This window comes from Sneathia sp. DSM 16631 (assembly GCF_014892235.1).
Classification (GTDB): Bacteria; Fusobacteriota; Fusobacteriia; order Fusobacteriales; family Leptotrichiaceae; genus Sneathia; species Sneathia vaginalis.
Genome location: NZ_JADBHL010000001.1, coordinates 1 through 57671 on the forward strand (window position 1 = coordinate 1; position 57671 = coordinate 57671).

The window sequence follows — 57671 nt, forward strand, 5'->3', positions numbered from 1 at the left end:
AAAGATGGATTAAATGGAAAAGACCTAACAACTAAGGTAAATGCACTAAGAAATGGTGAAGCAGGAACAGTAGTCTACACAGATAAAGATGGAAATAGATTAGTAAAAGCTAATGATGGAGAGTATTACAAAGCAGAAGATGTTGATGATAGTGGTAAAGCAAAAGAAGGTAAACAAAAAGCAACAGAAATCAAAGCAACATTAGTAAATCCAGATGGAAGTACAACTACACCAACAACAGTTCTAAGAGTAGCAGATGGAAGTATATTAGCAGATTCAAAAGATGCAATAAATGGCGGACAATTAAATAATCTTGGATATATGTTAGGCTTAGAAGTTAATGGAAAAAATACAGGATTTAAAGCACCTAAGATAACAGACTTAAAAGGTACAAATACTACACCAGCCAATATATTAGATGGACTTAATCAAACAAGAGAACATATTAATAAAGGTCTAACATTTGAAGCAAATTATAATGCTGATGGTTATGGAGCATCAAGTCTAAATAGAATATTTGGAGAAACATTAAGCATTACAGCTAGTGGAGCAGAAAATGGAAAATATGTTGGAAAAGATAATTCAAACTATACAGGAGATAATTTAGCAACTTATGTAAAACAAGGTAAATTCTATATAGGAATGAAAGAAACACCAACATTCAAGAGTATTAATATAGGATCAACTGGATTTGGAGAACATCAAACAGATAAAGGTAAAGGAGATATTACTGCTGATAATGAAGGCTTAAAATTATCATATGATAATGCAAGTGTAACAATTGCAAAAGATGGAGATAAAGCTAAATTATCAGGACTAAAAGATGCTAATATAGATGAAAATACTTATGGTACAGCAGGAGTAGCAGCAACTCAAAAAGAAGTTAAAGATGTATTAAATAAGATAAATGCTAATGGTACAGAACAAGATAAGTTAAAGAATGGAACTTTAGGAACATTAGTTTATACAGACAAAGATGGTAATAAGCTAATGAAATATACTGATGGTAAATTCTATAAAGCACAAGCAGATGGAACAAAAGAAGAAAATGCTCAAGAAGTAGTTTCAGAAGATGTAATTTTATCAACTGTTAAACCAGATGGTAAAACAACAGAACCTATTACATTAGGTAATGTAGCAAGTGCTTTAGGATTAAGCAAGTATAAAAAAGATAAGAATAATGAAATTCTTGATAAACTTGTTAATAAAAAAGCAGAAGAAGTATATAAGGATGCTGAACTTAACAAGGTAGTAACATTAAGAGACTTACAATTCTTAGCAAGTAAAGGTATTACATTTGCAGGAAGTACAGGTACATCTAATAAGTATTTAGGTGATACTATTACTATTAATGGTACGGCATCTAATTACAATGGTTTAGATAAGAATAATTTTGCTACTAAGTACGAAACAAAAAATATTGCAGTTAAGGTAGATAATACAAGTGGTAATATTGAAGTAGGTCTAGCAAAAGAATTAAAGGATATTAAATCAATATCAAGTGAAAATGATAAAACAAAAGTAACATTAACAGAAAAAGGAACAGAGTTTAAGACTGATACTGATGGAGTAACAACTAAGATTGGCAAAGCTGGAATAGAAATAACTAAAAAAGATGCAACAAAACCATCTGTATCAATAAAAGCTGGAGATACAACAAATGGACCATCAATAAACTTTGAAACAAAAGAAGAAGGACAAGGTACTGATAAAAAGACTGTAGGAACTGGAAGTATAACAGGACTTAAGGATTTAGATGATAAGTCTGATGGACATATGGCAGCAAATAAGAATTATGTTGATGAAAAAGTTAAAACAATTACTGGAGATATTGATAAATTAAAGGGAAAAGTTCTGAAATTTACAGGTAATACTGGAGAAGCTAAGGAAGTTAATGATAATGTAAATATCAAAGGTGAAGGAACAGTTGTTGATGCTAATAATAAATTTGAAAGTGCTAAAGGTAATATTAATGTTAAAGCTAGTGAAAGTGATGTTGAACTTCAATTAGCAGCTAACTTAAAGAATATGAAGTCATTTGAAGCGAAAGATGATAAAGGTAATACAGTAAATATTACAGGTGACAAGATTGAATTTAAGAAAAATAATAAGTCAACATTAACAATTAATTCAGATGGAACAATAACTGGATTAAAGACTAATAGTAGCCCATTTGAATATTACGAAAAGAATAAAGACGCAGTATTAGGTAAAGATGGTACAGAATACAAGGCTGGAACTGTAGTAGCTGAAGATGGAAAAGTATATGCAAAAGGAACACAAGAAGTAGAAGGAAAATACTTTGCTGCAGGTGATATGGTTGTAAAAGCAAAAGATGGTAAGTTCTATAAAGAAAAAGATATAAAAGATAGAACTTATGATGAAGCAACTAAGAAATGGAGTGGTGATTCTGCTCAACCTACAGAAGCAACTGAAGCGAAAGCGTTAGAAGGTAATGATCTTAATAATGCAAAAGCAGAAAATAAAGTTGTAGTTAAAGGAAAAGATAATAAATTCTACGAAGCAAGTGATCTTGAAAAAGCAGAATATGATGAAGCTAAGAAAGAATATACAAAAGATGGTAAAAAACTTGAAGGTAAAGAAGCAAAAGATGTTGTAATTAAGGCTTTACCAAATAATGAACCTATGACATTAACTAATATTGCAAATGCAAAATTAGTAAAGAATTCAAAAGATGTGGTTAATGCAGGTCAAATGTTAGAAGAATTAGATAAGAAGATGAATAAAGATGGATCTAATATTGATAAGAAAGAATTTGCTAATAATATGAGCGAAGGAGCAAATATTACAAAACCTGAAGGTATATTAGTAACAGATAAACAAGTAAATGAACATCTAAGCAAAAATTACTATAATAAAACTGAAGTTGATGCAAAGGTAAGCGATATATCTAATACTGTAGTTGAAGCAAATAAGAAATCTGATTTAGCATTAGGTGGAGTAGCAAATGCAGTAGCAATGGCAAACTTAGTACAAGTTAATTCATATTCAAGACATAGACATAATCTAAGTGCAGCATATGGATACTATGGAGGAGCACACGCATTAGCAGTAGGATTTAGTGGAACTAATGAAGAACGTAACTTTGTATACAAATTAAGTGGTTCAGTAAATAATAAAGGTAATCTTGCATTTGGTGTTGGAGCTGGAGTTATGCTTGGTGAAGAACACGATACATTCCCTAACATTGATAACAAGAAGATCAAGGAAGTAACTAAGAAGTTAGATGAAGCAAACAAGAAAATTTCTGAATATGAAGATGATAAGAAACAAACAGCTAAGAAGTTCAAGGAATTAGAAGACAAATATGAAAACGACAAGAAAGAATCTAATAAGAAGTTACAAGAAATGGAAAGAAAGTTAGAAATGTTAATGAAGAAGTTTAAGTAAGTAAGGTTAATATGTAATTAAAAAATATGAAATTCACAATAGTAAAAGATAAAAATAGTATTAAGAATTTTGATAATTGCACATTTAAAGAAAAGTATAGAAAATGTTGATTATATAGATTATACATATTCTATTGAAGCTGCAAAAACTTGTACTATATATTTACTTTTAAAGTATTAAAAGAAGAAAATAATGGAAATGAATTAGAAATAACTTCAAGAGTAATATTAGTAAATATAGAGTGTCTATTGCTATAGAGCAATAGATACTCTATAAAGTATTTATTACATATAACACTACTATTAATATTTCACATTTAAAGAGTTGAAATTTAGGGTATTATCATTATAAAAAAATAAAATTATAGTAGTACAAAGATAGAGGATTGTGTTGCTATCACCCTTGCGAAAGTATGAATGGAAATGCGGGTACAGACACAACCGCTGTACTGTATAATTGCAATTATAAATAGGCTGTTGCGACTAAAAAAATGCAATAGTCAACTGTAAAGAAAAAAGTGTCATATTAAACTTTGACACTTTTTTTAGTAAAAACTAAGCCCTCCTTTTTTTTGGTGTATTTTTTTGTTGCATAAAAAGTTTTAAACACTTCAAAAAAATGATATAATAAACAATAAAGTTAGAAAGTAGGTAATTAAGATGGAAATTAAAGAATATATAGATTTTAAGTATGATGAAATAGAACATCTATATAATGCAGTTGGTTGGAGTGCATATACAGATGATATGTATAGTTTAGAACAAGGCTACAAAAAATCATTGAAAATATTGGCAGCATATGAAGGTGGTAAATTATTAGGCATAATACGTGCAGTTGGTGATGGTTTTACAATTGTATTTATACAAGATATTTTAGTATTGCCAAGTGAACAAGGTAAGGGAATTGGCAAAGCATTAATTCAAAATATGATTAATTTGTATCCTAATGTTAGACAAATAGAGCTTACAACTGATATTGCTAAAGAGACAATAGCCTTTTACAAAGCAGTAGGATTCAGTGAATTTTCAGAAGTAGGATGTTGTGGATTTATGAGGTTATTCAATTGACACCTTTTTACTCAAATAGTAACTTTTTTTATTTACAGTCAAATATGTCAAAAAAACTGACATTCCATTGTATTTGGGTTATACTCTAGTATAACAGATTGAGGAGGACAACTATATGGAACGTAACAAAGTAATAGTTGCATTTGAAAAATTTGGTAGAAGTTTTCTATTACCAGTTTCAGTATTACCAGCAGCAGGTATACTAAAAGGAATAGGTGCTGCATTTACAAACCCAAGTACAGTTAAAATGTATCCTTTTTTAGGAGTTAAAGGATTACAAATATTTATGAAGTTATTAGTTACATTAGGAGATGTAGCGTTTAAAAATTTACCACTTATGTTTGCAGTAGGTGTTTGTGTAGGATTAGCTAAAAAAGAAAAAGGTTCAGCTGCTCTATCAGCAGTATTAGGATTCTTGTCATTCCATTACATCTTAAACTTCCTACTTAAAACAACAGGAACATTAGTAGTAGCAGATGGATTAACAAAAGCACAAGTAAGTCAATTAATGGCACAAAGTATGCAAACTAAAGTTTTAGGAATACAAACAATGGACTTAAATGTGTTTGGAGGATTAATAGTAGGGGTAGTAGCATACTTTGTTCATAAAAAAGCCATTACCATACAATTACCACAAGTAATAGGGTTCTTTAGTGGACCAAGACTAGTCCCTATATTAATAATGCCTGTAATGGCACTAGTATCACTAATTGTCTTTATTATCTGGCCATCAGTGCAAAATGTAATTAACATTATTTCAGTATTAATATTAAAATCAGGTTACATTGGAACCTTCCTATACGCTCTAGCAGAAAGATTCTTACTACCATTTGGATTACACCATGGTTTAAACTGGCCAATTAGAACAACAGAATTAGGTGGAATATTTAATGTTAATGGTAAAACAGTATATGGTACAATAAATGCATATATGGCAGCTATTAGTACACCTAATGGACCAATAGATCCTAACATTACAAGATTTAGTTCTGGTAAGTTTGTATACAATATGTTTGGATTACCAGGAGCAGCACTTGCTATGTACAAGACAGCAAAACCTAAGAATAAAAAAATAGTAGGTTCATTACTATTAGCAGCAGCAGGGACATCATTTTTAACAGGTATAACTGAACCACTAGAATTTACCTTCTTATTCGTAGCACCTATGCTTTATGCAGTACATGCTGTTTTAGCAGGAATTACACTTTTATCACTACACGCATTAGGTGCAGCATTCTTAACACCAACAGGACACGGATTAATTAACTTTATCATCTATGGTGTATTACAAGGAACTAGAACAAAATGGTATCTATTACCAATAACTGGTGTTGTTTGCTTTATTGTATACTACTTTGTATTTAAGTTTATGATAACTAAGTTTGATTACAAGACTCCAGGTAGAGAAGGAGATATTGAAGACATACATATATCAACAAAAGAAGAAGCAAGAAGTAAATATGGTCTTAAGACATTAAAAGATGAAATGAGAGAAGAAAAGCAAGAAAAGATGAGTACTCATGATCAAGCATTAGGTTTAATAGAATGCTATGGTGGAAGAGAAAATATTGTAACTGTTGATGCATGTATAACAAGACTTAGAATAGATGTTAAAGATAAGGCGAAGGTTGATAAAAAACGTATTAAAGAAGAATATCATGCAATGGGAGTTAGTGAAAATGGTATGCAAGTGCAATCAATATATGGTGCACATGCACAAACTTTAAAGATGGAAATAATAGATATACTAGGAATTGAAGACTAATGAAAAAATTAATAATTACAGACTTAGATGGAACATTACTACAAAATTCAGTTGAAATTGAAAAAATGGATTTAAAAAAATTCAGAGAATTTCAAGATAAATATTTAATAGGCGTTGCAACGGGTAGATCAATAAAGGAAATTGAGTATATAGAAAAAGAGAATAATCTAAAATTTTCGTATAAGGTAGGATTTAATGGTGCGCAAATTCAAAAAGGAGATAAGTTAATTTTTGATGAAAATATACAAAAGAGTGTACTTAATAGACTATATATATTTTTAAAGGAACATAAATTAATATTTGACGCATTAGACGGAGAAAAAAGAATAGGTAATTTTAATCACGAAAAACCTGAAACATTGTGGAATATGGAGTTAATATGCAAAGAAAATCCTTTTGATCTTCTATTAGATAAGAAGGTGTATAAGATAAATATTAGACCACTAGAAAAAGATTGCGATAGAATTTTAGAAGAATTAAAAAAAGAATTTCCAGATCTTTCAATATTCAAAACAGCTAAAAGAAGAATAGAAGTCTGTGCAAAGGGCTTATCAAAGGGTTGTGCTATAGAAAAGATAAAGGAAGATGAAAATTTGTATGTAATAGCAATAGGAGATTCAGGTAATGATATTTCAATGTTTGAATCAGCAGATTATGCTATTTGCATGGAACATGCACCAGAAAACGTTAAAAAGAAAGCGGATGTTATAGTAAAAAAGATATCTAAAATACATAGTTAGGTGAGAAATTTTTCTCACCTAATTTTTGGGTATGACGGGCATGTCATCTTCAAAAAGAAGTAATGAGCCAATTAGACAAAAATAATGTCGGTTTGAATAATATTTAAAGCATACAGATATTGCATTATTTTTTTTCTTTGACAAATGACATAGTGTCATGTATAATATTTTTGAGGTGATATTATGCCAAAAGCAACATTTTTTAATTTAAGTAAGGAAAAAAGGAAAAAAATTGTTGAAGTTTTAACGGAAGAATTTGAAAAAAAGAATATACAAGAAGCTACAGTAAAAGAAATTGTACAAAAATTAGGTATAGCAAGAGGAAGCTTTTATCAATATTTTGAAACACTTGAAGAAAGCTATTTCTACATTTTAGAATTAAAAACTGCAGATCTACATAAAAGCTTTATGAACTTATTGGTAAAATATGGTGATATTTATGATGTTTTAGAAGAATATGGTGAAAAAATCGTTGAGATTATATTCGACAAGTCTTGCTACAATCTATACAAGAATAGGTATCTTTTATGGAATGAAAAGATTAATAGACAGTGGGAAGAATACAAACAAAAAAATATGACTAACCTTATTGAAGTTAGAAATACAGATGAATTATTGTACATTTCTGCCTTAATGCACAGTTTAATTAGTAGAAGCTATATTGAAAAATGGGATAAGGATAAGTTTTTAGAAAAATACAAAAAATATGTAAGATGGATAAGGGAAGGTGTTAGAGATGAATAAGAAGATTTTAAATTTATCATATCTATTTCTAATATTAGGACTAGTTAGTGGAGTCTTTTATAGAGAATTTACAAAGATATATGCATTTACAGGTTATACTACATTAAGTGTAGTACATACTCATTTATTGATACTAGGAACTATGTTCTTGTTAATCATATCGCTAGCAACCAAAGACACGAAAGTCAATATTTCAAAGCCTTTAGCGATATATACACTAGGTTTAGTAATATTTACAATTAGTATGAGCATAAATGGAGTATTTGACGTCATTTTAAAAAGACCATACAGTAATATATATTTAGTAATATTATCTGGTGCAGGTCATACACTATTAAGTGTTGGTATGGTTTGGATTATGTATATATTAAAAAATAGAGGGACTAAATAGTCTCTCTATATTTCTTTAATACTAGTTAAAATGCTGCCTAGATTTTGCAACTCACTTGGGATTATTATCTTAGTAGCCTGACCATTTGCAACTTTTTCTAGTGTTTCAAGTGCTTTTAACTTAATGATTTCTTCACTTGGTAAATTTTCATTTAGTAGTTTAATACCTTCACTTTCAGCTTTTTTAAGTTCTATTAGAGCTTTAGCCTTACCTTCAGCTTCTTTTATCTTAACTTCTTTTTCAGCTTCAGCCTTTAAAATACTTGCCTGTTTTTCACCTTCAGCTATTAGTATACTAGATTCCTTTTTAGCTTGGGCTTCCAGTATTTTAGCTCTTTTTTCTCTTTCTGCTTTCATTTCTTTTTCCATTGCAACACGTATTTCTTGTGGAGGCACTATGCTTTTTAATTCAACTCTATTAACCTTTATTCCCCAAGGATCTGTTGCTTCATCTAATGCTAATCTCATCTTACTATTTATTGTATCACGAGAAGTTAGCGTTTGGTCTACAGTTAAATCACCTATAATATTTCTTAATGTAGTAGCGGTTAAGTTTTCAATAGCAACTATTGGATGTTCAACACCATATGTGTATAGCTTTGGATCAGTTATTTGAAAGTAGACAACTGTATCTATCATCATAGTTGCGTTATCTTTGGTAATAACGGGTTGAGGTTCAAAGTCATTAACTGTTTCTTTTAAACTGACCTTTTTTGCAACGGCATCTGTAATAGGGTTTACTATATGTAACCCAGCATTTAATTGAGTATGATACTTACCTAATCTTTCTATTACATATACATATGATTCAGGTATGATTTTAACTCCAATAATAGCAATAGCAATAGCAATTATTAGTAATACGAAAATAATTCCTAATAGCATATTATTCATTCACCTTTCTTTTTATAATTACCTTATTTCCTTTATATCCCACAATTTTTACAACATCCCCTATATTAAGTTCATCATTAGATATTGCAGTCCAAATAACACCTTTAAATTTAACCTCATATTTATTGCTACTTATTATTTTGGTTACAAGACCATTATCTTCTAGCATCTCCTTATTTATCTTATCCATATCAGGCTTTAAAAAATTGGTTACAATTTTTTTGGTAAAGACTAAGAGCACTAGGGAGATTAGTATAAATATCACAACTTGTGTAGTAAATGAATTTATCATTAATGCTAAAAACATAGTTATAAAGGCAGCGATTGCAAACCATATTGAAACTAGTGCTGGTATTATTAACTCAATAATTAGTAGAGCACCTGCCAATAGTCCCCAGAATAATGAACACATATTATCACCTTATTTCAAAAATTTATTTAAATTTTCATTCAATTTATTTAATTTATCAGTCAATTCTTGCTTAATACCTTTTTCTTTTTCTATTACTGCCTTTGGAGCTTTTGAAGTAAAGTTTTCATTATTTAACTTACCATTGACTCTTTTTAATTCATTTTCTACTTTTTCAATTTCATTACGTATCTTCTTAATTTCCTTGTCCTTATCAATTAAATCAGCTAAAGGTACGTAAATTTCTGTATTTCTAACTAGTCTAAATCCAACAAGACTAGGTATATTAGTTGCCTTTTCAATTTTCTCAACATTAGCTAACTTATCTAAAATCTTTAGGTTATTTACCAAGATATATTCTTCATCTTCATTCTTTGATAAGTAAAGTAGATGTATCTTTTTAGCAGGACTAACATTAGCTTCTGCACGTATATTTCTAATACTGTTAATTGCTTCTTGCATGAAAGCAAAAGTATTTTCAACTTGCATATCAACAAGAGCCTTATCATAAGTAGGGAAGTCTGATAACATTATTGTATCACCACTTACCTTAACATATTGCCATATATATTCAGTAACATACGGAATAAATGGATGAAGTAGTCTTAGTGAGTAGTCTAATACATGTCTTAATACCCATTGAGCTGTTAACTTATCAGCCTTATCACTTGAGTTATATATTCTAGTCTTTGCAATTTCAACATACCAATCACAAAAATCACCTTTAAAGAATTCAAATGCTAATTTACATGATTGATCTATGTTGTACTTATCCATATTTTCATTAATTTCTTTAGAAACATTACTTAATCTAGATAATATCCATGAATCTTCAACCTTAAAGTCAAGGTCCATTATGCTAGTGTTTTTATCAAAACCTTCTAAGTTAGATAAAACAAATTTTGAAGCATTCCATAACTTGTTTACAAAATTAGCTCCCATATCAACTAGACCATCATTAAATCTAATGTCTTGCCCTTGTGTAGTGTTAAATAGAAGACCAAAACGTAGAGCATCTGCACCTTTGTTTTGTATAATATTTAGTGGGTCAGGTGAGTTACCTAATGACTTACTCATCTTTCTTCCTATTTCATCACGAACTATACCTGTAAAGTATACGTACTTAAATGGTATTTGTTTTTTGAAGTGTAGACTCATCATTATCATACGTGCTACCCAGAAGAAGATAATATCAGCACCTGTAACTAAAGCATTAGTTGGGAAGAAATGCTTTAAATCAGCTGCATCATTATCAGGCCAACCCATAGTTGAAAATGGCCATAGGCTTGATGAGAACCATGTATCTAGTACATCAGATTCTTGACGTAGATTAGTAGTTCCAGCCTTTTTAATTGCTTCTTCTAGTGATTTAGCTACATAGACATTACCTTTTTCATCATAGTATGCAGGTATTTGATGTCCCCACCAAATTTGTCTTGAAATACACCAGTCACGTATATTTGTAAGCCAGTTGTAGTAAATCTTTTCCATTCTAGCAGGTTCTAGCTTAATTTCTCCATTTTTAACAACTTCTAGAGCTTTTTTAGCTAAAGGTTTCATTCTAACAAACCATTGTTTTGAAACTCTAGGTTCTATTATCGTATCACATCTATAGCAGTGACCTATAGAGTTTTTATGTGGCTCTATTTTAACTAGTAGTCCTAATTCTTCTAAATCTTTTACTATTTTCTTTCTAGCTTCAAATCTATCTAAACCTTGGTACTTACCACCATTTTCATTGATTTTTGCATCCTCAGTTAGTATGTTAATATATTTTAAATTACATCTTTTAGCTACTTCAAAGTCGTTAGGGTCATGAGATGGAGTCATTTTAACTACACCTGTACCAAATTCCATATCAACATATTCGTCAGCGACTATAGGGATTTCTCTATTCATAAGAGGTAGTATTACAGTCTTACCAACTAAGTCTTTGTATCTATCATCATGTGGGTTAACAGCAACACCAGTATCACCTAACATAGTTTCAGGTCTAGTTGTTGCAACTATTAATTTAATGTCACTATCTTTTACTGGATATTGTATGTGCCATAGAAAACTATCTTTTTCTTCATGGTTAATTTCATCATCAGCAAGAGCTGTCTTATCAAAAGGACACCAGTTTACGATGTATTCACCTTGATAGATTAAGTCATTTTCATATAGGTCTATGAACGCTTCTTTAACAGCGTTTGATGATTTTTCATTCATTGTAAACATTTCACGTGACCAATCAAGAGAACCACCCATTTTTCTTAATTGTTTTGTGATGATATGTCCGTACTTATTTTTCCATTCCCAAGTTTTTTCTATAAATTTATCTCTACCTAAGTCTTCTTTTTTAATACCATTAGACATTAGCATTCTTTCTACCTTGTTTTGTGTTGCAATACCAGCATGGTCTGTACCAGGTAGCCATAGAGTATTAAAGCCCTTCATACGTTTGTATCTAATAATAGCATCGGTAATTGAAACATTTAAAGCATGCCCAATGTGTAATATACCTGTAACATTAGGTGGTGGAAGTATGACTGAATAATAGGGAGTATCTAAGTTATCACTAGGTTTAAAGTATCCCATATTTTCCCAATTTTCATATATTCCTTGTTCTATTTCAGAAGCTACATATTTTTTGTCTATTAAGTTATCCATATATTTTCATCTCTTCCTTTCAAATTTATAATAGATTTTAACATAAATACTACTTTTTTACAATCGTATATTGTTAAGAGAAGTTGAAAAAACCTCCCTTTTATTTCCAATAAATTTACAATAGAATTAAAGCATGGTATAATTGAATATAAATTGAGAAAAAGGTGAATAAAATGAAAATATTAGTTGTTGGTGCAGGAGCGATGGGTGCTTCATTTGCACATAAATTGTCAAAAGACAATATGGTTGATGTTGTTGATACATGGAAAGAAAATGTAGACAAGATAAATAGTGAAGGTTTAAAAATCAAAGAAATAGATAAAGAGTTAAATAATACTAAAATTAGAGCATATATGATGGAAGATTACAATGAAAAGGTAGATTTAGTAATACTCTTTGTAAAGTCAATGATGTTAGATGAGTCATTAAAGACACTACAACATGTATTTAGTGATAACACTAAAGTATTATGCTTGTTAAATGGATTAGGACATATCAAGACTATACAAAAATATGTAAAGAAAGAAAATATAGTAATGGGAATTTCACTAGTTACAGCCAGTCTTAATGGACCAGCAGATGTTACATTATCTAGCTATGGTTACAATGAAATTAGTGGTGTATATGCAAAACAAGTAGCAGATGTATTAAATGCGTCTGGTATGCCAACTAATTGTGTTAGTGATGTACAAGAGTCTATATGGGAAAAAGCTTGTTTAAATGGAATGTATAACAGTATTTGTACAATACTAGATACAAGAATGAGTGATTTAGATAATGCATACTTACTAGAACAAATACAAAAAGGTATAATAGAAGAATTTCATAAGATAGCCTTAAAAGAAGGTGTTGATTTTAACAAAGAAAAGACATTTGAAAAGGTAAGAGTATGCACAACAAAAGACTTTAAGGGATCTAGACACTATCCATCTATGCACCAAGATTTAAGACAACATAAGAGAAAGACAGAAATAGATTTTTTAAACGGATATATATCTAAAAAAGGTAAGGAATATGGTATACCAACACCATATTGTGACTTGATAACATTTGAAATAAAGGTATTAGAAGGAAAAGTGGTAAGATGAATATAGCGATAATTATGGCAGGTGGATCTGGTACAAGATTTTGGCCATTATCAACTAAAGACACTCCAAAGCAATTATTAAAATTGTTTTCAGATAAGACACTATTAGAAGAAACTATAGATAGATTAAATAGAACTGGAATATATGATAAGGTGTATATAGTAACAGGGAAGGGTTTAGAAAAAAGAATAAGACAAACTTTAAAAGATTTTGACAATATATTAATAGAACCTGTATCAAAAGACACATCATTTTGTATCGCATATTCAGTTAAAAAAATTGTAGATATTTATGGAATTGATACACATATTTCTATCTTCCCATCAGATCATTTAATTAGAAATGATGAACTATTTAAGGAAAGTATAGAAAAAGCTTTAACTTTTAAAGACAATATCGTTATTATGGGAATAAAGCCCCAATATCCTGAAACAGCTTATGGGTATATAAAGTACAGGGATAATGATGTTATAGAATTCCGTGAAAAACCTAATAGGGAAACAGCAGAAAAATACTTAGAAGAAGGTAACTATCTATGGAATAGTGGTATGCTATTTGCAAGTTCTAAAGTAATATTAGGAGAAATAGAAAAGTACTTACCTAAGCACTATGCATTATCACTTGATGCAGAACGTATTAGTTTTGACATAGGGGTCTTAGAAAAGACAAATTTATGTAAAGTTGTACCAGTTAGCTTTGACTGGAATGATGTTGGAAGTTTTAGCTCATTAGATAAGGTTTTTGAAAAAAATGAACAAGACTCGATAATAATTAGCAAGGATAAATATCTTGGATTACAAAGTAGCAAGAATATTGTAATAAACAAAGAAGATGGGAAAAATATTGTTGTTGTTGGACTAGATGACTTAATTGTTGTAAATACAAAGGACAACCTTTTAATTTGCCCTAAATCAAAAGACCAAGAGATAAAAAAAATAGCAGGTATAATAGATGAAAAGTAGCATTTTAAAAGGAACATTAATATATACACTAGCCAATACAATAATTAAGCTAGGTGGGTTAGTGTTCTTACCTATAATGACAAGAATACTAACTACAGAAGAATTTGGGATAATAGGGATATTATCACCAATTACAACCATATTTACTATTGTATTAGGACTAGGATTCTATAATGTCATTTTAAAAAAATATGTTGATTTAAAGGATAATAAGGAAGAACTAGAAACGTTTAAATTTACCGTTGTAATATTCATACTATTCCTAAATCTATTAGTATTAGTAGTATTTTTAATACCATGTTTTAGAGGGGTTATAGAAAAGATATTTAAAGTAGATTATCTACTAGTTCTAATTTCTATGATAATAGCAATGGTAAATTCACTTAATAATATGGCACTTTCATTGTTTCGTATAGAAAAGAAGTATTTTAAGGTTGCAATAGGCTCATTAATATCTTTTTTTACAAACTACATACTTGCAATATACTTCATATCTAAACTACATTTAGGTATATTTGGAAATCAGTTTGCTAATTTATGTGCTGTTATTACCCTATTAATATTCTTGTATGTAGAATACTTTAAGGATATACATATAAAATTTTCTAAAAACTATTTGGTATATTCGATATATAACGGGGTTCCGTTGATATTTATAGAACTAACAGATCAATTAGTTAATTTTAGTGATAGATATATATTAGCAGTATTTAATATATCATACGGACTAATAGGGGCATATACTCTAGCATATACAGGTTCAAGAATATTGTCTGTTATTACAGGCTCATTTATTAACGCTTGGACAGCTGAGCTATACCTTGATATACGAAATGAAAAGATAAACAGAAACCTAGAACTATTTTTTTCTATACTAGCGTTTTTCTGTATAGGTGCAAGCCTTTTTTCACCAGAAGCTATATCTTTACTATTTCCTAAACACTACCTATTAGCCATACAGTATATGCCAGTAGTTTTAACGTCAGCTATAGTACAATCACTTTATGCACTAGACTACTACTTCCATTACTTTGAAAAGAGTAAGTACATTGTAGTGTTTACATTCTTAGCACTAGTGATTAATGTTTCACTAAACCTAATACTTATACCAATATTTAAGTCTAATGCTGTGTATATAGCAGGGCTTACAACACTAATAGCCTTGACAACAAGAGCGATTATAGAGTTTGTAATAATAAATAGATGCTTTAAGATAAAGTTTAGATACTACAAGTTCGTTATCTACTTTTTACTAGCATTTAATCCCATATTAATATATCTAACAAGAAGACCAATAGGTATTGTTAGTATCTTACTAAAGCTTCTATACATCTTAATTTGTATAGGGATAATAATAAAGGATGATAAAAATTGGAGAAAACATTTAATATATTTACGCCAACGTATAATAGGAAGAGTAAACTAAAAAGAACATATGAGTCATTAAAAAATCAAACCTTTAAAGATTTTACTTGGCTAATAATAGACGATGGATCTACAGATAATACTAAAGAGGTTGTAGATGAGTTTAAAGATTTAGATATACAGTATGTATATGTAAAAAATGGTGGTAAACAAAGAGCGTACAACCTTGCAATAGAAAAAGCCAAGGCAAAATACTTTATGTGCCTTGATTCAGATGACTATCTAGTAGAAGATGCCTTAGAAAAAATACAGGAGTGTATGAAAAAGACAAATAGTCATCAAGCTGGGGTTGGATATTTATCTGGTTATGATAGAAAAACAGTTATAGGAACAAAGCTAGCCCTAAAAGATGTTAGTATTTTTAGTCAATATAACGAGCATAATGTAAGCGGTGATAAGGGTCTATGCTTTAAAACTGATATATTAAAACAATATAGATTTAAGGTATTTGAAGGAGAAAAATTTACAACAGAAGCATATTTATACAATATGATATCAGAAAAATATACAATGTATTGGATAAATGAGATATTTGAAATAAAGGAATACCTAGATAATGGATTAACATCTAAATATGATAAATTACTTTGTAAAAATCCTAAGGGGCAAGCCCTATACTACAATCAAACATTAAGACTTAAAAAAAGTCTACTTAACGCAAGTAGATATATTAAGTTCTCACTTATTGCAAAAAAGAGTATCTTTGAGATAATAAGGGAAGCAAATTCAAAATTGTTTGCTATACTTGGATTTCCAATAGGTGTGTATATGTATTTTAAATGGAGAATAAAGAATGAAGAAAAATAAGGTCTTAGTTATGCATATATTTGTAATACTTATCTCACTTTTACTTTTCAATGTTTTAAGTGATGATATGATAAAGTTTAAAGAAGTATACCTTCTTTTAATATATGCATATACTATGTATACAGCAAATATATTTGTTGACTATATTAACTCATATATGATATTTTTGTACACCCTAGGACTATTTAATTTTAGTAGAATAGCACTAGATCTTTTAGAGTATGCAAGAATAGGTTGGGCAACAAAGTTTGCTAATTACTACTTTTGTACATCAGTAGTAAATGAGATAATATATGTCTTTTTAATCTGCCTTTTATTCATACATTTAGGTTTTTTAATAGCAATTAAAACAAGTAAGCTTGACTTTGATATTACTATAAAAAGAGATGAAGTAAATATACAATTTTCTAAGATTGTGTTTATAGTCTTCTCATTCATGCTTGCAATAAAGCTATTTATCCAGTTTAAAGCCATACTAGCTTATGGGTATAACTCATACTATACTGGGATTTTAAGAAATATTGAATATCCGTCATATACTTATGCAAGTGGTACAATAATGACCATTGCCTTTATAATCTTCCTAGTATCAAAACCAGAAAAGAGTGAGTTTTTAATCTTTTCTAGTATATACCTTCTAGTAAAATTACTAGATTCATTAAAAGGAGCAAGGGCCATATTTTTAACACAGTTCTTATTCATCTTCTGGTACTATGTTAAGGCATATAAACCGAAGATAAGATATAGGGACTTATTCAAGATTTTTGGCTTTATACTAGCATTTTCTCAAATACTAGTTAGTTTTAGAGAAAAGAAGTTATTCTCATTAAAGATAATAACATCAATAGAAAATTTCTTTTTCTCACAAGGTGTTAGCTATTTAGTATTAGGATATACCATAGACTTAAAAGAAAGAATTGCAAATAAGTTATACATCATACAGGGTATATTTGGATTTAAACCTCAAGGACAAGAGGCACTTAATACAACTAATTCACTACCCGATGTACTGACATATATGCTAGATCCTAAGGCATATATTAAAGGTGAAGGTATAGGTTCTAATTTTATAGCTGAATCATATTTTTTAGGATATTTCTTAATGATAATTTTGTTTGTAATATTAGGATATTTAATAGTAAAGTACGAAATTTATGTAGGTAAGTATAGAATATTACTTATGCTATCAACTTACCTTATACCCAACCTCTTCTACATTCCAAGAGGTTCATTGTTTGGTGGTGGCTTATTAAAATTCATAGGAATATATATATTAGTGCCACTAATAATTATGAAAGGACTTAATTTATGGAAAGAATACCTAGAGTTGCCTACTACATCTGGATAGGTGATAAGAAAAAGCCTAAAATATTCTACCAATGCCTTGATTCTTGGAAAAAATATTTGAAGGACTTTAAAATCATTGAAATTAATGAAAAGAACATAGATTTAAATAAGTATATGGAAAATAGGTTCTTTAAAGAGTGTTATCAAAAGAAATTATGGGCCTATTGTAGCGACTACATTAGAACAGATGTATTGTATAACAATGGTGGAATATATTTAGATATAGATATGCAAATATTAAGACCAATAGACGACCTATTATCCTATGACTTTTTCATAGGTTACGAAAGTAGTGAATATTTAGGCGTTGGTTTGTATGGTGCTAGCAAAAATTGTGTAATATTAAAAGACTTACTTGAATTTTACAACCAAGACATATATACAAAGTCATTATGGACCATACCTAAAATACTAACTAGTATAGTAAAAGAAAAAGGGTATTTTAATCTAGAAAATACAAAATATTTAGAAGAAAGACTATTCTATCCTTTTTCATTGAATGAGAAGTTTACAAATGATTGTATAAAAAAAGATACCTATGCTATACATTGGTGGAATGCAAGTTGGTCTAATTTAAGATCAAAACTTTTCTTGGAAACTAAGCATTTAAGTGGTATAAAGAAGATATTAAAAAAGATAAAAATATTATTAAGAGTATATTTGAAAGGATATTAAGATGAAAGTTTCATTAATACTTGCAACTTTAGGAAGAATAGAAGATGTAAGAATTTTTTTTGAAAGTCTTGTTAATCAAACATACAAGAATTTTGAAGTAATAGTGGTGGATCAAAATGTTGAAGATGTGTTAGATGATATAGTAGAAAAATACAGTAAGATATTTGAAATAAAGCACATTAGAAGTGATATAAAAGGTATTAGTGTTAATAGGAATAAGGGGCTTTTTTATGCCAGTGGAGAAATAGTAGCTTTTCCTGATGATGATTGTGAATACAAGGAAGATACAATAGAAAAAGCCGTTAAGTATTTGTACGATAAACCAAAGACCATATACTCATGTAGAACTTTAGAAAGAGGTAAAAACTACGGTACAGGGGTAATGGCTACAGAAGATTGCGATATATCAGTAGGAAATGTAGAGTTGACAATAAAGTCCATTACTTTTTTTGTTAATATTAAAGGAGAAGATGTACTCCTATTTGATACAAAATTAGGTGTAGGTGCACAATTTGGTAGTGGTGAGGAAACAGATTATGTTCTAGAACTATTGAACAGAGGCTACAAGGGAAGATATTTTTCTTGCGATGTTGTTTATCATCCTGCTAAAAAAGGTAATTACACTGATCTTGATAGGGCATACAAGTATGCTATGGGTTATGGAGCATTATGCAAGAAAGAAATTACTAAGAGAAATGAACCTGGATATTATCTAATATATATATATAAGTTAATTAGGAATATAGGTGGTATGATATTAACAAAGAATAGAATGTATCATTATACTGTACTAAAAGGTAGAATAAGGGGATTTTTGGAATATGATTAAGTGTTTATTCAATATGTTAATTGCATATATACTCTCACCCTTTATACCAATGAAAAAAGAAATATGGTTAATTGGTGGTAATAAAGGGGAAATGTATGCAGATAATGGAAGAGCTATGCATGAATATCTATTAACTAAAGATAATATTGAAGTTTACTGGGTATTAGATAAGAATGCTAAATTTAGAAAAGAATTTGATGAAAAAAATATACGGTATTTAATAAGGGGGAGTATAAAGTCATATATTTACTTTATGAAAAGCAAGGTTGCACTTTTTTCTCACTCAATATCTGCTGATATAGTGCCGTATTTATGTGCTGTACCTTTAATTTCATACTATCACAGAAAAAGTTTTAAGGTATTTTTGAATCATGGAACTGTAGGTCTTAAAAAACGTAGTCCTATGCATAAGAGATTAAAAAAACAAATAGATAAGCTATTAAAGTCATATAATCTAAATCCATGTGATAGTGAGTTTGAAAAGAGTATAAAGGTCAATGATTGGAAAATGCCAGAAGATACTATGTATGTTTGTGGTTATCCAAGATATGATAAGCTATACAACAGAAAAGATACTGTTAGTACACATGATATACTGTATATGCCAACATGGAGAAAGTATGATGATGATGGTGTAAATGAATTTTTGAATAATAGTAAGTTACATGAATATTTAAAAAAGACTAATATGAAGTTACGTGTGTACTTACATCAGTTAGCACGTGATAGAGTTAAATTAGAAGTAGAAAATGCTAGTATACAAATTCTTGATAAAAATGCTAATATTACAGATGAGTTATTAAATGCTAAGGTGTTAATAACAGACTATTCAAGTGTATGCTATGATTTTTTCTATCTAGGTAAGAAGGTATGTTTTTATCAATATGACAAGAAAAAATACTTAGACCAAGTTGGAAGTTATGTTGATCTTGATAATTTCTTTTCAAGATCTAATGAAACAGTAGAAGATTTAATAGATGATTTAGAAAATGGAAAGATAAAGGACGCAACTGAGTACTTTAAGTATGTAGATAACAAAAATTGTGAAAGATTGTATAATATGATAATTAAAAGGAAATAGGAATGGAAAAAGTTAGTATAATAACGCCTGTGTATAATAGTGGGAAATATTTAAAAAGAACTATTGATAGTGTATTATCTCAGAGTTATGAGAATTTTGAATTAATTTTAATAAACGATAAGTCTTGTGATAATAGTCTTGATATTTGTAAGTCATATGATGATAAAAGAATAAAGATAATAGATTTAGAAAAAAATGCTGGTGTATGTCATGCAAGAAATGTTGGAATAGAAGCCTCAACTGGTAGGTATATATCTTTTCTTGATTCTGATGATGTTTGGCTTAAAACAAAATTAGAAGAACAAATTAAATTTATGATAGAAAAAGATGCCAAGATATCTTGTACGGGGTATAATAGGGTTGATGAAAATGATAGGAATATAGGGTATGTTGATGTAGATGAAAAAATATGCTATGAAGATATGCTAAAAAACAACCAAGTTGGCTGTCTGACATTAATCTATGATAAAAAGTATTTTGGAAAAAGAGAATTTAAAGAAATAGATAAAAATGAGGATTACCTATTATGGTTAGAGTTAATAAAAGAGGCTAAATATATCTATGGGTTAAATAAGAGGCTTGCGAATTATAGGGTTCTATCAAAGTCTAGATCTAGTAATAAGGCGAAGACATTAATGCATAGATGGAATATATATAGAAATTATGAAAAACTTAGCATATTAGCTTCAATTTATTACACCCTATACTACATCATTACAGCATTACTTAAAAATAGGAGAAAATAGATGAAAAGAACAATTAACAGAAATAGCTATAGACTACTTTTTGTAACAATTAATATCTTGGTGCTTTTCTTGGCACAGTATTTGATATATAAGCCAGTAGATAAAACATTTTTACTTTACTTCATTATTGCCTTTCCCATATACTACATACTAAATATATTTAACTTTGAATATAGAATATTTGATTTGAAGCAAATGTTTCTTTGTGTCATAGCGAACTTCTTACTAATGCTATTCTTTGATGTGTTTGTTTTTTATCAAATGATGGAGGGAGTAATATTCTTTGGTGTAGTATTACTGTACCAAATAGTTGCAAAGTTCTTAATAATATCTAGTATTAATATAAAGGACAGGGTAATTCTTTTAGGAACTAATGAGTATAAGGGCGAAATAGTTAATGAAATGAAAAATACTAAGCTATATAAGGTAATACTTGATACGAATGACAAGAATAAGTTGAAAGAAGAAATAGCAAAGAACAGAACAACAATAATAGTAGATTTTGATTCAGGAATGTTGGATGACCCAGCATTATCAGATATGTTTTTACACTGTAGAATATCTGGTGTAAAGATATATAGAGATATCACATTCTATGAAATTGTTTTAAAAAGATTACCTATTAAAAGACTTAGTAAGAAGTACTTTATGGTAGAAAGTGGTTTTAGTTCTTATCAAGATAGTATAAAGAAGAATATTAAGAGAATATTTGATATCTGTTTTGCTATCATTATCCTTATACCTGCTCTACCGATAATGTTGATTTCAGCTGTGATAATAAAGTTAGAGTCACGTGGGCCTGTAATATACTCACAAGAAAGAATAGGTGAGAATAATAAGCCATTTAAGATATTTAAGTTTAGATCTATGAGAACAGATTCAGAAAAAGACGGGCCTAAATGGGCATCAGAACATGATGATAGAATAACAAAGTTTGGTAATATTATGAGAAAGACAAGAATAGATGAATTACCTCAACTATACAATGTAATAGTAGGACAAATGAGCTTTGTAGGTCCAAGACCAGAAAGACAGTTCTTTATCAATACTTTAGAAAAAGAAATACCATATTACAATTTAAGACATATAGTAAAGCCAGGTTTAACTGGTTGGGCACAAGTTAAATATCCATATGGTGCTAGTATAGAGGATTCATATAGAAAATTGCAATATGATTTGTATTATATAAAAAACTATTCATTAATACTTGATGTATTAATAATACTTGATACTGTAAAGATAGTGTTATTCGGTAAAGGAAGATAGTTAAAAAAGTTAATAGCTAAAAAAACGTATAAAATACAGTGAAAAATAAGGCTAACCTAAAAGAAGTTAAAAAACAAATTAACTTCAACTTAGGAAAGCCTTTTTTTTTACTCGTTTTCTGTGTAGAATAGTCTTGACAAAATTAAAAATAAAAAAAGAAAAGGAGAATTTTATAGTGAAAAAGACATTAATATTGTTGACAATGATTTCATCTGTTGCGACTTTTTCAAAAACTAACGGTTTTGTAGAAGCGTACAATGAAAATGAAGCCAATTTTAAAAAAAATACTGACGCAACATTCACTGCGAAAGAATTAGGTATTAAAACACAAGTAAATGTAGCGAGGACTAACCTAAGCTTTGGAGGAGATTTTAAATTTAAGGACCTACAATTAAATAATACAACACCTAAAAACTTTTTAAATCATTCAAGTGTATGGATAAAATACGACCTATCTAAAAAAGAAACAGGAATAAACTCATACGTAAAAGCAACAATCAAGCCAAAATTCCATGCTGAAGAATCAGGAAAAGAAATGGAACAAGTAAGCAAACTAAAAGAAGAAATACAACAACTAAAAAAAGAAAAAGAAAAACTAATACAAGACCAAAAAAATGCAGAGAATGATGATATAAAGGATAAGGAGAAAGTTAAAGAATTAACAAAAAAAGATACTGAATTACAAGAAAAAATAAAACAAAATACTGCAGAAAAAACTAAAATAGAAAAAAATAAAAAAGAAAATGATGAAAAGTTAGAAAAAGAAAGAGCTGCAAAGGATAAAATAGAGGAACAAGCGAATCAAGCGTTAGAGAATGCAAAAAAACAAAAATTACCTGAAAAATTACCTGAATCAGAAATTAAAAAAAGAGAGGAAAATAAGAAAAAAGCACTTGAACCACTTGAGAAAAATATTGAAAATTTTGAAACGGAAAAAGCAAAATTTGAAAGAGAAATAGAAAAAATTGATGAAACATTAAAGTCTATAAATAAACAAATTGAACAAAATAAAGAAGAAATAGAAAAACGTAATAAAAATATCAATGAAGCCAATAAAGCTATTACAAAAGCAAAAGCTGCACTTGAAGCTAATAATTTGAAAATTACTGAAAAAAATGCTATTAAAAATCAAATCGAAGTATACCAAGATAATGGTGGTATTGATTTAGAAGGAGACTTAAGCTATAAGACAGAAGGTGCTGTGTTTGGTGTTAACTCTGTTTTAAATGTGCCTTTCTCTAATACATATATTAAAGGTAATGTAGAATTTACTAAAGATTTTGCTACATTAATTAAGTCTACACATACTGCATACTTTGGAGTATCGGATGTATTATCAGGTGGGCTTTCAGTACAACACTCATACAAAGGTGAAGATGCTATGAAGTATGTTTCTGCAAAATTAGATGGTAAGTATGCAGTAAGCAATGATTTAGACTTAATTGGTAAGTTTAGATTTAAATATCAATTTAATGGAGAAATAGACTTTAAGAATGAATATTTAGGTAATAAAGACCTATTATCTTTTGTTAATCCTAAATGGAATGTATCACCATTAACATACATACATATGTATTCATTAGGGTTGAATTATAGAAAAACACTTAATATAACTGGATTTGTTGGACATGGGTATGAAAAAACAAAAGATGTTAATTATTTAAATTATGGTGTAATGGCAGATGTTAAGTATACAGGTATAGATAAATTAACTTTAAAAGCTAATGCAACATTATCAGGATTAAAAGTTGGAAATAACAACATTGGATTATTTGAATTTGGTGCAAATGCTAAATATGATTTCAATGCTACAGATAAATTCACAGTAAGTCCTGAATTGGATGCAAATGTTAAGTTTAAAACAAAAGAAAAAGTTGAAGATGTTAAGTTTGTATTAACACCAAAGGTAAGTGTAAAATACGTACCAGTAAATGGATTAACTTTATCTGGATCAGTTGGAGTACCAGTTACTGTTAAGAACTCAGCATATGAAAGTACATCAATAAAAACAAATTTAAATATTAGATACGAATGGTAATAATAAGGAGCACGCATATGATGTGCTCTTTTTTAGTGATTAAATATATATTGTTGATAGATAAATGATTAAAAATATTGTATAATATATATACATTTAGTTATTAAAAAAAGTGGTTTATACGCACTGCGTGATGAATATAGAAAGGAAAAATATGAAAGTATTAGTAACAGGAGGAGCAGGATTTATTGGCTCACATATAGTTGAAAAATTTGTTGAGAAGGGACACGAAGTTGTAGTAGTAGACAATCTAAGTTCTGGTACTTTAGATAATATTAAAGGACTTTCAAATGTTAAATTCTATAAACAAGACATTCGTGACAAGAATCTTATTGATATCTTTAAAATGGAAAAACCAGATATAGTATACAATGAAGCTGCACAGATAAGTGTTGGTTGTTCTATTAAAGATCCATATAATGATGCAGATATTAATATAATGGGATTAGTTAATGTGTTAGAATGCTGTGTTAAGACAAATGTTAAAAAATTCATAACAGCATCATCTGCTGCAGTATATGGAGTTCCTAAAAGTAGTGTTTCATATGAAACAGATGAGTTACAAGCCTTATCATTTTATGGTCTAACTAAGATGACTAGTGAAAAATATGTAAGACTATACCACGATTTATTTAATCTACAATATGTAATATTAAGATACTCAAATGTTTTTGGTCCAAGACAATCTTGCCTTGGTGAAGCAGGAGTAGTTGCAATATTTAGTGATGCAATGAAGAACAATAAAGATATATATATAGATGGTGATGGAGAACAAACAAGAGACTTCATTTATGTAAAAGATGTAGCTAATGCTAACTATTTAGTAGGTGTAGAAAATGTAAAAAATGAAACATTTAATGTATCAAATAATGGAAAGACTAGTATAAATGAATTGTTTTCTGCAATGAAAAAAGCATTTTCATACAAGAAAGATGCAATACATAGAGAAAAAAGACTTGGAGATATTAGGGATAGTAGACTATCTAATGACTTGTTAAAATCAAAAACTTCATTTGAAACACATTATGATATACAAAGTGGTTTAAATGAATATGCTGGGAGTTTAGGATGTATTTAAAAGGTATAGAGATAAATGGGTTTAAATCATTTTCTAATAAGGTTAACCTTGACTTTACAAAAGGGATAACAGCTATAGTTGGACCTAATGGTAGTGGAAAGAGCAACATATTAGATGCCGTATTATGGGTTCTAGGTGAACAAAGCTACAAGTCTATACGTGCAAAAGATGGTCAAGATGTTATCTTTTCGGGTGGTAAAAACAAAAAAGCAAGATCTAGTGCCACTGTTAGTTTGTATATAGATAATTCAGATAAGTATATAGACTACGATGCTGATGAATTGGTGATAACAAGAAGTATAAATAGGAATGGTGAGAATATCTATAGTTTAAACGGTAAAAGAACTAGACTAAAAGATATTAATAATCTACTTATGGATACAGGTATAGGTAAGCAAGCTTATTCAGTAATAGGTCAAGGTAAGGTTGAGCGTATAATATCATCATCATCTGTTGAATTAAGAAATATTATTGATGAAGCAGCAGGTATAAAGAAGGCTAAAGTTGAAAAAGATTTAACTTTAAAGAAATTTGAAAGTGTTAAAAATGAATTAGAAAAGATAGAGTTTGTAGAAAAAGACTTAGAAAAAAGAGTTGAAGAATTAAAGACACAATCTACAAAGGCAAGACAGTATAGAGCATTTACAAAAAAGATTAACACTTTAAAATATATGTCATACACTTACTATACTAATCAATTTAAAAGCGAGATTGAAGACTTTAATGTAAAGAAAGTTAATATAGAAGAAAGTATAAAGAAAAGTGAAGAAAGTATACAGGAGTATACTGATAAAATACAAAAGAATAACGATGAAAAAAAGATAATAAATGCAAGATTAAATGAACTGCTTAATTCTAGTGATGAAAACAATGAAAAACTTAAGGATTTAAGTGATAAGCAAGTTGAGTTAATTACTAAAAAAGCTAATTTCACTTCTGAAGTTAATGCTAAAGAAAAAGAAAAGCAAAAGCTTATACAAGACAAAGAGGAAGTTTCCAAAATTGTTGAGGAGAATAGAGAAAAATTAGTGAAAAGTAAGGCAGATATCGATGTAAAAAAAGAAAATATATTAGATATAGAGAAAATATTGAAGTCTAAGACAGACAAAAAGCTTAGAATTGAAGAGGAAATAAGGGGGTGTGAGGATAATAGGAAGAATTATGAAGTAGACAAGTTAAAAATTAATATGACAACTGAGGATGCAAAAAAAAGAATAAAATATGCAAAATCTAAGTTAGAGCAAGTAACAAAAGAAAAAGAACAGGCTGATTTAAAATTAAAAAGCTTAGAATCTACATCATTTGATGAGAAAGAATTTAATTCATTAAAAGAAGAGTATTCATTAAAAAAAGAAGAATATTCTAAGTTAAACAATGAAAGAAATGCAATACATACAAAGTTAGAAGAAATTAGAACAAAATATGATGTGTTGAATAATAGTATTAATAATTTTAAATTAATGAATAATGCTATACAATTTGTTTGTAATAAGTCAAAGGATGATAATTTAGTTTATGGACCCTTAGTCAATATGATAGAAGTGGATGAAAAATACCATTTAGCGATAACAACTATTGCAGGGTATAGTCTAAATGATATAGTAGTTGAAAATAGTGAGGTTGCACGTAAATATGTAGATATATTAAAGGGTAATAAGGTGGGTGTAGCATCATTTTTACCTATACAAAATCTTTCTAAGAAGAACTTGAATAATGGAAAGTACAACTTTGCTAGAAATTTGGTGAAGAATAAGACGGGTAATCCTAAAATAGATAGGGTTATAGAGCACGTATTTTCTAATGCTGTAATAGTTGATGACTTAAAAGAGGGTATAGAATTATCTAAAACCTTTAAAGATAGAATAGTAAGTTTAGCTGGAGATGTAATATCGTCTACTGGTAGAATAACTGGAGGATATATTACAAAAAAAGTAGATGAAACATTAAAAAGAACTAGTCTATTAAACACATACAAGGAAGAAAAAGAAAGCATAGAAAAAAAACTTAATCAAAAAACAAATGAAATACTTGTGGTTAATAAGGAAGTTGAAAGATTAAATTCACTAATAGATGAAAAAAGAACAGTCTATGAAAATTATTCACACAACAAAAAGTCAATACTAAGAGAAATTACGACATATAGCTATGAGATAAATGAAAACAATGACTTCATAACTCAAAAAGAAAAAGATATTAATGAAAATGATAAGTTGATACATGATATTAATATGGCTATTGTAGTAAATGATGAAAATGAAAAGACTTTAAAAAGTCAATTAGAAACATTACAAAATACAGATGTAGAGAAAAAGAAGCTAGAAAGTTTAAGAATAGACTTAGCTGTTGAAAATGAGAAGTATAATAATATATTAGCAAAATACAATGAAGTTTATGCTAAGTTAGAGAAAAGCAATGAAGAATACAGAGAATTAGCTGATTTTTTAGACAAGAAAGAAGAAAATTATCATAATCTTGAGGAAGAGCTAGAAAGTATAAAGGGAAAAATAGTAGAAATTCAAGAAAGTGATGTGAAATCAAAAGAAGAGATCAATAGATTAACAAAGGAAAATATTGATAAGTCTAGTGAGTATAAGGAACTTATAGAGCAAAAATCTAAATGTGAAATAGAGCAAAATACTAGAAAAAATGAATATGGGAATTTACTAGATAAAATAGAAAAGGATAATACTGAATTAGAAAAATATACTAATATGCTAAGTAAATTAGAAGAATTTAGTGAAGATATTAAATCTAATGAAGAGTATGAAGAAGATGTTGATTTATTAAAAGTTAAGATGTTTGAGAGAAAAATTAGCATAAATGAAAAATCAAGACAAGAATTAGGGGATGTTAATCTAGGATCAATAAAAGAATATGAAGAAGAAAATGCTAGATTTGAAAAAATGCGAAATGATAAATTTGACTTATTAAGAGCAGAAGAATCAGTATTAAAATTAATAGACGATATTGATGGTGATATAGTATACAAGTTTAAAAATGCCATAGAAGAAATAGGTAAAAACTTTACATATATGTGTCGTGAGTTATTACATGGTGCAAAAGGTGTGCTAAAAATACAAGATGAAGATAATCTTATAGAAACAGGGTTAGAATTGAGCGTAAAGTATAGGAATAAGCCTGAGCAAACATTGAGTTTGTTATCTGGTGGTGAAAAATCTATGCTAGCAGTTGCGTTTATAATCTCAATATTTATGTATAAGCCATCTCCATTTACTTTCTTTGATGAAGTAGAAGCTGCACTTGATGAGCAAAATACAAAAAAATTAGTTGAATTATTAAATAAGTTTACATACTCGCAATTTATTATGATTACACATAATAAGGAAACTATGAAAGGAGCAGATAGACTATACGGTGTTACAATGAATAAAGAAGTTGGAGAATCGATTATAGTGTCTGTTGATATATAATGAAAAGGATTTTATTTTTAATTTTTCTATCAGTTTATACATTTTCTGTGGAGTATAAATATATAGAAAAATATGAAGAGCCCAATAAATCTAATTTAGAGTTCGAAGAAGGATATAATAAGTATTCACCAAAATTTTCACATTATGTTTTTACTAAAAGAGCAGTAAGCGTAAAAAAAGAGCCTAACAATAGGTCTAAGACTCTACTTACAGTAGGTGGGAATAAGAATATACAAATTATTGCTAAAGTAAGTACAAAACATTCAAAATGGTATGAAGTAAAGATAAACAAAACAGTTGGTTTTGTTAATGAGAAAAACGTTTTGAAGCGTGAATTTAATTATGAAAAAGCCATAGAAGAAATAGAAAAACTAGAAGAGTTTTTGTACAAAGATATTGATAAAATATATTTTATTGACTGTTATGCACCCTTGAGTTATTCTAGTGGTCTTAAAAAAGACAAGTATGGAAATGGTTCAAATCAGAGTATAACAGCATACGAAGTAGGTACAAAAGACCACTATAATTTACAAGATAGGACCATCTTATCTATTGATTCTGAAGAAAAAAAAGGGTATAATATTAAGGTGCAAACTTATCCAGAGCTAATTTTGAACAAAAAATACAAGAAAAACTTAAAAAAATTAGAGCTAGATGGTAAATTTATCACTAAATACATATTTATTGATAAAAAAAATCAAAATATTTTTGCACTTATGAAAGATAACGAAACAGGTAACTTTAGAGTAATAATTAATGGGTTAATTACGACTGGTAAAAATTCAAAATATGGATTTGAAACACCTTTAGGGAATTTCTTAGTTGCAATATCCAAACCAGTAATGACATATACATCAGATATTGATACTACTAAGGTTATAGGTGATGCAAGATATGCGATAAGATTTACAGGTGGAGCATATCTACATGGCATTCCATCTTTATACGAACCTAAAGAAACTAGAACTCAAAGAAAAAAGATAACAGAGAGTAAACTTGGTACCTATCCATTATCACATAAATGTGTGAGAAACAAGGATGAGGTAGTTAAGATTCTTTATGAGTGGCTAGGAGTAAAATCAAAGAATAAGGCTGGACATAGAGTGCCTATAGAACCTGTAATAGTTATTGTTAGATAATGATTAGGAGGAAAATATGAGCTATATCGAAAAGTACCAAGAATGGTTAAATCACGAAAATTTAGATGCAGATTTAAGAAAACAATTAGAAGAAATTAAAGGAAATGATTCTGAAATCAAAGATAGATTTTATAAAGAACTAGAATTTGGTACAGCTGGATTAAGAGGTAAGTTAGGTGCTGGAACTAATAGAATGAATAGATTAGTTATAGCAAGAGCAACAAGAGCATTAGCAGAAGTAATTATTGAAGAAGGTGAAGAAGCAAAAAAGAAGGGTATAGTATTCGCACATGATTGTAGAATTATGTCACCAGAATTTGCAAGAGAAGCTGCTTTAATAATGGCAAGTGCAGGTATAAAGACATACCTATTTGAAGCACTAAGACCAACACCAGAATTATCATTTGCAGTAAGATACTTAAAATGTACATCAGGTGTTAATATTACTGCATCACATAATCCAAAAATATATAATGGGTATAAGGTTTATTGGACTGAAGGATCACAAATTAAAGATAGAATTGCAAATAGAGTACTAGATAAGATAAAACAACTAGATATATTTAAAGATTACAAGACACTAACATTTGATGAAGCTGTTAAGTCTGGTATGTTAACAATAATAGGTGAAGAAGTTGACAGAGCATATTATGAAAATGTTAAGGCACAATCACTAAGAACTGATGATGAAATAGATAAGAGCTTAAGAATTGTATATACACCACTAAATGGTGCAGGATACAAGGCAGTAAAAACAGTGTTAGCTGAAAAAGGTTATGAAAATGTATTTGTTGTAAAAGAACAAGAAAACCCAGATGGGCATTTCCCAACAATTGCATATCCTAATCCAGAATTTGTAGAAGTATTTGAATATGCAAATAAATTATGTCCTAAAGTAAATGGAGATATAATAATAGCAACAGATCCAGATTCAGATAGATTAGCAATAGAAGTTGTTCACAAAGGTAAGATAATACCTATTAATGGTAACCAAGCAGGTGTACTATTAATTAATTACCTATTATCAACTATGAGTGAAAAAGGAACTTTACCAAAAAATCCAGTAATAGTTAAATCAATAGTTACAGGAGAAATGGGAAGACCTATATGTGAAAAATATGGTGTTGAAATGATAAATGTTCTAACAGGATTTAAAAATATCTGTGAATTATCAAATAGATATGCCGTAACACATGAAAAGACTTATGTACTAGGATATGAAGAAAGTGTTGGATACAATGTTGGTACATTCGTAAGAGATAAAGATGGTGTTACATCAGCTGTTCTATTTGCTGAAATGGCAGCATATTACAAGAAACATGGTAAGACACTATATGATGTATTAGAAGACTTATTTAAAGAATTCGGATACTATAAGGAAAAGGGAGTTTCTATTGTACTTGAAGGAGAAGAAGGACAAAAGAGAATCGCTAGAATGATGAAGGAATTCAGAAATATATATCCTAAGCAAATATTAGGCGTTAATGTAAGCGAAACTACTGACTATGAAACACAAGTTATCACAAATGTAAAAACTGGTGAAACTAAACCAGTTGATAATGAAAAGACAAATGCATTTAAGGTAACATACGAAGATGAAAGCTGGTATACATTAAGACCATCTGGAACTGAACCAAAAATCAAATTATACATTTATGTAAAAGATAAAGATGAAAAAGTTTCAGAAAATAAATTAAAGACATTTGAAAAACAAGTATTGGAAGTAATAAATGGAATTAAATAAAATTTTTAAATCATTCATATTAGGTTTAATATTAGCAATTATTTCATATGTAGCTCTATCATTTGTAGGAGGATATAAGGTAGAGACAACTATGTATGTAAATGATAAATATTTAAAAGAAATGAATGAAGACGCAAAATACATATTAAGTTCACTTAATTATTTAGATTATTTAAGAGATAATTCAAAATTAGTAAAAAAGATATTTAAACAAACTGATGAATACACATTATCAAAGGGTCTATTAGTAGAAAAACCTGGTGAAGATTCAACAGTTAAATTAACATTTCAAACTAAGTCAAAAGATGATGCCATACTATTCTCTAAGGAATATGCAAACTTGGCAAACAAATATATACTAAGTTGGAAGACACAATATTTTACAACTATGGTTGATAATTTAAATAGACAGTATAACGAGCTTAATACAAAGACAGATATTGAAAAGTATAGAGATGCATTGGCAGATTCAACAATTTCTAAATTAGTGACATATAAGCAAATAAAGGAAGATCAAAGTGATATTATTAGAATTACTAATTATAGAATAAAAGGAAGATTCAATAAGAAAATTATTGTTGTATTATGTTTCTTAATAGGAGCATTTATTCCAGTAGTTTATGAAATGTATTTTAATAAAAAACAAAATAATTAAGCATTAAAAAATCTCTCAAAAAATGGGAGATTTTTTTGTTCTATATATTTTTAGATCTCTCTAAGTAAAAATCATTTTACTTAGAATAAGTATATCAGTTTTAAGTAAAATTTTTAAGCCTAAATTTTACTTAGAGATAAAAAAGTGCCAAAATTTAATTCGACACTTTGTAATTGTTTTCAAATATTCCTTGTAGAATTAATGCTAATGCACCATCGCCAGTGATGTTACATGCTGTACCAAAACTGTCTTGAAGTGCGAATATTGTAAGCATTAAAGCTATTCCTGTATCATTAAATTTAAGTACTGATACAATAATTCCTAGTGATGCAAGTACTGTACCTCCAGGTACACCAGGAGCACCTACTGCAAATATACCAAGTAAGATGATAAATATTATCATCGTAGGTAAACTAGGCAATTTTGAATAAAGAATTCTTGAGACTGTCATCAAAAAGAAAACCTCTGTTAAAACCGAACCGCAAAGATGTGTTGTTGAACCCAGTGGTATTGCAAAGTCAATTATATCTTTTTTTAAGACCTTTGTATTTTTAGCACATTTTAGTGCGACTGGTAATGTAGCAGCAGAAGACATAGTACCTACTGCTGTTAAGTAAGCAGGGATATAGTTTCGTATAATATCAAAAGGATTTTTTTTAGAAACAATAGCACCTATTGCGTACAGTACACTTAGCCATACAAAATGGCAGATTATTATTATACCTATTATTTTAATAAATACTGGAAGTTGTTTTGTAATACTACCCTCATATGCTAAACCAGCAAATGTACAAAATATGAATATGGGTAGAATTGGTATTACTATTCTATTAACTAGTGCTAAAACTATTTTGTTAAAGTCTAGTAGAATATTTGTAAAAATTTCTGAATTAGTCCATACTACAGCTAGTCCAATAAAGATTGCCAGAATAAGAGCTGACATTACAGGCATAATTGGTGGTATGTCTAGTTTAAAAAATACTTCTGGTAAAGTTTTTAAACCTTTTACACTAGAGTTTATTGATAAATATGGAATTATACTATACCCTAGTATCATTGAAAAAAATGCTGCACCAATTGATGATAGATAAGATAAACTTAACATAGCAATTAACATCTTACCTGCATTATTTTTTAGCTTTGCTATAGCGGGAGCTATAAATCCAAGTATTATTAATGGTATTGTAAAGAATATGATTTGACCTAAAATATATTTTATAGTCTCAAGTAGAATAATATTTTTAGTGCTTGAGAATTGACCAATTATCATACCTAAAACAACACTGATTAAAAGTTTAAAAATTAGTTTGTCCTTTATTTTTGACATAATCATCTCCAATTTAAAATATGTAAAAATATTTTACAATATTTTGAGCGAATAGTAAAGTAAAATAAAAAAATAACAAAAAAAGAGCCTTACAGCTCTTTATTTTCTATTAATTTTAAATTCACTGTCTTTTAGGGCAGTTAGAATTGCAATTCCGTGTTCTTCATCACGGCATTCTATTACAATATTCAATAATTGTTCATTAACATCAAGATCTATATCATATCTAGTTTGATTTAAATAAAGTATATTTGCTTTGTGTTCTTTTAATATTTCAGTTACATTATTAACTTGTCCTATAGAATCAGATAATTTTACTGTAAATTCTATTCTTCTTCCTTTAAGTATTTGTGCCTTATTAATTATCTTTTCTACATTATTAATATCTATGTTACCACCAGAAATTACACAACAAACCTTTTTACCTTTAACATCAACTTGATTTGATAGAAGACCTGCTAGTGATGTAGCACCTGCACCTTCTGCGACTACTTTTGATTTTTCTAATAAGAATAGTATTGCAGAAGTTATTTCTTCTTCACTAACAGATATGATTTTGTCCACATATTTTTGAACAATTTCAAATGTTTTATCACCAACTTTTGCAACGGCAATACCGTCTGCAATTGTATGACATGATTTTAATTGTATTATTTTCTTATTACTTACTGATTCCTTCATAGAAGCAGCACCATTTGCTTCTACACCATATACCTTAATATTAGGATTTATACTCTTTACAGCAACTGCTATACCTGATAATAGTCCACCACCACCAACAGGAACAAATATTGCATCTATATCAGAAACTTCATTTAATATTTCAAGTCCTATAGTACCTTGACCTGCAATAACATAATCGTCATTGAAGGGGTGTAAAAATACTAAATTTTCTTTTTTTTGTATTTCTAGGGCTTTGTTGTAAGCTTCATCATAGTATTGCCCATGTTGTATAACACGTGCACCAAAATTTTTTGTAGCAATAACTTTAGATAAGGGTGCTGTTTCAGGCATTACTATTGTAGCGTTAATACCTATTGATTTAGCACCTAGAGCTACACCTTGTGCATGGTTACCAGCTGATGATGCAATAACACCATGACTTTTTTCTTCTTCAGTTAGATTCATAATCTTATTCATAGCACCACGTACTTTGAAAGATCCAGTTCTTTGAAGATTTTCTAGTTTTAATAAGACAGTGCTATTAGTAATTTCATCTAATGTGGGACACTCCATTAATGGAGTTTTTTTGATGCTTTTTTGTATTTTATCATATGCATTTTGTATATCTTTTAAATTAATCACATTACCACCTCAATTAGAGTATATAGTGTTTTTTTTATTTAGCAAATTATTTCCAATAATCTAATTTACTATCATCAAGCCCTATATTTTTTGCAATAAATACTGGATCTAGACCTTTTTTTAGTTGTGATTTATAGTCATCTAATGCTTTAAACGCAATATTAGATAAGTATAGTATAGTAGGTATATTAATTAAGCACATAATACCCATTAAAAAGTCTGATAAATTCCATGCAAAATCCATTCTCATTCCACAACCAAGGAAGATAAATATACTTGCAAGTATTCTATATGCAATTTGGAAGTTCTTTGAAGGAACTTTTTTTAGACAATATGCAATACAAGAATCTACATAGTATAGATTACCTAGTAGTGTTGTAAATGCAAATAGTGCTAGTGAGAAAGTAACGAATATATGTCCATAAAAACCAAAAACTGTTGCTAAAGCTAATTGAACATATTTTGCACCTGCAATACTTGCATCAGGATTTATACCAGATGACAGACAAATAAAGGCTGTTGCTGAACAAATAACTAGAGTATCAATAAATACAGATGTCATTTGAACAAGACCTTGTTTTACAGGGTGTGAAGTCTTTGCACTGGCTGCAGCGTTAGGACTAGATCCCATACCTGCTTCATTAGAGTATAGTCCTCTTTTTATACCTTCAACTAAACATGAACTTGATATACCACCAAATATTGCACGGAAGTTAAAAGCGTCTACAAATATCTTTTTCATAACTATAGGGAAAAGGTAGTAGTTTTTTAGAACAATAATTAGTGAAACAAGTATAAATACAATACCCATTATAGGGACAAGTATACTAGTTGCTTTTATTATTCTCTTACCTCCACCTAATATACAAAATCCTGCTAATAAAGCAAGAACTAAACCTATTATCCATGGTGTAGTAGCTGAATTGTAGAAACTATATACTCTAAATGAATCTTGTAAATTAAATGAAGCTAACATATTAAATCCAACTGCATATGTTAGTATTAAGCTTACAGCAAATATTAGTCCTAATGTTCTACTTCCAATACCAGTTTGAATGTAGTATGAAGGTCCACCATATGAATTTGTCTTTCCCTTCTTCTTGTATATCTGTGCTAGTGTAGATTCAATAAACGCAGAAGATGAACCTATTATGGCAATTATCCACATCCAAAATATGGCACCATATCCACCTATGCATATTGCGTTTGAAACACCAACAATATTACCTGTACCAACTCTTGAGGCTGTTGAAACCATTAGAGCTTGAAATGATGAGACTTCTCCTTTTTTTGGAGTTTCTGTTATAACTGAGAAAGCGTTTTTAAATAAGCTTATTTGAATAACCCCAGTTTTAAAAGTAAAGTATAGCCCACTTGCAATCAATATGATTATTAATATGGGATAGTATAAAATCGCATTTACAATATTTAAAAAGTCCATAAATCTCCTTTCAAATACAATTTATACAAATTTTACCATAATTAAAAAAATTAATCAAAAATAATGTTTTTTTCAAAATTATTTTCTTTTATTAGCTTTATGATTTCTACGGGATAAACAGTGTATTTATCGATAGTATCTAAGTCTAACCAATAAAATTTATTTATTTTTTTACCTTCCATATGTGTAAAATTATGAGTGGGTAAATTTTTGATATCTACTAAAAAGTAAAAACAAACTTCGTGATTTTTATTGTATAGTGCTTCATGAACATATACACATTTTTTAATGCTTGCATCTAAACCAAGTTCTTCTTTAATTTCTCTTACTAAAGCTGTTTTGGCATTTTCAGCTATATCTATTCTACCACCAGGTAAGTAGTAGTAAAATCCCTTATCATCTATTGTTAGTAACTTATTATCCTTAACTACAATGGCTCTTGCTCTTAAGTTGAATCTAGTATAATCTATTCTAAATGAAATATCCATTATATCACCTCGAAAGTATTTTACTATATGAAGAGATTAAATGCAAAAAAATATGGCAAGCTTGCTTAAATTAAAAATCAAGCTATAATCAACATGAGGAGATTAAACGTATTTTACAAAAAAATCTATGTAAAAATTCCATATTAAAAATTTTATCAAGATATACTAAGGGTAGACATAGGGAATCTATGTTATACAAAGTAAGCTGATAGGAGGCCGATTATATGGTTATAAATGTTAGAAGCGAAATAAACAAGCTTAAAAAAGTTTTACTTCACAGACCTGGTAGAGAATTATTAAATCTTACTCCAGATTCATTACAAAGATTATTGTTTGATGATGTTCCATTCTTGAGAGTGGCACAAGCAGAACATGATGCGTTTGCTAAGATTTTGAGAGACAATGGTGTAGAAGTTGTATATCTAGAAGATTTAGTTGCAGAAACACTAGATACTTCTCATGAATTAAAGGTTCAATTCTTGAAACAATTCATTGAAGAAGGTGGCGTAAAGCTTGAAGTTTATAAAAAAGCTTTATTAGATTTCTTCTTAAGCTATAAAGATACTAAGGAAATGGTATTAAAGACTATGGAAGGTGTAAATATGTCAGAATTAAATATTCCAAGACATGATTTAGTAAGTTACCTTGAAGATCCAACAGAATTAATACTTGATCCTATGCCTAATTTATACTTTACAAGAGATCCATTTGCATCTGTACAAAATGGTGTTATCTTAAATAGAATGTACTCTGTAACAAGAAATAGAGAAACTATATATGCATACTATATTTTCCACTATCATCCAGAATACAAAGGTAAGGTAACAATGTTCTATGACAGAACAAATCCTTTCCATATTGAAGGTGGAGACGTTTTAAATATTAATGATGAAACATTAGCAATAGGAATTTCACAAAGAACTGAAGCTCCTGCTATAGACTTAGTTGCTAAGAATATCTTATTCGATGAAAAGAATTCTCACATTAAGACTATACTAGCATTTAGAATTGCTGAATCAAGAGCATTTATGCACTTAGATACAGTATTCACACAAATAGATTATGATAAATTCAGTGTACACCCTGCAATATTAGGTCCATTACAAGTATTTGAAATTACAAGAGATGGAAATGATGTTAAGGTTGTTCCACAAGAAGGAAAATTAGAAGATATATTAACTAGATATGTTGGAAGAAAAGTTACTTTAATCCCTTGCGGTGGTGGAGACAGAATAGCTGCTGAAAGAGAACAATGGAACGATGGTTCAAATACATTATGTATAGCACCTGGTACTGTTGTAGTATATGAAAGAAATGAAGTTACTAATAAGTTACTAAGAGAACATGGAATTAATGTTATCGAAATGCCAAGTGCCGAATTATCAAGAGGACGTGGAGGTCCTAGATGTATGAGTATGCCACTTGTTAGAGAAGATAATTAATTAAATACACAAAAGAAGGGAAAGAAAACAAATGCCAAAGAATTTACAAGGAAGAAGTTTTTTAAAACTATTAGATTTTACAAGTCAAGATATTAGATATTTATTAGATTTATCAAAGAAATTTAAAGAATTAAAATTGACAAGAACACCTCATAAATATCTAGAAGGTAAAAACATTGCCTTATTATTTGAAAAGACATCTACTCGTACAAGATGTGCGTTTGAAGTTGCTGGTAATGATTTAGGTATGGGTGTTACATACCTTGAACCAGGATCATCTCAAATGGGTAAAAAGGAAAGTATTGCAGATACTGCAAGAGTACTTGGAAGAATGTATGATGGTATAGAATACAGAGGATTCTCACAAGATTTAGTTCAAGAATTATCTGATAAAGCAGGTGTACCAGTATGGAATGGATTAACAGATATGTTCCATCCAACACAAATGCTTGCTGATTTATTAACAATAGAAGAAAACTTTGGGCACTTAAAAGGTTTAAACTTTACATTTATGGGAGATGCTAGAAATAATGTGGCAAATTCATTATTAATAGCTTGTGCTAAAATGGGATTAAACTTTACAGCATGTGGACCAAAAGAATTAATTCCTGAAGCTTCATTAATAGAAAAAGCTAAAGAAATTGCAAAGAAGACAGGTTCAGTAATTAGATTTACTGATAGCGTTGAAGAAGGATGTAAAGATGCTGATATTATTTACACTGATATATGGGTATCAATGGGAGAACCAGATTCAGTATGGGCAGAAAGAATTAAATTATTAAGTCCTTACCAAGTAAATAAGAAGGCAATGAGTTATGCAAGTAAAGAAGCAATATTCTTACACTGCTTACCTTCATTCCACGATAGACATACAATTATCGGTGAACAAATATATGAAAAATATGGAATTCCAGAAATGGAAGTAGCAGACGAAGTCTTTGAAAGCCCTCAATCAAAGGTATTCGATGAAGCTGAAAATAGAATGCATACAATTAAAGCTGTAATGTATGCAACATTAAAATAAAATGAGTAAAAGAATAGTAATAGCTTTAGGAGGGAATGCCTTAGGAAATACCCCCGATCAACAATTAAAGTTGGTTAGGGGTACTGCTAAGGTTATAGTGGATATGGCCAAAGAGGGATATGAAATAATAGTTGGTCATGGAAACGGTCCCCAAGTAGGAATGATAAACTTAGCTATGGATTATGCAGCAAATGGTAGTGCAGGTACTCCATATATGCCATTTGCAGAATGTGGTGCAATGAGCCAAGGATATATTGGTTATCACTTGCAACAAGCTATTAGAGAAGAAATGAAAAAACAAGGGTTAGAAAGAGATGTAGTAGCACTTGTAACACAAGTGTTAGTTGATTCAAAAGATGACGCTTTCAATCATCCAACAAAACCAGTTGGAATGTTCTATACTAAAGAACAAGCAGAAAAGATAGAAAAAGAAAAAGGATTCATATTTACTGAAGATGCAGGTAGAGGATATAGACGTGTAGTACCATCTCCATTACCTGTGGAAATAATAGAATTGAATGTTATAAAAAAATTAGTTAAAGATAATACAATTGTCATCGCTACTGGTGGTGGTGGTATACCAGTTATTAATACTGATAATGGATTAAAAGGGGTAGACGCTGTAATAGATAAGGATAGATCAAGTGCAAAACTTGCATTAGACTTAAATGCAGATATGCTAGTTATATTAACTGCTGTTGATAAGGTTTGTATAAATTACAATAAACCAGACCAAGTTGAATTGTCAGAATTAACATTAGATGACGCAGAAAAATATATAAAAGAAGGACAATTTGCAAAGGGTAGTATGTTACCAAAGGTAGAAGCTTGTATGGATTTCGTTAGAAAATCAAATGGAGCTAAGGCTTTGATTACATCATTAGAAAAAGCAGCAATAGCATTAAAAGGACAAACAGGAACTATAATTAAATAACAAAACGAAAGAAGGGAAAGATTATGGCAAAAAAAGAACGTAAGTCACTTTCTGCTTACTCAATAATCTTAATTTTACTTGTAGTATTAGCAATTTTAACTTGGCTATTACCACATTTACCTGGTTCAGTAACTCCTGAAATGATAGAAAATGATTCTTCTTTAGTTACTGGTGTAAATCGTGCAACAATTGCTGACATATTTATGTCACCGTTCAATGGATTTAAAGACGCTATAGATGTTTGCGTATTCGTATTATTCTTAGGTGGATTTTTAGGTATAGTTACAAAGACAAAAGCATTAGACGCTGGTATTGCAGCTCTAGTTCGTAAATTAAAAGGTAATGAAATTATTTTAATACCAATACTTATGACACTATTCTCAATTGGTGGTTCAACATATGGTATGGCAGAAGAAACAATAGCATTCTACACTTTAATTTGTTCAACTATGGTTGCTGCTGGATTTGACTCAATGGTCGGTGCAGCTGTAATATTACTAGGTGCTGGTGTTGGATGTCTTGGTTCAACAATTAACCCATTTGCAACTGGTATAGCAATGGCAACAGTAGTTGATGGTGGATTGCATGTTGAAAATGCATATATATTGATAATAGGAGTAATTTTATGGATTACATCTTTAATTGCTGCTGTTATATATGTAATGAGATATGCAGAAAAAGTAAAAAGAGATAAAGGTTCTATTTTCTTATCATTAAGAGAACAAGAAGCAATGAATGAACATTTTGGACATGTTGACTTTAATGAAGTAGAATTTACTGGAAAACAAAGAGTAACATTAATTGTATTTGCTATTACATTTGTAATTATGATAATATCATTAGTTGCGTGGGGTAAATACGATATCCATGTATTTGAAGGATGGTCATCATTCTTAACTGGTGTACCTTTAGGAGAATGGTACTTCGGTGAATTGTCAATGTGGTTCACATTTATGGGACTTATCATTGCAGTAATAAATGGATTTAGTGAAAAAGAAACAGTAGATGCATTCCTTGCAGGATCTGCAGATATATTATCAGTTGTATTAATTATCGCATTATCACGTGGTGTTTCAGTATTAATGAAAGCTACATACTTAGATAAGTACATATTAAATACAGCTTCTAATCTATTAAAAGGATTACCTGCTATAGTATTTGCACCAGCATCATATATCCTATATATGATACTATCATTCTTAATTCCATCTACTTCAGGACTTGCAACAGTATCATTACCAATTATGGCTCCATTAACTCAAAATATTGGATTCAGACCAGAAGTTATGATAATGATATTCTCAGGTGCATGTGGATTGATTAATTTAATAACACCTACATCAGGAGTTGTTATGGGTGGTTTATCAACTGCTAAGATAGAATTCTCAACATACATTAAATGGGTAATGAAGTTATTAGGTATAATATTTGTATTAAATGTTGTAATCTTAACTGTCGCTATGTACGTAGTTAAATAATATATACTTTGGTAAGAGAGAAGACAGTTATGTTTTCTCTCTTTTTAAATAAAAGGGGTAATAAAAATGAAAAAGGGATTTGTATTAACAATGTTGTTAATTTCAGCTATAGATGCTATGGCTTGTACAGGTGTTTTAGTTGGTAGAAATGTTTCGCAAGATGGATCAATGCTAATGGCTAGAAATGAAGATTTCGGTTCAGCAGCAAATCCAAAGACTTTCTTTGTTATTAAAAGAAAAGTTAATAGCAAAAAAGCAATATTTAAAAATCCAGATACAGGATTTAGTATTGAAATGCCACATAAAACATTAAAATACACAATATTACCAGATGCTGGACAAGATGCTGGTGTATTTGGGGAAGCAGGATTTAATGAATTAGGTGTATGTACTTCTACAACTTTATCAGCAAATGCTAATGATGAAATATTAAAATTTGATCCATATGTAAAAGGTGGAATTACTGAACCTGATATGGCATCATTAATATTAATGCAAGCTAAAAATGCAAAACAAGGTGTCCAAATTATAGCTGATATTATAGACAAAAAGGGTGCTGGAGAAGGAAATATAATCTACGTTGCTGACAAAAATGATATTTGGTATATGGAAATCTATACAGGACACCAATACGCAGCTGTAAGAGTTCCACAAGATAAATATGCAGTTATTGCCAATGCATTTATGTTAGGTAATATAGATCTTAACTCAAAAGATACTATTTATTCAAAAGATTTAATAAATCTTGCTAAAAAGAATAATTTATTAAAAGAAAAAGATGGTAAATTCCATCTTGCTATGACTTATCGTGATAAATTAAATAACTATAACCAAATTAGAGTATATGAAGGACAAAGAAGATTTAATCCAACTGATAAGGTAAAGTATAACGTAAATGATACATATGAACTATTTAGAACACCTGAAAGAAAGATAGGATTAAAAGATGTTATGAATGTACTACGTGATAGATATGATGGTACAGAATTTACAGATATTAAAGTATATAGACCTATAGGAATAGATAAAAACCTTGAATCACATATATTCCAAATTAAAAAGAACATACCAAGTAAAATTGGAGGAATTATGTGGCTAGCTATGGGTACTGTTGAACATTCACCATACTTACCATATTTTGGAAATATATCACAAACAAATAAGGCATTGAGAGTTAGAACTCAAGTTGCTAATAATAAGTCATATTACTGGACATTTAAACTATTAAATACCCTAGGTAAGTCAGATAGAAAAAATGTTGGTAATGGTATTAAAGAATATTGGAATAATTATGAAGATGGCGTAATTAAAGATGAAAAAAATGTAGAAAAGAAGTTGCTATATATCTACAAAACAAAAGGTTCAAAGGCTGCTTCTGATTATTCAACTAAATATTCAAATGATTTAGTAAATAAGACATTAAATATCGCAAGAGATATGCAAGCTAAAGTTATTACACATGTTGATAAGAAAGCTGAAGGTAAACCATACAAAGCTCCATTTAGTTATGTTGATAAAAAATAGTATAAGTGAGACTATATAGTCTCACTTATTTAATTTTTCCATAACTTTTTGTATGAAGTAAAATGAACCGCAATAGACATTGAACATGTCTTTTTTTGGTGTTAAATTATCTGATATATTCACATCTCCAAGTGTTTCTAATATATTTTCTTTTGTTCTACCCCTTTTAATATCGGACATAGCAAATATGCTAATGGGATATCCCTCATTTTTTAAAAGAGTATATATTGTTTTTAAGTCTTTATCTTGTAATACAGATAAGAAGATATTAACGTTTTTTATTCCTTTTAAATTGTGTATTAGTGCCTTTATTGAATCAACATTATGTGAAACATCAACTAGTATATTTTCCTGTATTTTTTGTTGTCTACCAATAATCTTAAAGTTTTTAAGACCTTGTCTAATTTTGTCATCACTAAAATTTAAAAGTTTAAATACTTCATAACAGAGAGCAAAGTTTTTTTGTTGGAAGTCTCCTTTTAGAGGGAGTGTAAATTTTGTTACGGGTTTTAAAAACTTTGTATCATTACTTTCTTTTTCAACAAAACTTTTTAGTATGCTATCAGTATAGAATGTTTTTGTATTATTTTTAGCAATACCTGCTTTTTGCCAAGCAATCTTTTCTCTAGTATCACCCAGCATTTGTGTGTGGTCTAAGCTAACATTTGTAATTAAGGCATAGTTATACATAATTTCATTTGTAACATCAAATCTACCACCTATTCCTACCTCTATTATTGCTATATCCACATTGTTTTCAACAAAGTAGTTTAAAGCAATTACGAATAAAAAGTCAAAAAAACCAAGATCAAGATGTTTTAACTTGTCATAGGCAGTTTTTAAATTTTCATGTGTTATGGGTATTTGATCTATAGTTATTCTCTCACTAACGTCTAATAAATGAGGAGAAGTAAATTTTCCAACCTTGTATTTTTGCATTAGAACACATTCTAAGTATGAACAAGTTGAACCTTTACCATTTGTTCCAGCCACATGAATAAGTAGTGGTAATTTTTTAGGTAAAAGATTTCGTATATCATTTCTTCTAATATTTTTTCTGTTAAAAAGTTCTTCAAACATATATCACACCTCTATTTTTTTCTTGTTTAAGTATACGGCAATATGGTGTAAAAAGCAATGTAAAAAATTGTATAATTACTCACAAAATGATATAATTTTTAGAGTATGATGTGGATACAAAAGGAGAAAAGATGGAAATTACTTATGTTGTATTTTTAAATGGTGTTTATCCTAAAAATTTAGATAAATTGAAAGAAATAGTAAAGGATAAAAGAATAATATGTGCTGATGGTGGAACAAACACTTGTTTTAAAATGAATTTAACTCCAGATTTGATTATAGGGGATATGGATTCAGTAGAAAAAGAAGTGTTAGAGGCGTATAAGGGAGTTGAGCTTATACGTAGTATAAGGGAAAAGGATTATACAGACTTTGAACTAGCACTTATGTATATAGAAAAAGAGGATATTTCAGATGTTACTACTAGATTTAAGGATAAAAAAAGAATAGATAAGGAAAAAAGAGTTACACCTGTATTAGTAGTAGGTGCAACAGGTAATAGGGTAGATATGACATTATCAAATATTTTGAAGTTACAAAGTAATAAGAATATGGTGTTTTTAACTGAAAATTTTGAATATATGAGATATATTAAACTAGATAAAAGTACAGAAGTAATTAATAATCTTTCTGGTAAAACATTTTCAATAATTCCAATAACTGATTTAGAAAAACTAGATTTAAAAGGTTTTGTGTATAATTTAGATGGGGTAGATATAGATAAGTCTATAGGGCTTGCAAGTAATATAGTAAAAGATGATAGGGCATATATCTACTGTGAAAAAGGAGAAATGTATTTAATTCATGAATGAATATTTTGAAAAAATGATAAATGAATATGGCTTTGAGAAAAGAGAAGGTCAGGAAAAAATGGCAAAAATTATACAAGAAGCAATAGAAAATAGGAAATCATGTATAATTGAGGCGGGAACTGGTATAGGTAAGAGTTTAGCTTATCTATTACCAGCAGTACTTCACGCAAAAAAAACTAATACAAAGGTTGTAGTGTCAACAAATACAATAAATTTACAAGAACAATTAATAGAAAAAGACTTACCTTTACTGGAAAAAATATTAAATGAAAAGATAAAGTATAGACTAGTAAAAGGAAGAGGAAACTATATTTGTGGCAATAGACTTAATAGAAATTGTCGTGATGATAATCTAATATCTTGGTACAAACATACAAAAACTGGGGATAAGTCTGAAATAGATTTTTATGTTGATCCTACAGTATGGGACATGGTTAAATCAGATAAAGATTACTGTGTTGGGGCAGGTTGTGCAAGGGATAAAAAATGTTTCTATTACAAGGCAAAAGAAAATATACAAAATGCTGAGATATTAATAGTAAATCATGCCCTTTTATTCTCGCACTTTAAATACGATAAGGTTTTACCTGATTTTGATGTTTTAATATTAGATGAAGCACATAATATTGAATCAATAGCAAGAAACTATTTTGAGAAGAATATAGGGTCTAAAGAGATAGGGCAGAATATAGGGATGATATTTAATAGAAGAACAAATACAGGTATATTTAAAAAGTTCTCAAGTGTAGAAGGTGTATATCTTGAGTTTACAGATAGTATAAACGGAATATATGATGCCTTTATGAACCTATTTTCAGTAATTAGATTAAATCTAGTAGAAAAAAATGTACTTAGTATGAGAATAGATAAGCTTTCAGATAAAAAGAAGTATGTAGAAAATTTGGAAAGAATAGTAGAAAAATTTAAGCTATTTGAAGAAGTATCAAAAAAACTTCTTTTATCCGATGTAGATGAAGAAGCAAAACAAGAATTTACACTATACTATACTCGTTTAAAAGAAGCTGTTCTATTTATTAATGAGCTATTAAATGAAAAGACTGTAAATGCAGTAGACTGGATAAAATTAAATCCTGTAACACATGATGTAGAGATAAAAAAGACACCATTAGATATTTCTGATGTTATTAAAAAAATATATGAGGATAGAAGTGTAATAATGACTTCTGCGACATTACGTATAGGTAAAGATTTTACATACATATCAAATAGACTAGGATTAGAAAATTTTGGTAAGGAATTTGTAACATCACCATTTGATTATGACAAGAATATGAAAATTTTCTTATCAAATAATGGGTATAATCCAAATAGTATAGAATATTTAAACTATACGATAGAGTTTTTGAATAAGTACTTGGAAGAAAAAAAAGAGGGTACTTTTGTACTTTGTACCTCATACAAGCAAGTTGATACTATTAGTAAAGGTCTAAAAGTAAAGGGATACAATATCCTTATACAAGGTCAATTATCAAGAAAAAAAATGATAGAAGAATTTAAAAATACAAGATCTGTCCTATTGGGAACAGATAGCTTCTGGGAAGGTGTAGACGTAAAGGGAGATAAATTAAAAAATATTGTAATTGTTAAAATACCTTTTTTTGTTCCAGATGATCCAGTAAATGAAGCGTTAATAGAAGATATTAAGAATAAAGGGCAAAATCCATTTATGAGTTTTCAATTACCTCAAGCGATTATTAAATTAAAGCAAGGAGTAGGGAGATTAATTAGAAGTAAAACTGATAATGGAGAGGTAATAATATTAGATAATAGGGTTAAAAATATGAGATACGGTAAGGTGATCTTAAATTCATTACCTAGCAAAACAATAGTTGATATGGTATAATGAAAAGATGGAGGAAGATATGGAATATATAAAGATTAGGGGAGCTAGAGAACATAATTTAAAAAATATTTCACTTGATATACCTAAGAATAAGCTTGTTGTAATAACAGGTGTATCAGGTAGTGGTAAGTCTTCACTTGCTTTTGATACCATATATTCTGAAGGTCAAAGAAGATATGTAGAAAGTCTATCAGCATATGCAAGACAGTTTATAGGGCAAATGAAAAAACCTGAACTAGATAGTATAGAGGGTTTATCACCTGCAATATCTATAGAACAAAAAAGTGTATCAAAAAATCCTAGATCAACAGTTGGTACAATGACAGAAATTTATGACTATATGAGACTATTATGGGCACATATAGGGATAGCTCATTGTCCTATTTGTGGTAAGAAGGTTAGTAAGCAATCTATTGAAGAGATTGTAATTGATATATACAAAAAGGCAAAAAATGGCATGAAGATAATATTTATGTCACCTATTGTAAAGGATAAAAAAGGTAGTTTTAAAAATCTATTTATTAATCTACAAAAACAAGGACTACAAAGAGTAATTGTTGATGATGTTATGTATGATTTAGATGATAGTATAGAGCTTGATAAGAATAAGCGTCATAATATTTTTGCGATAATGGATAGAATTAAAATGAATAGTTCTAATGATGAAACAAAGACTAGAATTACAGAAGCAATAGAAAATGCAACAAAATTATCTAGTGGACATTGTTTTGTTAAGATAGATGATAAGATGTATTCATACTCTGAAAACTTTAGTTGTAGTGAACATGAGCAAATAGAATTTCCAAGTATAGTCCCAAGACTATTTTCATTTAATGCTCCATTTGGTGCTTGTGAAGAGTGTAATGGTCTAGGGTCTGCTTTAATAATAGATGAGAATAGATTGGTTTTAAATAAGGATTTATCTATTGATGATGGAGCTTTATACATTTGTGGTGGTAATTCAAAAAAATCATGGACATACAAGTTGTTCCTTGATTTTTTAAATGCTCATTCAATAGATACAACAAAACCATTTAAGGACTTAACTAAAAAACAAAAGGATTTAATACTATATGGTGATGAAAAAGAGTTTAAATTTAGTATAAATACAAAGGAATATAGCTATGATGGGAATAAGACTTTTGATGGTATAGTGGGACTTGCTAAAAAAAGATACAAGGATTCATTTAGTGATTCAATAAGAGAAGAGCTAGAAAACAAATATATGGTAGAAAAAGTATGTAGTTCTTGTCATGGTAATAGACTAAAAAATGTAGTGTTAAATATTACGATAAATGATAAGTCTATAATAGATATATCTAAAATTAGTATAATAGAAGCTAAAAAATTCTTTGACAGTTTAGTTTTAACAGAAAAGGAAGAAAAAATAGCAAAAGAAATACTAAAAGAGATAAGACAAAGATTAGACTTTATGATAAGTGTAGGACTTGATTACCTAAGTTTATCAAGAAATACAAAAAGCTTATCTGGTGGTGAGTCACAAAGAATAAGGCTTGCAACACAAATAGGTTCAAAATTAACAGGAGTTATTTATGTATTAGATGAACCAAGTATAGGCTTACATCAAAGAGATAATGAAAGACTACTAAATACTTTAAAAGAATTAAAGAATTTGGGTAATAGTGTCATAGTGGTAGAACATGATGAACAAACTATGAGAGAATGTGATTATTTAATAGATATAGGACCTAATGCAGGTAAGTATGGTGGAAGTGTTGTTGCAAAAGGTACACCAGATGAGGTTAGAAAAAATGTAAATTCACTTACAGGTAAGTATTTGAATAAAGAAATTGAAATAGTAGTACCAAAAAAAAGAAGAAAAAGTAAGGAATTTTTTGAAATTACAAATTGTTGTGGTAATAATTTGAAAAATATATCCGTTAAAATTCCTAAAGGAGTATTTACTGTTGTGACAGGAGTATCTGGTAGTGGAAAGAGTACGTTAATAAATCAAACACTTTATCCAGCACTATGTAATGAATTAAATATCTCAAAACAATATCCATTAGAGTATGGTAAGCTAATAGGTCTTAATGGAGTGAAAAAAGTTATAAATATAGACCAAAGTCCTATAGGTAGAACACCTAGATCAAATACAGCTACATATACAAAAATTTTTGATGATATACGTGATTTGTTCTCAAAAACAAAAGATGCAATGATAAGAGGTTACGATAAGGGAAGATTTTCTTTTAATGTAAAAGGCGGTAGATGTGAAGCTTGCTCTGGTGCTGGTATTGTAAAAATAGAGATGAATTTTTTACCTGATGTTTATGTGGAATGTGAAGTTTGTAAGGGTAAAAGATACAATAGTGAAACACTGGAAGTTAAATACAAGGATAAAAATATTTCAGAAGTTTTAGATATGAGTGTACTAGAAGCTTATGATTTTTTTGAAAAGATACCCTCATTAAAAAGAAAATTAGAAACATTGATTGAAGTTGGTATGGACTACATTAGTCTTGGTCAAAGTGCAACAACATTATCAGGTGGTGAAGCACAAAGAATAAAGTTATCTAGTGAATTATCTAAAATAAGTAATGGAGATACTATATATATATTAGATGAACCAACAACAGGTTTACATTTTGAGGATATACGAAAACTACTACTAGTGTTAAATAAGCTAGTTGAAAAGAAAAATACGGTAGTAGTTATAGAGCATAATTTAGATGTTATAAAGTCAGCAGACTATATTATAGACATAGGTCCAAATGGTGGAATAAATGGTGGAGAAATTGTCTGCAAAGGGACACCAGAAGAGATTATTAAGTGTGAACAATCATATACAGCTAAATTTTTAAAACCAATTTTAGGAGAGTAATATTATGTATAATTTTGATATAAAAAGATTAACACCAATAATATATGTTGTATCAGTACTAATTTTATTGATATTAATATTTAAAGTATTGATTTTTTTATTACCCTTTGTGATAGCTGCGGTTATTGTTAGAATGTTAAGTCCTATTGTTAATAGAATGAGTAATAAGAATAAGTTTACAAAATCTATAGTGCTACTGTCGTTTTATGTGTTTGTGTTTATAATAGTATCACTTATACTAGTTAAGATATTTTTAGAAGCATATAATTTGTTTAGTACATTAATTAAAAATCAAGACTACATTCTAGCACATGTAACTCATGCACTGGATAAATATGAAAAATATGTTTCAAAATTACCAGATTATTCAGAAAATTTAATTGATGAGTTAGTAAGTAAGGTGTTAAAATATTTTAATGGAACTATTTTAAACTTATTGAATTCAAGCATAAATATGTTGAAGATGTTACCAAGATTAGTTGTGTTTATTATAGTAACAATCTTATCTTCGTTTATAATAATAAATGATAAAAATATAATAGTAAAATTCCTAACAGAACAATTTCCATATTCATGGTTAAAGATAGGAAATAAGATAAAAAAAGATATATTAAGATTAGTGTTTAATTACTTAAGAGCACAGTGTATACTGATAACTCTATGCTTTATAGAGTTACTGGTAGGACTTAATATAGTAAGTATGTATTGTAAAGATGTTAAATATGTTTTAATTGTATCAATAATAATAGCAGCAATAGATGCACTCCCTATATTAGGTGCAGGGTCAGTTTTAATACCATGGGTATTAGTAGAAGTATTTGTAGTCAATAACTATATTTTAGCATTGAGTCTTTTAGTTCTATATATTATAATATTCCTAGTTAGACAGTATTCAGAACCTAAGTTAATAAGTAAAGGTGCAGGTATGCATCCTCTTATTACATTGATAGCAATGTATTCAGGATTCAAAATATTTGGAGTTTTAGGCTTCCTATATGGTCCGATAATTGCTGCAATAATTCGCATAGTATTTTCTGAAGAGATTAAATATGGTTTCTTTAAATATTTAATAAACAATAGAAAGGAACAAAATGAATAAAATTCTAAATGTAGTAAAGATTATTATGCTTTTTATCATTCTATTTTTCATTGGTTTTACTCATAATTTTGTACTGCAAAAGCAGAATGTTAAGAATAAAGAAGTCATAATAACTAAAGGTGATAAACCAAATGAAATATATAAAAAGTTAGGTCTTAAATACAATGTGTTTGATAAAATATATTTTAGACTAACTTTAAATGATAGAAAGATAAAAAATGGTTATTACCTATTTAGTAAAAACATTAGTAAATTTGAAATAATAGAACAATTAATAAATTCAAGAAGTACTCAAATTGTTTTAACAATACCAGAAGGATTTACAACAGATGAGGTTTTAGATAGAATAGAGCAATTAGGTTTAGCAACTAAAAAAGAAATGCTAGAATCTATGAAGGGGTATAATTTTTACTATAAGCATACTGATAATTTTGAAGGATATTTATTACCTCAAACATACTTTATTGCCAAAGGTGAAAGTCCTAAGGAAATATTGGATAAGATACTTAATACTTTTCTACAAGAATATCCAGTTAATAAGTATGATAAGGATCAGATGTTTAATATATTAACTTTGGCATCTATAGTAGAAAAAGAAGCAAATAATGATGAGGATAGACCTAAGGTGTCTGCAGTGTTTAAAAATAGGCTAAAAATTTCTATGCCATTGCAATCTGATGCAACACTAAGGTATGAATTAAAAAGAGATGTAACAAAGAATGATTTAAAGACTAATGATTCAGAATACAATACATATAAGCATAGAGGTTTAACTCCAAGCCCTATATGTAATCCAGGAGAAAAAAGTATAGACGCAGCAATTAATCCTGAGAAAGATTTTAATGACTTATACTTCTTTATGTATAAAAATAAGACATATTATTCTATGACGCATGAAGAACATCTAAATAAAAGAAAAGAAAGTGGACATTTGAAATGAAAAAGATAATATGTATATTAATTACATTTTTATTAATCAGTTGTACTGAAATTGAACATATAACAAGACCTATATACAGAAGAAATGTAGGAGATAACCCTGTTGTTAAGATTAAATTAAGTACTAATTCAAGTAACTACAGGGGCGATATTTATTTTGATGGTAATGATAGAATTAATGAAGTTAGACTAGAAGACTACCTATACTCAGTAGTTGCAAGTGAAATGCCCAGAAGATTTAATATTGAAGCATTAAAAGCACAAGCAGTTGCAGCAAGAACATATGCAGTTAATAGATTACTAAGTAACAATGGTAGCAGAAATTATGATATGTTTGATGACCAAAGATCGCAAGCATATAACGGAATTAAACAAGAAAATGAAAAGGTAAGAAGAGCTGTAGATTCAACAAGAGGAATAATTTTAACATACAACGATAATCCTATAGATGCATTGTATACAGCAAGTTGTGGTTCAAAAACTTTGGCTGCTATAGACTATTTTGGTAAAGATTATCCATATTTACAAAGTGTTGATGACTATAGCCAAGAAGAAATTTGGAAAAGAAGTATAAATCTTGAAGATTTAAAAAATATTTTAAATAGTGAGACTGAGAATATAGAGGATGTTGATAATCTAGTTTACTTAGATGATATGATTTTAACTAAAAAACAATTTAAATTAAAAATGCATTTAAGAAGCCCAAGATATACAGTTAAATTAATAGATGGAGTTGTATATATTAATGGTGAGGGTTATGGACACTGTGTAGGTATGTCTCAAGTTGGTGCAAATAATCTTGCAAAAAGAGGATACGATTATGTACAGATTTTAAAGCACTACTATACTAATGTTGAATTAAAAAGGATATATTAATGAGTAAGATACTAATTGCATTTTCTACAGGACCCGATTCTGTATATCTATATCATTACTTAAAAAGAGAAAATAATGAGCTAGGTCTTTGTTATGTAAACCATAATTTAAGAAATGACGTAGATAAAGATATAGAATTTTTGAAAGAATTTAGTGATAGAGAAAAAGTTCCTTACTACATTATGAACTTAAATTTAGAAAAATTTAATGAAAATAGTGCCAGAGAAAAAAGATATGAAGCACTAGAAAAATGTAGGATAGAAAATGGGTATACATATATTGCAACAGGGCATAATATGAATGATAATGTAGAAACAGTAATATTTAGACTGCTAAGAGGTACTGGTCTAGATGGTCTAAAAGGTATACCGAAAAAAAGAGGCCATATTATACGACCCATATTAGGTATTAGTAAAGAAGAAATATTAGAGTATTTAAAGGTTAATAACATTTCATATAGAATTGATTATACTAATCTAACTAATGATTACTCTCGTAATATTATTAGAAATAAAATGATGCCCATAATGAAAGAAATAAATGAGGGTTACCTTGACAATATTTCACGGTTTATAACCCTACTAAATGAGGATAATGAAGTTAAAAGATATATAAAAAAGACTTTAGATGAGAAGAATATAAAATACAGTAAGAATAAGATAGATGAAATATATGATATAAGAGACAAAAATGGTGCGATAATAAGTTTAGATAAGGAATATATTTGGTATAAGTCATATAATTTTTATGGTATAAAGAAACGTGAAACTAAAAAAAGTTTTAGATATATTTTGAAATTAAATGAAGATATAAATGTTAATGGATATAGCATATATTTTTCTAATTTTAGTGATAAAAAAAATCAACTTGAAAAAATGGGGTATAAAATATATAATATACTGAACGTTGATTTATTAGAAATACGAAACAGAAAAGATGGCGATTATATAGATAATATAAAGCTAAAAAAACTTTTTATTGATAAAAAAATTGATAAATATACTAGGGATTTATTGCCATTAGTTTTGGCTAATGATGAGATAATTTTAGTTGCAGATATAAGACACAGCAAAAAAATAAGTGGTATAGCAACAAAAGAACAAAATTACATTGCAATTAAGAAGGGAGAATAATGTTTAAATTATACGACGATATCGAAGATGAAGAAAAAAAGAAGAATGATAAAAAGGACGATGACGAAGAGCTATTTAGAAAAAAAGTAGAAGAATTAAGAGAAAGACGTGGCAGAAGAAAACCACCTATAGGAAGCCCAATATTCTTCTTGATAATTCTTGCAATAATATATGGAATCTATCGTTTTACAATTAGTAATAATGGATCACAAGACATACAACAAGTATCATATACAGAATTTGTTAATAAGATTAAGACAAAAGATATTAAAGAAATTTCTGAAAAAGAAGACCTATTATACGGAAAAGTAAAGGGTTCAAAAGTTGTATATGAAACTAAGAAAATTACAAGTAGACTAGGTAATGATAATACAATAATGAATCTTGTAAATTCTTCAAATGATATAGATGTTAAAGTTGAAAATACTGCTACTAAATCAATGATAATGCAATTAGTATTAAGTATTGCTCCATTGTTTGTATTAATACTACTATTTTTATTCTTATCAAGAAGAATGTTAGGTGGTTCTGGTGGAGGAATAAATCCACTTAATTTTGGAAAGAGTAAATCAAAATTAAAAGAAAAACCAAATGTTAAATTTTCAGATGTAGCAGGTCTTGATGAAGTTAAAGAAGAGCTAGAAGAAGTAGTACAATTCTTAAAAGATCCAACAAAGTTCTTGCAAGCAGGAGCTAGAGTACCTAAAGGTGTTTTACTATTAGGTCAACCAGGTACAGGTAAGACCCTATTAGCAAAAGCAGTGGCTGGTGAATCTGGAGCATCATTTTTCAATATTTCAGGTTCTGAATTTGTTGAAATGTATGTTGGGGTTGGGGCTTCAAGGGTTAGAGACCTATTTGAAGAAGCAAAGAAAGAAAGACCTTCAATAATCTTCATAGATGAAATAGATGCAATAGGTAGAAAAAGAGGAACAGGTAGAAATGGTGGTAATGATGAAAGAGAACAAACATTAAACCAACTACTTGTTGAAATGGATGGATTTGAAACAGATGAAAAGATAATTGTAATAGCAGCAACAAATAGGGACGACATACTAGATAGTGCCTTACTTAGATCAGGAAGATTTGATAGAAGAATAGCTGTTAGTGCACCAGATGTAAAAGGAAGACTAGCAATATTAAAGGTTCATGCAAGAAACAAAAAGATAGCAAGTGATGTTAAATTAGAAGATATTGCTAAAATAACACCAGGATTTGTTGGTGCTGACCTTGAAAATATTTTAAATGAAGCTGCAATTTGTGCTGCAAGAGAAAATAGAACAGAAATTCTTATGAAAGACTTAGATGAAGCTGTTGATAAGATAGGAATGGGTCTTGGTCAAAAGAGTAAGATTATTACTCCTAAAGATAAGAGAATGTTAGCGTACCATGAAGGTGGACATGCATTAGTTGCAAGTCTATTACCAGATACAGATAAAGTACATAAGGTAACAATAATACCACGTGGTGATGCAGGTGGATATACAATGAGACTACCTAATGAAACATTAAATATGAGAAGTAAGGGTATATTAGCAGATATAATGGTTGCATTTGGTGGAAGAGTTGGAGAATTGTTAGGTATGGATGATATAGGTACTGGAGCATATTCAGATATACAACATGCAACACACTATGCAAGACTATTTGTTCAAAGTTATGGACTTGATAAAGAAATGGGACCTATTAACTATGAACAAAGCAGACAAGAAGAGTATGCATTTATTGATTCTAATAGTGAAAAGACAAAAGAATTATTAGATGAAAAGGTAAAACAATTACTAACTAAGCAATATGAAAAGACAAAAGAATTGTTGACAGAAAATAAGGAAAAATTAGATGAAATTGCCTTACTATTACTAGAAAAAGAAACAGTTACTGGTTCTGAAATACGTGCTATAGTAAGTGGACATACTCATGATGAAGTGCTAACTATGACACCAGAACAATTAGAAGAATTTTATTAGAGGTCAAATGGAAATAGAAAAATTATACGAGAGTATAAAGGAAGAAATTGATAAAAAGATTGATGAATACAAAGAAGCATTTAATTATGATAATAAAGACTTTTTTGCTGAAATTGCATTTTGTATATTAACACCACAATCAAAAGCACTAAATGCATGGAAAATTATACAAACTCTAAAGGAAAATGATTTGTTATTTACAGCTGATAGTGATACATTAGAAAACTATTTAAATAGTATAAGGTTTAAAAAGACTAAGGCAAAAAGATTAGTTAGTCTTAGAGAAAAATTAAGTATAAATGGTAGTTTAGAAGCAAAAAAGATAATATTTAATGGTAATGATGTATTCAAGATACGTGAATGGTTAGTTAAAAATATAGACGGATTTGGGTATAAAGAAGCAAGTCATGTCTTACGTAATTTAGGTTTTGGAGAAAATATTGCTATACTTGACAGACATATTTTAAGAAATTTATTGAAGTTAGAAATAATAGATGAGATTCCTAAGACTTTAACACCAAAAAAATATATGGATATAGAAGAGAAAATGAGAAAATACTCAAGTAAAATAGATATATCAATGGATAGGTTAGATTTACTATTTTGGTACAATGAAGTAAACTACTTATTTAAATAGGAATGGGCTTTAATGCCCATTTTTATATTGAAAAAAACCAAATAAATTGATATAATTTAAGAGAAAAAAAGTCTGAAATTAAGAAAGGAGTGTATGAGTTATCATACAAAAAAAAGTATGTTTGAAGAAATAAAAGAAATTCTTTTAGAACAGTTAGATATTGATGAAAAAGATATAAAACTTGAAAGTAAATTAATAGATGATTTAGGTGCAGATTCTTTAGATGTTGCCGAAATAGTTTCTGCAGTGGAAAATAAGTTTAATTTAGAATTTAGTAAGGAAGATTTAAATAAAGTAGAAACAATACAAGATATTATTGATCTTTTAGAAAAGAATAATAAAAGGTAGTGAAAGAGTTGAATAAAGATATAGTTAAATTAATGAATACAATTAAGTACCATTTTAAAGACGAAAGACTTTTGATTCAGGCATTAACGCATAGATCATATGCTAATGAACATGATATGTATGGTATGCATGATAATGAAAGACTAGAATTTTTAGGAGATTCAGTTCTAGACTTAATATCAACAGAATACATAGTTGCAAAATATCCTCAGTTAAAAGAAGGGGATATGTCTAAGATTAAAAGTCAACTAATAAGTGAAAATGCTTTTTCAACTATAGCAAATGAAATTCAATTAGGAGAATACCTTTTTTTAAGTAATGGTGAAAACGCTACTGGAGGCAGAAAAAGAAAGTCTATACTAGGTGATGCTTTTGAAGCGTTAATAGGTGCAATATTCTTAGATTCAGGTGATTACTATGTTACCAAAAAAGTTGCATTAGAATATTTAGTTAAGACTTTAAAACATTTAGATAGTATAGAAGGTATTTTAGATTACAAGACAGAATTACAAGAATACATACAGTCTATATACAAAGTTACGCCAGAATATGAGATAATAAGTGCAACAGGACCAGATCATGATAAAGTATTTACAGTAATTGTAACTGTTAATGGTAAGACCGTTGGTGAAGGGGTTGCAAAGAATAGAAAGAGTGCTGAAAAGGCTGCAGCAAAGCAAGCATTAAGTAGCATGAGAGGCAAAAAATGATAAAAAAAGCAATAT

47 protein-coding genes (1 of these 47 running past the window's edge) are annotated in these 57671 nt (G+C 28.9%); 39 read left to right on the forward strand and 8 right to left on the reverse strand.

Going from position 1 to position 57671, the window contains the following annotated elements:
• The 6 genes from IMK15_RS00005 to IMK15_RS00030 all read left to right on the forward strand — a co-directional run.
• The coding region (locus IMK15_RS00005) for a YadA C-terminal domain-containing protein (RefSeq protein ID WP_192941426.1) at window positions 1–3411 on the forward strand (3411 nt) is incomplete at its 5' end.
• 659 nt (window positions 3412–4070) lie between these two features.
• Window positions 4071–4478, forward strand: coding sequence for a GNAT family N-acetyltransferase (locus IMK15_RS00010; protein ID WP_192941427.1), 408 nt, complete (start codon window positions 4071–4073; stop codon window positions 4476–4478).
• Window positions 4479–4593: 115 nt separating this feature from the next.
• The gene (locus tag IMK15_RS00015) at window positions 4594–6243 is read left to right on the forward strand and encodes a PTS transporter subunit EIIC (RefSeq protein WP_192941428.1); all 1650 of its coding nucleotides are present in this window, start codon (window positions 4594–4596) and stop codon (window positions 6241–6243) included.
• Window positions 6243–6983, forward strand: a complete 741-nt coding sequence (locus tag IMK15_RS00020; protein ID WP_192941429.1) for a Cof-type HAD-IIB family hydrolase — start codon at window positions 6243–6245, stop codon at window positions 6981–6983. Before IMK15_RS00015 ends, IMK15_RS00020 begins: the two co-directional genes overlap by 1 nt.
• A gap of 183 nt (window positions 6984–7166) precedes the next feature.
• Window positions 7167–7727, forward strand: coding sequence for a TetR/AcrR family transcriptional regulator (locus tag IMK15_RS00025; protein ID WP_192941430.1), 561 nt, complete (start codon window positions 7167–7169; stop codon window positions 7725–7727).
• Window positions 7720–8118: a DUF2871 family protein gene (locus tag IMK15_RS00030; protein ID WP_192941431.1), complete on the forward strand. Its 399-nt coding sequence runs from the start codon at window positions 7720–7722 to the stop codon at window positions 8116–8118. Before IMK15_RS00025 ends, IMK15_RS00030 begins: the two co-directional genes overlap by 8 nt.
• Window positions 8119–8123: 5 nt before the next feature.
• Here IMK15_RS00030 and IMK15_RS00035 read toward each other — a convergent pair whose 3' ends face one another.
• Genes IMK15_RS00035 through IMK15_RS00045 form a run of 3 tightly spaced genes read right to left on the reverse strand, consistent with a single transcriptional unit; the run spans window position 8124 to window position 12072 of the window.
• Entirely contained in the window at window positions 8124–9002 is an 879-nt protein-coding gene (locus tag IMK15_RS00035; protein ID WP_192941432.1) for an SPFH domain-containing protein, read from the reverse strand.
• Between the two features lies 1 nt (window position 9003).
• Entirely contained in the window at window positions 9004–9423 is a 420-nt protein-coding gene (locus tag IMK15_RS00040) for an NfeD family protein (RefSeq protein ID WP_192941433.1), read from the reverse strand.
• 9 nt (window positions 9424–9432) lie between these two features.
• A complete protein-coding gene (locus IMK15_RS00045; RefSeq protein ID WP_192941434.1) occupies window positions 9433–12072 on the reverse strand; it encodes a valine--tRNA ligase in 2640 nt (879 codons plus the stop codon).
• A 173-nt stretch (window positions 12073–12245) separates the two neighbouring features.
• Here IMK15_RS00045 and IMK15_RS00050 point away from each other — a divergent pair, with 173 nt between their 5' ends.
• The 16 genes from IMK15_RS00050 (at window position 12246) to IMK15_RS00125 (ending at window position 32383) form a co-directional block, all read left to right on the forward strand.
• Window positions 12246–13160, forward strand: coding sequence for a ketopantoate reductase family protein (locus IMK15_RS00050; RefSeq protein WP_192941435.1), 915 nt, complete (start codon window positions 12246–12248; stop codon window positions 13158–13160).
• Window positions 13157–14122, forward strand: coding sequence for a mannose-1-phosphate guanylyltransferase (locus IMK15_RS00055; protein WP_046328785.1), 966 nt, complete (start codon window positions 13157–13159; stop codon window positions 14120–14122). The genes IMK15_RS00050 and IMK15_RS00055 overlap by 4 nt, the downstream gene beginning before the upstream one ends.
• Window positions 14112–15548: a lipopolysaccharide biosynthesis protein gene (locus IMK15_RS00060; protein WP_192941436.1), complete on the forward strand. Its 1437-nt coding sequence runs from the start codon at window positions 14112–14114 to the stop codon at window positions 15546–15548. Before IMK15_RS00055 ends, IMK15_RS00060 begins: the two co-directional genes overlap by 11 nt.
• Window positions 15494–16354, forward strand: a complete 861-nt coding sequence (locus IMK15_RS00065; RefSeq protein ID WP_046328783.1) for a glycosyltransferase family 2 protein — start codon at window positions 15494–15496, stop codon at window positions 16352–16354. Before IMK15_RS00060 ends, IMK15_RS00065 begins: the two co-directional genes overlap by 55 nt.
• On the forward strand, window positions 16341–17702 hold the full coding sequence (gene wzy, locus IMK15_RS00070) for an O-antigen polysaccharide polymerase Wzy (protein WP_192941437.1): 1362 nt from the start codon (window positions 16341–16343) through the stop codon (window positions 17700–17702). The genes IMK15_RS00065 and wzy overlap by 14 nt, the downstream gene beginning before the upstream one ends.
• Entirely contained in the window at window positions 17663–18376 is a 714-nt protein-coding gene (locus IMK15_RS00075) for a glycosyltransferase family 32 protein (protein WP_192941438.1), read from the forward strand. The genes wzy and IMK15_RS00075 overlap by 40 nt, the downstream gene beginning before the upstream one ends.
• Window position 18377: 1 nt before the next feature.
• Complete coding sequence (locus tag IMK15_RS00080) at window positions 18378–19205, forward strand: glycosyltransferase family 2 protein (RefSeq protein WP_046328780.1); 828 nt, start codon at window positions 18378–18380, stop codon at window positions 19203–19205.
• Window positions 19198–20286: a CDP-glycerol glycerophosphotransferase family protein gene (locus tag IMK15_RS00085; RefSeq protein WP_192941439.1), complete on the forward strand. Its 1089-nt coding sequence runs from the start codon at window positions 19198–19200 to the stop codon at window positions 20284–20286. Before IMK15_RS00080 ends, IMK15_RS00085 begins: the two co-directional genes overlap by 8 nt.
• A gap of 2 nt (window positions 20287–20288) precedes the next feature.
• On the forward strand, window positions 20289–21032 hold the full coding sequence (locus IMK15_RS00090; protein WP_046328778.1) for a glycosyltransferase family 2 protein: 744 nt from the start codon (window positions 20289–20291) through the stop codon (window positions 21030–21032).
• A complete protein-coding gene (locus IMK15_RS00095; RefSeq protein ID WP_192941440.1) occupies window positions 21033–22298 on the forward strand; it encodes an exopolysaccharide biosynthesis polyprenyl glycosylphosphotransferase in 1266 nt (421 codons plus the stop codon). It begins immediately after the preceding gene.
• Window positions 22299–22473: 175 nt separating this feature from the next.
• Entirely contained in the window at window positions 22474–24336 is a 1863-nt protein-coding gene (locus IMK15_RS00100) for a TonB-dependent receptor (protein WP_192941441.1), read from the forward strand.
• A 154-nt stretch (window positions 24337–24490) separates the two neighbouring features.
• Window positions 24491–25414: an NAD-dependent epimerase/dehydratase family protein gene (locus tag IMK15_RS00105; RefSeq protein WP_046328775.1), complete on the forward strand. Its 924-nt coding sequence runs from the start codon at window positions 24491–24493 to the stop codon at window positions 25412–25414.
• A complete protein-coding gene (gene smc / locus IMK15_RS00110) occupies window positions 25405–28845 on the forward strand; it encodes a chromosome segregation protein SMC (RefSeq protein WP_192941442.1) in 3441 nt (1146 codons plus the stop codon). Before IMK15_RS00105 ends, smc begins: the two co-directional genes overlap by 10 nt.
• Window positions 28845–29984 (forward strand): L,D-transpeptidase, encoded by a 1140-nt coding sequence (locus tag IMK15_RS00115; protein WP_192941443.1) that lies wholly within the window; start codon window positions 28845–28847, stop codon window positions 29982–29984. Before smc ends, IMK15_RS00115 begins: the two co-directional genes overlap by 1 nt.
• Before the next feature lie 16 nt (window positions 29985–30000).
• Window positions 30001–31728 carry a phospho-sugar mutase gene (locus IMK15_RS00120; RefSeq protein ID WP_192941444.1) on the forward strand — a complete coding sequence of 576 codons (1728 nt, stop codon included), beginning with the start codon at window positions 30001–30003 and terminating at the stop codon, window positions 31726–31728.
• Window positions 31715–32383: a hypothetical protein gene (locus IMK15_RS00125; RefSeq protein WP_192941445.1), complete on the forward strand. Its 669-nt coding sequence runs from the start codon at window positions 31715–31717 to the stop codon at window positions 32381–32383. Before IMK15_RS00120 ends, IMK15_RS00125 begins: the two co-directional genes overlap by 14 nt.
• A gap of 154 nt (window positions 32384–32537) precedes the next feature.
• On the opposite strand, the gene IMK15_RS00130 is transcribed toward IMK15_RS00125, so the two are convergent.
• The 4 genes from IMK15_RS00130 to IMK15_RS00145 all read right to left on the reverse strand — a co-directional run bounded on the left by IMK15_RS00130 (window position 32538) and on the right by IMK15_RS00145 (window position 36944).
• Window positions 32538–33716 carry a dicarboxylate/amino acid:cation symporter gene (locus IMK15_RS00130; protein WP_408022181.1) on the reverse strand — a complete coding sequence of 393 codons (1179 nt, stop codon included), beginning with the start codon at window positions 33714–33716 and terminating at the stop codon, window positions 32538–32540.
• Between the two features lie 93 nt (window positions 33717–33809).
• Window positions 33810–35015, reverse strand: a complete 1206-nt coding sequence (ilvA, locus tag IMK15_RS00135) for a threonine ammonia-lyase (protein WP_192941447.1) — start codon at window positions 35013–35015, stop codon at window positions 33810–33812.
• Between the two features lie 46 nt (window positions 35016–35061).
• Complete coding sequence (locus IMK15_RS00140; protein WP_192941448.1) at window positions 35062–36456, reverse strand: alanine/glycine:cation symporter family protein; 1395 nt, start codon at window positions 36454–36456, stop codon at window positions 35062–35064.
• A 50-nt stretch (window positions 36457–36506) separates the two neighbouring features.
• Complete coding sequence (locus IMK15_RS00145) at window positions 36507–36944, reverse strand: NUDIX hydrolase (RefSeq protein WP_192941449.1); 438 nt, start codon at window positions 36942–36944, stop codon at window positions 36507–36509.
• Window positions 36945–37168: 224 nt separating this feature from the next.
• On the opposite strand from IMK15_RS00145, the gene arcA reads away from it, so the two are divergent.
• From arcA to IMK15_RS00170, 5 genes are all read left to right on the forward strand, one after another.
• A complete protein-coding gene (gene arcA / locus IMK15_RS00150; RefSeq protein WP_192941450.1) occupies window positions 37169–38386 on the forward strand; it encodes an arginine deiminase in 1218 nt (405 codons plus the stop codon).
• 31 nt (window positions 38387–38417) lie between these two features.
• Complete coding sequence (gene argF, locus IMK15_RS00155) at window positions 38418–39410, forward strand: ornithine carbamoyltransferase (protein WP_192941451.1); 993 nt, start codon at window positions 38418–38420, stop codon at window positions 39408–39410.
• A gap of 1 nt (window position 39411) precedes the next feature.
• A complete protein-coding gene (arcC, locus tag IMK15_RS00160) occupies window positions 39412–40344 on the forward strand; it encodes a carbamate kinase (protein WP_192941452.1) in 933 nt (310 codons plus the stop codon).
• A 23-nt stretch (window positions 40345–40367) separates the two neighbouring features.
• A complete protein-coding gene (locus IMK15_RS00165) occupies window positions 40368–41822 on the forward strand; it encodes a YfcC family protein (protein ID WP_046328764.1) in 1455 nt (484 codons plus the stop codon).
• 66 nt (window positions 41823–41888) lie between these two features.
• A complete protein-coding gene (locus IMK15_RS00170) occupies window positions 41889–43346 on the forward strand; it encodes a C69 family dipeptidase (protein WP_192941453.1) in 1458 nt (485 codons plus the stop codon).
• A gap of 21 nt (window positions 43347–43367) precedes the next feature.
• Here the strand turns inward: IMK15_RS00170 and IMK15_RS00175 are convergent, their stop codons facing one another.
• Window positions 43368–44426, reverse strand: coding sequence for a bifunctional folylpolyglutamate synthase/dihydrofolate synthase (locus IMK15_RS00175; protein WP_192941454.1), 1059 nt, complete (start codon window positions 44424–44426; stop codon window positions 43368–43370).
• 131 nt (window positions 44427–44557) lie between these two features.
• On the opposite strand from IMK15_RS00175, the gene IMK15_RS00180 reads away from it, so the two are divergent.
• From IMK15_RS00180 to coaD, 12 genes are all read left to right on the forward strand, one after another.
• Window positions 44558–45238, forward strand: coding sequence for a thiamine diphosphokinase (locus IMK15_RS00180; RefSeq protein WP_192941455.1), 681 nt, complete (start codon window positions 44558–44560; stop codon window positions 45236–45238).
• On the forward strand, window positions 45231–47102 hold the full coding sequence (locus tag IMK15_RS00185) for an ATP-dependent DNA helicase (protein ID WP_192941456.1): 1872 nt from the start codon (window positions 45231–45233) through the stop codon (window positions 47100–47102). Before IMK15_RS00180 ends, IMK15_RS00185 begins: the two co-directional genes overlap by 8 nt.
• 19 nt (window positions 47103–47121) lie before the next feature.
• Complete coding sequence (gene uvrA, locus IMK15_RS00190) at window positions 47122–49947, forward strand: excinuclease ABC subunit UvrA (RefSeq protein ID WP_413469363.1); 2826 nt, start codon at window positions 47122–47124, stop codon at window positions 49945–49947.
• 4 nt (window positions 49948–49951) lie between these two features.
• Entirely contained in the window at window positions 49952–51046 is a 1095-nt protein-coding gene (gene ytvI / locus IMK15_RS00195; protein ID WP_192941458.1) for a sporulation integral membrane protein YtvI, read from the forward strand.
• Window positions 51039–51986: an endolytic transglycosylase MltG gene (gene mltG, locus IMK15_RS00200; RefSeq protein WP_192941459.1), complete on the forward strand. Its 948-nt coding sequence runs from the start codon at window positions 51039–51041 to the stop codon at window positions 51984–51986. The genes ytvI and mltG overlap by 8 nt, the downstream gene beginning before the upstream one ends.
• Window positions 51983–52861, forward strand: a complete 879-nt coding sequence (locus IMK15_RS00205) for a SpoIID/LytB domain-containing protein (protein WP_192941460.1) — start codon at window positions 51983–51985, stop codon at window positions 52859–52861. The genes mltG and IMK15_RS00205 overlap by 4 nt, the downstream gene beginning before the upstream one ends.
• Window positions 52861–53994, forward strand: coding sequence for a tRNA lysidine(34) synthetase TilS (tilS, locus tag IMK15_RS00210; protein ID WP_192941461.1), 1134 nt, complete (start codon window positions 52861–52863; stop codon window positions 53992–53994). The genes IMK15_RS00205 and tilS overlap by 1 nt, the downstream gene beginning before the upstream one ends.
• Window positions 53994–55961: an ATP-dependent zinc metalloprotease FtsH gene (gene ftsH / locus IMK15_RS00215; RefSeq protein WP_192941462.1), complete on the forward strand. Its 1968-nt coding sequence runs from the start codon at window positions 53994–53996 to the stop codon at window positions 55959–55961. Before tilS ends, ftsH begins: the two co-directional genes overlap by 1 nt.
• Before the next feature lie 7 nt (window positions 55962–55968).
• Window positions 55969–56598, forward strand: coding sequence for an N-glycosylase/DNA lyase (locus IMK15_RS00220; protein ID WP_192941463.1), 630 nt, complete (start codon window positions 55969–55971; stop codon window positions 56596–56598).
• Between the two features lie 93 nt (window positions 56599–56691).
• The gene (locus IMK15_RS00225) at window positions 56692–56946 is read left to right on the forward strand and encodes an acyl carrier protein (RefSeq protein ID WP_226869140.1); all 255 of its coding nucleotides are present in this window, start codon (window positions 56692–56694) and stop codon (window positions 56944–56946) included.
• 8 nt (window positions 56947–56954) lie between these two features.
• The gene (gene rnc, locus IMK15_RS00230; RefSeq protein ID WP_226869141.1) at window positions 56955–57656 is read left to right on the forward strand and encodes a ribonuclease III; all 702 of its coding nucleotides are present in this window, start codon (window positions 56955–56957) and stop codon (window positions 57654–57656) included.
• Window positions 57653–57671: the 5' end (the start) of a pantetheine-phosphate adenylyltransferase gene (coaD, locus tag IMK15_RS00235; RefSeq protein WP_192941464.1), read on the forward strand. 497 nt of this gene lie beyond the right edge of the window; 19 of the gene's 516 nt are visible here — the first part of the coding sequence; its start codon is at window positions 57653–57655; the stop codon falls past the right edge of the window. The genes rnc and coaD overlap by 4 nt, the downstream gene beginning before the upstream one ends.

Coding starts and splice junctions, on each gene's coding strand:
- IMK15_RS00010 (WP_192941427.1), top strand. CDS start 4,071: ATGGAAATTAAAGAATATATAGATTTTAAGTATGATGAAATAGAACAT.
- IMK15_RS00015 (WP_192941428.1), top strand. CDS start 4,594: ATGGAACGTAACAAAGTAATAGTTGCATTTGAAAAATTTGGTAGAAGT.
- IMK15_RS00020 (WP_192941429.1), top strand. CDS start 6,243: ATGAAAAAATTAATAATTACAGACTTAGATGGAACATTACTACAAAAT.
- IMK15_RS00025 (WP_192941430.1), top strand. CDS start 7,167: ATGCCAAAAGCAACATTTTTTAATTTAAGTAAGGAAAAAAGGAAAAAA.
- IMK15_RS00030 (WP_192941431.1), top strand. CDS start 7,720: ATGAATAAGAAGATTTTAAATTTATCATATCTATTTCTAATATTAGGA.
- IMK15_RS00035 (WP_192941432.1), bottom strand. CDS start 9,002: ATGCTATTAGGAATTATTTTCGTATTACTAATAATTGCTATTGCTATT.
- IMK15_RS00040 (WP_192941433.1), bottom strand. CDS start 9,423: ATGTGTTCATTATTCTGGGGACTATTGGCAGGTGCTCTACTAATTATT.
- IMK15_RS00045 (WP_192941434.1), bottom strand. CDS start 12,072: ATGGATAACTTAATAGACAAAAAATATGTAGCTTCTGAAATAGAACAA.
- IMK15_RS00050 (WP_192941435.1), top strand. CDS start 12,246: ATGAAAATATTAGTTGTTGGTGCAGGAGCGATGGGTGCTTCATTTGCA.
- IMK15_RS00055 (WP_046328785.1), top strand. CDS start 13,157: ATGAATATAGCGATAATTATGGCAGGTGGATCTGGTACAAGATTTTGG.
- IMK15_RS00060 (WP_192941436.1), top strand. CDS start 14,112: ATGAAAAGTAGCATTTTAAAAGGAACATTAATATATACACTAGCCAAT.
- wzy (WP_192941437.1), top strand. CDS start 16,341: ATGAAGAAAAATAAGGTCTTAGTTATGCATATATTTGTAATACTTATC.
- IMK15_RS00075 (WP_192941438.1), top strand. CDS start 17,663: ATGGAAAGAATACCTAGAGTTGCCTACTACATCTGGATAGGTGATAAG.
- IMK15_RS00080 (WP_046328780.1), top strand. CDS start 18,378: ATGAAAGTTTCATTAATACTTGCAACTTTAGGAAGAATAGAAGATGTA.
- IMK15_RS00085 (WP_192941439.1), top strand. CDS start 19,198: ATGATTAAGTGTTTATTCAATATGTTAATTGCATATATACTCTCACCC.
- IMK15_RS00090 (WP_046328778.1), top strand. CDS start 20,289: ATGGAAAAAGTTAGTATAATAACGCCTGTGTATAATAGTGGGAAATAT.
- IMK15_RS00095 (WP_192941440.1), top strand. CDS start 21,033: ATGAAAAGAACAATTAACAGAAATAGCTATAGACTACTTTTTGTAACA.
- IMK15_RS00105 (WP_046328775.1), top strand. CDS start 24,491: ATGAAAGTATTAGTAACAGGAGGAGCAGGATTTATTGGCTCACATATA.
- smc (WP_192941442.1), top strand. CDS start 25,405: ATGTATTTAAAAGGTATAGAGATAAATGGGTTTAAATCATTTTCTAAT.
- IMK15_RS00115 (WP_192941443.1), top strand. CDS start 28,845: ATGAAAAGGATTTTATTTTTAATTTTTCTATCAGTTTATACATTTTCT.
- IMK15_RS00120 (WP_192941444.1), top strand. CDS start 30,001: ATGAGCTATATCGAAAAGTACCAAGAATGGTTAAATCACGAAAATTTA.
- IMK15_RS00125 (WP_192941445.1), top strand. CDS start 31,715: ATGGAATTAAATAAAATTTTTAAATCATTCATATTAGGTTTAATATTA.
- IMK15_RS00130 (WP_408022181.1), bottom strand. CDS start 33,716: ATGATTATGTCAAAAATAAAGGACAAACTAATTTTTAAACTTTTAATC.
- IMK15_RS00140 (WP_192941448.1), bottom strand. CDS start 36,456: ATGGACTTTTTAAATATTGTAAATGCGATTTTATACTATCCCATATTA.
- IMK15_RS00145 (WP_192941449.1), bottom strand. CDS start 36,944: ATGGATATTTCATTTAGAATAGATTATACTAGATTCAACTTAAGAGCA.
- arcA (WP_192941450.1), top strand. CDS start 37,169: ATGGTTATAAATGTTAGAAGCGAAATAAACAAGCTTAAAAAAGTTTTA.
- argF (WP_192941451.1), top strand. CDS start 38,418: ATGCCAAAGAATTTACAAGGAAGAAGTTTTTTAAAACTATTAGATTTT.
- arcC (WP_192941452.1), top strand. CDS start 39,412: ATGAGTAAAAGAATAGTAATAGCTTTAGGAGGGAATGCCTTAGGAAAT.
- IMK15_RS00165 (WP_046328764.1), top strand. CDS start 40,368: ATGGCAAAAAAAGAACGTAAGTCACTTTCTGCTTACTCAATAATCTTA.
- IMK15_RS00170 (WP_192941453.1), top strand. CDS start 41,889: ATGAAAAAGGGATTTGTATTAACAATGTTGTTAATTTCAGCTATAGAT.
- IMK15_RS00175 (WP_192941454.1), bottom strand. CDS start 44,426: ATGTTTGAAGAACTTTTTAACAGAAAAAATATTAGAAGAAATGATATA.
- IMK15_RS00180 (WP_192941455.1), top strand. CDS start 44,558: ATGGAAATTACTTATGTTGTATTTTTAAATGGTGTTTATCCTAAAAAT.
- IMK15_RS00185 (WP_192941456.1), top strand. CDS start 45,231: ATGAATGAATATTTTGAAAAAATGATAAATGAATATGGCTTTGAGAAA.
- uvrA (WP_413469363.1), top strand. CDS start 47,122: ATGGAATATATAAAGATTAGGGGAGCTAGAGAACATAATTTAAAAAAT.
- ytvI (WP_192941458.1), top strand. CDS start 49,952: ATGTATAATTTTGATATAAAAAGATTAACACCAATAATATATGTTGTA.
- mltG (WP_192941459.1), top strand. CDS start 51,039: ATGAATAAAATTCTAAATGTAGTAAAGATTATTATGCTTTTTATCATT.
- IMK15_RS00205 (WP_192941460.1), top strand. CDS start 51,983: ATGAAAAAGATAATATGTATATTAATTACATTTTTATTAATCAGTTGT.
- tilS (WP_192941461.1), top strand. CDS start 52,861: ATGAGTAAGATACTAATTGCATTTTCTACAGGACCCGATTCTGTATAT.
- ftsH (WP_192941462.1), top strand. CDS start 53,994: ATGTTTAAATTATACGACGATATCGAAGATGAAGAAAAAAAGAAGAAT.
- IMK15_RS00220 (WP_192941463.1), top strand. CDS start 55,969: ATGGAAATAGAAAAATTATACGAGAGTATAAAGGAAGAAATTGATAAA.
- IMK15_RS00225 (WP_226869140.1), top strand. CDS start 56,692: ATGAGTTATCATACAAAAAAAAGTATGTTTGAAGAAATAAAAGAAATT.